At 37.4% G+C, this 57,671-nt stretch carries 52 protein-coding genes (2 of these 52 cut by a window edge); 15 read left to right on the forward strand and 37 right to left on the reverse strand.

What is annotated here, in order from left to right; genetic code table 11:
* A protein-coding gene (locus I6F40_RS01200) for a LamG-like jellyroll fold domain-containing protein (RefSeq protein WP_197192381.1) crosses the window boundary here: on the forward strand, positions 1-1,595 show its 3' portion. 760 nt of this gene lie to the left of the window's left edge; the window shows 1,595 of its 2,355 coding nt (coding positions 761-2,355); its start codon lies beyond the left edge, outside the window; it ends in the stop codon at positions 1,593-1,595.
* 43 nt (positions 1,596-1,638) lie between these two features.
* On the opposite strand, the gene I6F40_RS01205 is transcribed toward I6F40_RS01200, so the two are convergent.
* The 18 genes from I6F40_RS01205 to galU form a co-directional block, all read right to left on the reverse strand.
* On the reverse strand, positions 1,639-2,361 hold the full coding sequence (locus tag I6F40_RS01205; RefSeq protein WP_197192382.1) for a VpsP family polysaccharide biosynthesis protein: 723 nt from the start codon (positions 2,359-2,361) through the stop codon (positions 1,639-1,641).
* Complete coding sequence (locus I6F40_RS01210; RefSeq protein ID WP_197192383.1) at positions 2,351-3,082, reverse strand: tyrosine-protein phosphatase; 732 nt, start codon at positions 3,080-3,082, stop codon at positions 2,351-2,353. The genes I6F40_RS01205 and I6F40_RS01210 overlap by 11 nt, the downstream gene beginning before the upstream one ends.
* Positions 3,083-3,095: 13 nt before the next feature.
* A complete protein-coding gene (locus I6F40_RS01215) occupies positions 3,096-5,303 on the reverse strand; it encodes a GumC family protein (RefSeq protein WP_197192384.1) in 2,208 nt (735 codons plus the stop codon).
* A gap of 22 nt (positions 5,304-5,325) precedes the next feature.
* The gene (locus I6F40_RS01220; protein ID WP_197192385.1) at positions 5,326-5,844 is read right to left on the reverse strand and encodes a polysaccharide biosynthesis/export family protein; all 519 of its coding nucleotides are present in this window, start codon (positions 5,842-5,844) and stop codon (positions 5,326-5,328) included.
* The gene (locus tag I6F40_RS01225) at positions 5,844-7,058 is read right to left on the reverse strand and encodes an outer membrane beta-barrel protein (protein ID WP_197192386.1); all 1,215 of its coding nucleotides are present in this window, start codon (positions 7,056-7,058) and stop codon (positions 5,844-5,846) included. Before I6F40_RS01225 ends, I6F40_RS01220 begins: the two co-directional genes overlap by 1 nt.
* On the reverse strand, positions 7,042-8,445 hold the full coding sequence (locus I6F40_RS01230; RefSeq protein WP_197192387.1) for an undecaprenyl-phosphate glucose phosphotransferase: 1,404 nt from the start codon (positions 8,443-8,445) through the stop codon (positions 7,042-7,044). The genes I6F40_RS01225 and I6F40_RS01230 overlap by 17 nt, the downstream gene beginning before the upstream one ends.
* A gap of 239 nt (positions 8,446-8,684) precedes the next feature.
* A complete protein-coding gene (locus I6F40_RS01235) occupies positions 8,685-9,068 on the reverse strand; it encodes a 3-phosphoshikimate 1-carboxyvinyltransferase (RefSeq protein WP_197192388.1) in 384 nt (127 codons plus the stop codon).
* 109 nt (positions 9,069-9,177) lie between these two features.
* Entirely contained in the window at positions 9,178-9,708 is a 531-nt protein-coding gene (locus tag I6F40_RS01240; RefSeq protein ID WP_197192389.1) for a serine O-acetyltransferase, read from the reverse strand.
* A gap of 42 nt (positions 9,709-9,750) precedes the next feature.
* Positions 9,751-10,464: a WecB/TagA/CpsF family glycosyltransferase gene (locus I6F40_RS01245; protein ID WP_197192390.1), complete on the reverse strand. Its 714-nt coding sequence runs from the start codon at positions 10,462-10,464 to the stop codon at positions 9,751-9,753.
* A 21-nt stretch (positions 10,465-10,485) separates the two neighbouring features.
* Entirely contained in the window at positions 10,486-11,568 is a 1,083-nt protein-coding gene (locus I6F40_RS01250) for a glycosyltransferase (RefSeq protein WP_197192391.1), read from the reverse strand.
* Complete coding sequence (locus I6F40_RS01255; RefSeq protein WP_197192392.1) at positions 11,537-12,979, reverse strand: oligosaccharide flippase family protein; 1,443 nt, start codon at positions 12,977-12,979, stop codon at positions 11,537-11,539. Before I6F40_RS01255 ends, I6F40_RS01250 begins: the two co-directional genes overlap by 32 nt.
* A gap of 87 nt (positions 12,980-13,066) precedes the next feature.
* Positions 13,067-13,999: a glycosyltransferase family 2 protein gene (locus I6F40_RS01260; RefSeq protein ID WP_197192393.1), complete on the reverse strand. Its 933-nt coding sequence runs from the start codon at positions 13,997-13,999 to the stop codon at positions 13,067-13,069.
* Positions 13,989-15,203 (reverse strand): O-antigen ligase family protein, encoded by a 1,215-nt coding sequence (locus tag I6F40_RS01265; protein WP_231609277.1) that lies wholly within the window; start codon positions 15,201-15,203, stop codon positions 13,989-13,991. Before I6F40_RS01265 ends, I6F40_RS01260 begins: the two co-directional genes overlap by 11 nt.
* A 41-nt stretch (positions 15,204-15,244) precedes the next feature.
* Complete coding sequence (locus I6F40_RS01270) at positions 15,245-16,339, reverse strand: glycosyltransferase (protein ID WP_197192395.1); 1,095 nt, start codon at positions 16,337-16,339, stop codon at positions 15,245-15,247.
* Positions 16,340-16,349: 10 nt separating this feature from the next.
* Positions 16,350-17,438: a glycosyltransferase gene (locus tag I6F40_RS01275; RefSeq protein WP_197192396.1), complete on the reverse strand. Its 1,089-nt coding sequence runs from the start codon at positions 17,436-17,438 to the stop codon at positions 16,350-16,352.
* 79 nt (positions 17,439-17,517) lie between these two features.
* Entirely contained in the window at positions 17,518-18,519 is a 1,002-nt protein-coding gene (locus I6F40_RS01280) for an NAD-dependent epimerase (RefSeq protein WP_197192397.1), read from the reverse strand.
* Positions 18,520-18,522: 3 nt separating this feature from the next.
* Complete coding sequence (locus I6F40_RS01285; RefSeq protein WP_197192398.1) at positions 18,523-19,878, reverse strand: UDP-glucose dehydrogenase family protein; 1,356 nt, start codon at positions 19,876-19,878, stop codon at positions 18,523-18,525.
* A 28-nt stretch (positions 19,879-19,906) separates the two neighbouring features.
* The gene (galU, locus tag I6F40_RS01290) at positions 19,907-20,797 is read right to left on the reverse strand and encodes a UTP--glucose-1-phosphate uridylyltransferase GalU (RefSeq protein ID WP_197192399.1); all 891 of its coding nucleotides are present in this window, start codon (positions 20,795-20,797) and stop codon (positions 19,907-19,909) included.
* 349 nt (positions 20,798-21,146) lie between these two features.
* Between galU and I6F40_RS01295 the strand changes: the two genes are divergently transcribed.
* The 5 genes from I6F40_RS01295 to I6F40_RS01315 all read left to right on the forward strand — a co-directional run bounded on the left by I6F40_RS01295 (position 21,147) and on the right by I6F40_RS01315 (position 27,277).
* Entirely contained in the window at positions 21,147-21,815 is a 669-nt protein-coding gene (locus tag I6F40_RS01295) for a transglutaminase-like cysteine peptidase (protein WP_197192400.1), read from the forward strand.
* 13 nt (positions 21,816-21,828) lie between these two features.
* Positions 21,829-23,832, forward strand: a complete 2,004-nt coding sequence (locus tag I6F40_RS01300; protein ID WP_197192401.1) for a bifunctional diguanylate cyclase/phosphodiesterase — start codon at positions 21,829-21,831, stop codon at positions 23,830-23,832.
* A gap of 23 nt (positions 23,833-23,855) precedes the next feature.
* Positions 23,856-24,398, forward strand: coding sequence for a hypothetical protein (locus I6F40_RS01305; protein ID WP_197192402.1), 543 nt, complete (start codon positions 23,856-23,858; stop codon positions 24,396-24,398).
* Between the two features lie 106 nt (positions 24,399-24,504).
* Positions 24,505-25,812, forward strand: coding sequence for an O-antigen ligase family protein (locus I6F40_RS01310; protein ID WP_197192403.1), 1,308 nt, complete (start codon positions 24,505-24,507; stop codon positions 25,810-25,812).
* A 409-nt stretch (positions 25,813-26,221) separates the two neighbouring features.
* A complete protein-coding gene (locus tag I6F40_RS01315; RefSeq protein ID WP_197192404.1) occupies positions 26,222-27,277 on the forward strand; it encodes an acyltransferase family protein in 1,056 nt (351 codons plus the stop codon).
* 158 nt (positions 27,278-27,435) lie between these two features.
* Here the strand turns inward: I6F40_RS01315 and I6F40_RS01320 are convergent, their stop codons facing one another.
* The 14 genes from I6F40_RS01320 to yceD all read right to left on the reverse strand — a co-directional run bounded on the left by I6F40_RS01320 (position 27,436) and on the right by yceD (position 39,372).
* The gene (locus I6F40_RS01320; RefSeq protein WP_197192405.1) at positions 27,436-29,295 is read right to left on the reverse strand and encodes an alkaline phosphatase D family protein; all 1,860 of its coding nucleotides are present in this window, start codon (positions 29,293-29,295) and stop codon (positions 27,436-27,438) included.
* Between the two features lie 4 nt (positions 29,296-29,299).
* Entirely contained in the window at positions 29,300-30,079 is a 780-nt protein-coding gene (locus tag I6F40_RS01325; protein WP_010554178.1) for a TatD family hydrolase, read from the reverse strand.
* A gap of 115 nt (positions 30,080-30,194) precedes the next feature.
* A complete protein-coding gene (locus I6F40_RS01330; RefSeq protein ID WP_002962367.1) occupies positions 30,195-30,521 on the reverse strand; it encodes a PilZ domain-containing protein in 327 nt (108 codons plus the stop codon).
* An 11-nt stretch (positions 30,522-30,532) separates the two neighbouring features.
* Entirely contained in the window at positions 30,533-31,447 is a 915-nt protein-coding gene (locus I6F40_RS01335) for a DNA polymerase III subunit (protein WP_024590369.1), read from the reverse strand.
* Position 31,448: 1 nt separating this feature from the next.
* Entirely contained in the window at positions 31,449-32,075 is a 627-nt protein-coding gene (gene tmk / locus I6F40_RS01340) for a dTMP kinase (RefSeq protein ID WP_007585737.1), read from the reverse strand.
* Positions 32,076-32,080: 5 nt separating this feature from the next.
* Complete coding sequence (gene mltG / locus I6F40_RS01345) at positions 32,081-33,067, reverse strand: endolytic transglycosylase MltG (RefSeq protein WP_197192406.1); 987 nt, start codon at positions 33,065-33,067, stop codon at positions 32,081-32,083.
* A complete protein-coding gene (pabC, locus tag I6F40_RS01350; RefSeq protein WP_197192407.1) occupies positions 33,061-33,876 on the reverse strand; it encodes an aminodeoxychorismate lyase in 816 nt (271 codons plus the stop codon). The genes mltG and pabC overlap by 7 nt, the downstream gene beginning before the upstream one ends.
* 59 nt (positions 33,877-33,935) lie before the next feature.
* Complete coding sequence (gene fabF / locus I6F40_RS01355) at positions 33,936-35,174, reverse strand: beta-ketoacyl-ACP synthase II (protein WP_165727327.1); 1,239 nt, start codon at positions 35,172-35,174, stop codon at positions 33,936-33,938.
* A gap of 216 nt (positions 35,175-35,390) precedes the next feature.
* Positions 35,391-35,627 (reverse strand): acyl carrier protein, encoded by a 237-nt coding sequence (acpP, locus tag I6F40_RS01360; RefSeq protein ID WP_002962377.1) that lies wholly within the window; start codon positions 35,625-35,627, stop codon positions 35,391-35,393.
* Positions 35,628-35,877: 250 nt separating this feature from the next.
* Positions 35,878-36,624 (reverse strand): 3-oxoacyl-ACP reductase FabG, encoded by a 747-nt coding sequence (gene fabG, locus I6F40_RS01365; protein WP_007585730.1) that lies wholly within the window; start codon positions 36,622-36,624, stop codon positions 35,878-35,880.
* An 11-nt stretch (positions 36,625-36,635) separates the two neighbouring features.
* A complete protein-coding gene (gene fabD / locus I6F40_RS01370; protein ID WP_007585729.1) occupies positions 36,636-37,562 on the reverse strand; it encodes an ACP S-malonyltransferase in 927 nt (308 codons plus the stop codon).
* Positions 37,563-37,614: 52 nt separating this feature from the next.
* Entirely contained in the window at positions 37,615-38,655 is a 1,041-nt protein-coding gene (plsX, locus tag I6F40_RS01375) for a phosphate acyltransferase PlsX (RefSeq protein WP_076923839.1), read from the reverse strand.
* Between the two features lie 12 nt (positions 38,656-38,667).
* Positions 38,668-38,838, reverse strand: a complete 171-nt coding sequence (rpmF, locus tag I6F40_RS01380; protein ID WP_002962381.1) for a 50S ribosomal protein L32 — start codon at positions 38,836-38,838, stop codon at positions 38,668-38,670.
* Positions 38,839-38,847: 9 nt separating this feature from the next.
* Complete coding sequence (gene yceD / locus I6F40_RS01385) at positions 38,848-39,372, reverse strand: 23S rRNA accumulation protein YceD (RefSeq protein WP_007585727.1); 525 nt, start codon at positions 39,370-39,372, stop codon at positions 38,848-38,850.
* Between the two features lie 131 nt (positions 39,373-39,503).
* Between yceD and I6F40_RS01390 the strand changes: the two genes are divergently transcribed.
* Positions 39,504-40,100: a Maf family protein gene (locus I6F40_RS01390; protein ID WP_166376173.1), complete on the forward strand. Its 597-nt coding sequence runs from the start codon at positions 39,504-39,506 to the stop codon at positions 40,098-40,100.
* Position 40,101: 1 nt separating this feature from the next.
* Here I6F40_RS01390 and I6F40_RS01395 read toward each other — a convergent pair whose 3' ends face one another.
* Both I6F40_RS01395 and rluC read right to left on the reverse strand, forming a co-directional pair.
* Positions 40,102-40,764 (reverse strand): HAD-IA family hydrolase, encoded by a 663-nt coding sequence (locus I6F40_RS01395; protein WP_197192408.1) that lies wholly within the window; start codon positions 40,762-40,764, stop codon positions 40,102-40,104.
* A complete protein-coding gene (rluC, locus tag I6F40_RS01400; protein ID WP_010554171.1) occupies positions 40,761-41,720 on the reverse strand; it encodes a 23S rRNA pseudouridine(955/2504/2580) synthase RluC in 960 nt (319 codons plus the stop codon). Before rluC ends, I6F40_RS01395 begins: the two co-directional genes overlap by 4 nt.
* Positions 41,721-42,491: 771 nt before the next feature.
* On the opposite strand from rluC, the gene rne reads away from it, so the two are divergent.
* On the forward strand, positions 42,492-45,596 hold the full coding sequence (gene rne / locus I6F40_RS01405; RefSeq protein ID WP_166376172.1) for a ribonuclease E: 3,105 nt from the start codon (positions 42,492-42,494) through the stop codon (positions 45,594-45,596).
* Positions 45,597-45,930: 334 nt separating this feature from the next.
* Here rne and yejK read toward each other — a convergent pair whose 3' ends face one another.
* Positions 45,931-46,947, reverse strand: a complete 1,017-nt coding sequence (gene yejK / locus I6F40_RS01410) for a nucleoid-associated protein YejK (RefSeq protein WP_166376171.1) — start codon at positions 46,945-46,947, stop codon at positions 45,931-45,933.
* A 62-nt stretch (positions 46,948-47,009) separates the two neighbouring features.
* On the opposite strand from yejK, the gene I6F40_RS01415 reads away from it, so the two are divergent.
* The 7 genes from I6F40_RS01415 (at position 47,010) to I6F40_RS01445 (ending at position 53,611) form a co-directional block, all read left to right on the forward strand.
* Positions 47,010-47,222 (forward strand): DUF1414 domain-containing protein, encoded by a 213-nt coding sequence (locus I6F40_RS01415; RefSeq protein ID WP_007375276.1) that lies wholly within the window; start codon positions 47,010-47,012, stop codon positions 47,220-47,222.
* Positions 47,223-47,227: 5 nt separating this feature from the next.
* Positions 47,228-48,724, forward strand: a complete 1,497-nt coding sequence (locus I6F40_RS01420; protein ID WP_166376170.1) for a DUF3413 domain-containing protein — start codon at positions 47,228-47,230, stop codon at positions 48,722-48,724.
* Between the two features lie 91 nt (positions 48,725-48,815).
* On the forward strand, positions 48,816-49,295 hold the full coding sequence (locus I6F40_RS01425) for a DUF4124 domain-containing protein (RefSeq protein WP_166376169.1): 480 nt from the start codon (positions 48,816-48,818) through the stop codon (positions 49,293-49,295).
* Positions 49,296-49,398: 103 nt separating this feature from the next.
* On the forward strand, positions 49,399-51,117 hold the full coding sequence (gene aceK / locus I6F40_RS01430; protein WP_166376168.1) for a bifunctional isocitrate dehydrogenase kinase/phosphatase: 1,719 nt from the start codon (positions 49,399-49,401) through the stop codon (positions 51,115-51,117).
* A 16-nt stretch (positions 51,118-51,133) separates the two neighbouring features.
* Positions 51,134-52,072, forward strand: coding sequence for a LysR family transcriptional regulator (locus tag I6F40_RS01435; RefSeq protein WP_197192409.1), 939 nt, complete (start codon positions 51,134-51,136; stop codon positions 52,070-52,072).
* A 177-nt stretch (positions 52,073-52,249) separates the two neighbouring features.
* On the forward strand, positions 52,250-52,693 hold the full coding sequence (locus I6F40_RS01440; protein WP_024604016.1) for a ferritin-like domain-containing protein: 444 nt from the start codon (positions 52,250-52,252) through the stop codon (positions 52,691-52,693).
* Between the two features lie 567 nt (positions 52,694-53,260).
* Positions 53,261-53,611: an ExbD/TolR family protein gene (locus tag I6F40_RS01445; protein ID WP_197192410.1), complete on the forward strand. Its 351-nt coding sequence runs from the start codon at positions 53,261-53,263 to the stop codon at positions 53,609-53,611.
* Between the two features lie 74 nt (positions 53,612-53,685).
* On the opposite strand, the gene I6F40_RS01450 is transcribed toward I6F40_RS01445, so the two are convergent.
* A complete protein-coding gene (locus tag I6F40_RS01450; RefSeq protein WP_197192411.1) occupies positions 53,686-56,721 on the reverse strand; it encodes a TonB-dependent receptor plug domain-containing protein in 3,036 nt (1,011 codons plus the stop codon).
* 9 nt (positions 56,722-56,730) lie between these two features.
* On the reverse strand, positions 56,731-57,671 hold the 3' portion of the coding sequence (locus tag I6F40_RS01455) for a FecR family protein (protein ID WP_166376166.1). Its footprint extends 139 nt past the window's final position; 941 of the gene's 1,080 nt are visible here — the last part of the coding sequence; its start codon lies off the right edge, out of view — the gene reads right to left on this strand; the stop codon is at positions 56,731-56,733.

The following is a 57,671-nucleotide window of genomic DNA, read 5'->3' on the forward strand; positions in this document are numbered from 1 at the left end:
ACCATTATTCTGGCAATAACTATAACTCAGCCATAGCGAATAGATACAATAATGGATACTTCCATTCCAATATAATAATTCAGGATAATAATATATTTAACCCAAACTACACTGCTAATAGTTGGATAGAAAACCCAAAGACAGGAATGATAGACGATGATAGTCATCACCCTGAAGGTCCTCAAGGTATAACTATCTCTAACACTAATGGTAGTAATGTTATTAGGCGAAATAATATCTATTCTACAAATGGCAATTACTTTAATGATGGCATGGGCTCAGAAGGCGATAACTTTAGGCCTTATGGTTTCCCAGGTCCTGATTCTGATGTTTACGAGAACTCAATATCCCAATCTAGAGATGATGCATTTGAGATTGAAGGTGGTAATGCAAACGTTAGGGTATGGAGTAATTTTACTGATAAAAACTATGTAAGCTATGGGCTATCACCAATATACATTGGTCCTTTATACCTATTTAAAAATGTAGCATATCGTCATAATTACAGCCCTAACCATTCAAATATGGTAGGTACAACCTTTAAACTACAAACTAGACCAGAGACTGCAGGCAATATATTCATTTACCACAACACACAATACACAAATCAAAATGAGCTATTTGGTGCTAATTATGGTCTGAGTGGTAGTGGTGCTGAAATGCTAAATGTTGTAGCAATTAATAATGCTATATTTGTGTCTCACGAGGCTATAAACGGGATTAACGACTCAGATAAATTCGTAAACAATATGTATAGTGATGGAACAATATCTGACGAAAGCTTAATTGAAAGTAACTTCCAAAGTAGCCAGCTTGAAATTGATGAATATGAAGATATCCAAGTTAGCGCCTCTTCAAATACGCTCTCTCTCATTAAACACTTTAAACCAAAATTGAACTCTGCATTAGTAGACAAAGCTATACACATTCCGAATATTAATGATAATTACGCCGGTAATGCACCTGAGTTAGGGGCTAACGAAAGCGACGCATTATCATCGGTTTATGAACATTTAATAACTTTGATAAGCTTTGACAATAACACTGAAAATACCTCTTTAGAGAGTTTACCTACAAGCTATCAAGGTGAAGAGATTTATTTTAGTCCGAGCATTAATGATTCAACATATTTAGAATTCTCAGAAGAAGATGTTCTTACAGCTGAAATGAAACAAACAGATTCATCTGATGAGTTTACAATTTCAGGCTGGTTCAAGACTGACACGGATTATAATGATAAAGGTATGCTCACAGGTATTACTGGAAAAAACAGTTATATTTACTTAGATATATTAGCTGATGGAAAACTTAAATTAGGTACTAGACCTACTGGTAGTTTTTACCAACACTTTACTACATCGAAATCCTACAACGATGGCGATTGGCATCACTTTACAGTTGTAAGGGGAAATGGGCAACTAGCTATTTGGGTAGATGAAAATATTGACAAAGTTGTATCTGATCGCAGAGAAGGTAACTTTTCATTCGACTTATTTGAGATGAAAAGTTTAGACTTATCCGCAGAGGAAATCAGGGTATACACTAAAGACATTGGAACGGAGTGCATTAAAGAACTCGGTAGAGAAACAATTTAAATATTCATTCACACTAAATATATACCGAAGAAACACTGTAATTTTAAAGTAAATTACAGTGTTTTCTAAACTTATATGTACGCGTAAATTCTTTATATTCACTATTAAGGCGTAATGTTAGGCAAAGTATTGGTAAAGCATCTATCTCATCGGCTAATTCTATAAGCTCATGAAATTGGTAAGTAAAATTTTTGTATAAGAAAGCAATTTCATCCACATATAATTTTTTAAATTTAGGGGTTAAAGTTTGCCAATTTATTAAAATTATCTTTAAGCTTTCTAGCCTAACCCTGTAATTGAAGGGAGCCAGTGAATATGCTTCATTAATATAATCATAAACCTTATTTGAAGCTCCTTCTTTCATACTAGTTACTGAAGCTAATAGAATCCAAGTGTCTGCCCAGGAATTCCTGTAGCTTAATGACTGCGTCAATAACTGCGAAGCCGTATCTAAATATAAAGATTTATTTTTAAGATTAACACGATCTTTTAAGTACAATAATTCTACATAAGCAGCAAAATGTAGATAATGCGGATGAGTAGACTCTATGCTGACAGCTTTCTGACTTGCATCAATAGCTCTATGAATACTAGCTTTGTCATCACCTATTTCATTTGAAGAGTTTTGCAAATCTTGTACGGTGTTATATGCATTAAAATACCACGTATTCGCTCGCATTATTTTCACGCTACAGTAGGACACATAGAGGGTGATAATAAACAAAGTAAATATTTGAACGTGTTTTATTATATCTTTACTTTTCATTGAATAAAGACTTTGTCAAAGATTCAGGGTTTTTGCGGAAAATTTCATTAGCTTTAGAGCTGCCAATTAGCTCTGATACTATTTCCCTTGCTTTACTTAAAATAGGAGGCCTACGTTTAACTGAGTGTGCATCAGTGGCAATATATTTAACTATATTTGATTCAAGCATATTAAAGCTAATTTTTTTGGCAGCTTCACCCCACGCTCCTTCTATACTAGATGCCGTTAATTGAAATTCACAACCAAGTTGGTTCAAGCGTTGAATATAAAATGGGTTAGATTGAATATCTCTATTTCGCTCAGGGTGAGGAATAACAACTTTAATATTTTTATTAGCTAACCACGTAATAAGTTTATCAAAACCTTGAGGAACATTGGAGTGAGGTAATTCTAATAACATATAATTGAAATTATCAACTTTCCCAATAAAAGGTAATTTATTAGATAAAACTAAGCCCATTAGCTCCACATCCAGTCTGATTTCAGCTGCAACTGCTAGGTTAATAAAAATTCCATTATCTTCTGCTGCCGATTTTAAAGCCGTAATATCGTTGTTTATGCCAGTAATAGTATTATTGAATCTTCCAAGATGAATATGAGGCGTAGCAACCATATGAGTAATGCCATCGTTTTGCGCAATTTCTAATAGCGCTAAAGATTCAGCTAAATCTTTAGCGCCATCATCAATTCCAGGCAAAATATGAGAGTGGATATCAAACATATATAAATATTACTTAAGGGTCAGTTTGCTCAGGTTTTTGCGAATAGTCATAGTAATCGTAATAACCATGGCTATGGTCCTCTTTACTTTTACTCATATCAACTTTATTTAGTACTATCCCTGCAACGTGTGCTTTAGCTTCAAATAAGCGCTCTATCCCCGCTTTTATTAGCTTTATACGTGTAACATCAGACTTAACAACATAAATTACAGAGCCTGCAACTTGTGCAACAACAAGAGCGTCACTAACTGCTTGAGTTGGAGGAGTATCAATAATTATATGGTCATACTTAGTTTTAAGTACTTCAAGAACATCATTAAAACGACTACTTGATAAGAGCTCTAAAGGGTTGCCTGGGATTTGCCCGCTAGGCATTACAGATACTCCAGACATTTCATCAACATGAACACATTCACTATATTGCTCAGTACCTATAATTAGATTACTAAGACCAGGATGAAAAACAGGTATCTCAAATCGTTTAGCAATACTAGGTTTACGTAAATCTGCGTCTATTAATAAAACTTTACCCATTTGAGCTAGCGAGATCGCTAAATTAGCCGATGTTGTCGTTTTACCCTCCCCCGGAGAGCTTGATGTTACGGCAATAACTTTGTTATCACGCTCTAATTGCGTTAATAACAAACTCGTGCGCAATGTACGCACCGACTCGGCAAAACGTCTAAAATGGTCGTCAAGATACGCATGTATAGGGAAAACACTGTTCTTGGGCATTGGAACATGCGGCAATAAGCCAAGCATTCTTTGTGCTAACTTACTTTCAGTATCGTTTTTGCTCTTTATCGTGTCATTAAGGGCATCGAAAACAAGGCTCACTACAACCGCAAAAATAAAACTAACGACAAAGGCAAGTAAAACAATTAATTTTTTATTGGGCTTAGCAGGCTCATTTGGTGCAAAAGCACGATCAGTAAAACGTGCAGCGGCAGAACTAAAATCGCTAGTTACTGCAGTTTCTTTAGAACGAGATAAAAAAGTGTTAAATATGTTTCGGTTAGTCTCTACTTCACGTTTGAGTTGGCTATAGTGCGTCTCTTTACGAGTAATATCCTGATACTCAGCACGTATGTTGGCTAAATCACCTTCTAGTGCCTTTACAGTACGCGTGATACGGTTAAGCTCCTTCTCAATACCAGTAATAAGCCCTTTAATTTGTTTATTAAGGTTACTTTTAACTGTTGCCAATTCCGCTTTAGCTGAGATAATTTTAGGATGCTTAGGGCCATAAACCTCACTGAGTTCACTTAATTTACGCTCCACTAAAATGACTTCACGCTTTACATCTTGGATAACTTTATGCGATGTAATTTCAGGCATACTACCTAGCAAGTCTAAATTATTATTTCCATACTCACTGATGACACGGTTAATGCTTTCAAGGTTGTTTCTCTCATTTCTAGCTACAATTAATTGCTGAGAAATTTGTTCAAGCTCTTGAGTTGCTAAGCCAGCTATACCTTCAATATCAACTAGTTTTTGTTGTTCTCTATAAGACTGTAAACGAAATTCAGAATCATCTAACTGAATTCTTAGTTGAGACAACCTAGTATTTAACCAAGTAGAAGCTTGCTCAGTAATACCCATTTTAGCGCGCATTTGACTTTCAATGAAAACTTCACCAACAGTGTTTGCAACAAGAGCTGCTAAATGAGGGTCACTAGACTCAAAGCTAACCCTTACAAGCTGAGTATTTTTTATCGGCGCAATTGAAAGGCGTGATTTAAACATAGCCAGATACCCAAGCATTTTTCGTTCAGCTTGGCGCTCAGGAGAAATTATTTTAGGCTCTTTTTTATTCAAAAAAGGAAATTGCTTCTTTATAACTTTTTTTAACTCACTAACAGCAGAAGGCTTAGTAATAAAATCTTTATGTTCCTTAAGATTAAGTTTAGTTATTACTTCGCGGGCTATACTGTCAGACTTCATCACCTCAAATTGAGTCTGATAATACTCTTTCTTATTAGAATCTAAGCCATATATTTCTTGGAAACTTACTGCTTTGGCCTGTTCAGCTTCAATTAATAGTGTTGCGGTTGCAACGTACTTAGGTATTAAGGTTAGGGCAACCATGATAGTCAATAAAGTAACTACTATTGAAAAGCTTAAAATTCTCCATTTAGCGCGTTTGACCACATTAAGGTAAGCACCTAAATCAATAATGTCATCGTTATTTTTTATACTTTCATTCATTTGATTCATTTATTACTGCCTTGTAAACTGCTTAGAACAAGCGTTGTTCAATTTTTATGGTATCGCCCGCCGCAATTTGGCTATTCAAACTACCTTTTTGTTGCTCTTGTTTGGTTTGCTCCTTAAAAATAAAGATTTTTTCTATAGAAGCGCGCTCAGTTAAACCGCCAGCCAAAGCAATGGCCTGATTTACAGTCATCGCCGGTTGATAAGCATAAGCTCCTGGATCTTTAACCTCACCATGAATATAAAAAGGCCTATACTCTATAACCTGTACATAAACATTGGGGTTTACTAAGTAGGCAGGTTTTAGGCCGTTCGTTATTACTTGCTCAACTTGCGAAGTGTTAAGTCCTGAAAGTTTTACTTTCCCTAAAAAAGGATAATTCACTTCACCGCTATTTCCTAGAAAAGCGGTAACTTCTAAGTCAGGTTGACCAAATACTTTTATTTCAACTTTATCACCTGCACCTAAAGTATAGTTTTGGGATGCCTGAGCAAAAGCGGCACTACTAATAACTAGCAGCGCTAAACTAAAAATAAACTTCATTAATTAGCCTTTAAAGCAAATGTAAAATTAATACCGATAACTACGCGATCAAACTCAATGGCGTCTTGCGTAGAGTTTTTATCAATAAAATCTGCATATGTCGATACCATACCAAAGTTACTAGCGACATAATTTAAACCTAAGCGTAGACTTTTTGTTTTATCTTTACGGCCAATATCACCTGTATACTGTTCATCTGTATAACTTGTACTCACCAAGGAACTTAGATAATCGCTCCAACTATGGGTCCACTTAATACCATAAACAGTTTCCTTGATATAATCACCTTGTACTAATGGATCTTTGGCTGCACGGCTTGTCATAAACGCCAACGTAGAGTAGCTAAGAGGTTGCCAATTAGCCGTTGCTTGCCAACTTAAGCCACTAAAACTCTCACGCTCTGGGGCCGAGAAATCCTTGTTTTGATAACCTACTTTAAATGACCCAGAAGTTAACGCTGTTGCTTCCCACTCCATTCCGGCAAGCACTTTCAAATCATCACTATCTCGAGATATGCCACTACTTGCTAAAACATCATAGCGGTAGTTTTCCTGTTTTATTTCTAAAAAAGTTCGTGTAGCAGCTTGAGTATTATAATAGCCAGTAATTCCAAATAGCGATTTATCGTAATTCCTATACTGCGATACCTCTGTAAAATTTTGGTATTTCTTGTTGAAAAAACCAGCACGCACCGCTACTTGAGCTTTCGAGCTTAGAGCACCATACTCATACTCAGCCAATATATTTTGTTCTTGGTACTTCACAAGCTCATTTACAGCATCACCTAAACCTTCGGTTAAACCCGTACCGCGTGGTTCATAAAGCCAATCTGCATCACCTGAAATATCTAAACGATGCTGGCTAGTGAACTCTTTGTGAACTCCAGCCCCGACATTTACTTCTGTAAAATTATCAACTGAATCTTTGTTATGTAATGAGGTACTGGTACCAAGGTTTAGACTGTAACTATCTGGACCATCATCAATCACAGCTTTAACTTTTGGTGCGACTGTCCAAATTAATCGAGACTCTTCATCATCTGGGGTATTAAAGAAGTTATTGTTACTGCTTATACCAGTTTGAAGAATCGGAGTAATTTCAGCGCCATCTTTTGTCATAACACTGCCAGGTTTAAGCTGTGCATATACAGGAGATACAGTTAACACGCTTATGCAAACGATAGCTTTCGTTAATTTTTTAGTAGGCATTATCATTCTTAAATCCCTTAAAAATTGTCATAAAAATAATTTTAACATCTAACCACAACGACCAGTGCTTAATATAATGCAAGTCAAATTCAACACGTTTTTCCATTTTATTTAGAGTATCGGTTTCACCTCGCCAACCGTTTATCTGTGCCCAACCCGTAATGCCAGGTTTAGTCTTGTGTCTAAACATATAGAAATCAACTTTTTTTCGATATTCTTCATTGTGGGCAACAGCATGAGGGCGCGGGCCAACTATTGACATATCACCTTTAAGTACGTTTATAAATTGTGGCAACTCATCAAGGCTTGTTCGTCGCAGGAAACTGCCTAAAGGTGTAATACGTTTATCATTTTTAGTAGCTTGAGTGACTACATCACTATTTTCAGTGACGCTCATAGATCTAAACTTCCATACTTTGATTCGCCTGCCATCTAAACCATATCTGTCCTGTTTAAATATAACTGGACCACTGGAGGTAAATTTAACAGCAAACGATATAGCAATTAATATAGGCGATATTAATAATAAAATTATTGATGCAACTACTATATCTTCAGTACGTTTTATAAATTCACGAGCACCTATGAATGGTGACTCAAATACACTTAATGTATCTACATCACCTACATGTTCAATCCGTGCATGTATAAGGTTAGAAAGTAAAAAGTCAGGGATAATATGTACGTCTACCGTTGTATCACCAAGTTGAGACAAGATTTGAGCTATACGTTTGTCGGCTTTTAAAGGGAGTGCGATATATAAGACACTTATCTCTCCGATTCTAGCTGCGTTAACAGCATCTTGAATTTTGCCAGCTAGTGCATACTTTGTTGAGTTTTCAAATAAGCGTTCAGGCTTACGGTCATCAAAAAAACCTAAAAACTTAAAACCTAGCTCATCATTTTTAGCAATCTCATCATATAGATATACAGCAGATTCATTGGCCCCAATAATTGCTACATTACGCAAGTTCATACCTAATTTACGACGATTGCGTTTATAAGTATGCACAACTAATCGCCATGAATATAGAAAAGTTACGCTTAGTAGAAACCATAACCCAAGGCCGACTCGCGAGAAATCATCTGTAAACTTGAATGCAAACGAAACAAAAAATAAAAAAGTAAAAGCTACAGTCAAAGAACCCCAAGAACACAACACCATAGTTCTAAACTTGCCCGCACGCCAAGAGCGATAAGTAGAGAACAGTTCAGCGCTATACATATAGCTCAGTGCAACACTTAAATTTGCTACCATGTAAAATGGTGTGAGCTCAAAGCCATAAAATAAAGCAGAACACTGAAATGATAAAAACAAAGCAAAAATATCGAATAAACGGTAGAAATTTGCATCAGACGAACCAGAAGGTTTAAACGTCCTTGAAGATGTCATACTATAGATCCTTATAGATATCTTAAATAGTTATTCTAGCACTATATTACTATAAATAAACAATAACGCAAAGCTACTAAATATTCAATGCAAATTGGTATAAAAACAAATTAAAAATTTGAACTAAATTGGCTGCAAGGCTGCTCGGCACTAAATGGAATATACATATAAACATAACCAACACGAATTAACTAAAAGCACACAAATAACGGGTATTTATGCAGGCATAAAGCTATTATTTAACTGAACAGTTCCTTAAAGTAACCCCAAAACCCGAAAGAAAAACCTTGGAATAAGTCTATACCTAATAAAGACTTAACTAGGTATAAAAATAATAGAAGAACAAACAAGCAAATGCTTACTAAAATTGATTGCGCAATTCGAGAAGCTTTTATCTCACTTGCGCTTAGTTGGCGCCTATTCCTTCCTGCTAAAATAACAAAATAATATCTGTACCTAAAAAACTTAATAACTCCCCTAGAGTCAATTAGATGACTTCCCCACTGCCTAGCGCCTATTGCTGTTTTTAAATGCACAAGCTGCTCTTCTGTAAAACTTTTCTGGACATTTTCAGGTATACGCTTTAATAAATTTTTTATCGCAGGGTCATTTTTAATATTCATGTAAAAGTTCTATAGCTCCTAGCAAAATTAATCTAACAGTAAAAAGCATTAAGCTATCTGATAGACTAGAGTTAAAACGTCAAAAACAATATTCACCCAGTACGAAGAGTTATCGGATCAATTTATTATTGGAAATAACTTTCGCCGGCACTCCGGCGATAACACAATCGCCTTCAAAGCTTTTGTTTACTACCGAGTTGGCTCCTATAGCAACATTATCTCCAAGGGTAATTCCACCATACAATTTTGCCCCCGGCCCTATATAGCAATTATCCCCAATAACAGGTACTGCATTAGAGTTTTGTGCAGAAGCGCCAATATTCACACAAACATGTATTCTACAATTTTCACCAATTCTTGCATCACCATTTATAACTATAGTACCAATATGTGCAATTGAAAGGCCTGCACCGCAAGTATTTATAGGAATAGTGAACCCTAATAAACGACCAATTTTTTTATGCTTATAAGCATACCAGTGTTTAAATATAGAATTACGATTAGCGTAATACTCGTGTTTACGTAAAATCCGTTGGAATTTCCAGATATCATTAAACAGGTAGCTTTTTAATCCACTTACCTTCAAAGACTCTTTGTCTTTTTTCAAAAAATATAAATAATCAGATTTACTTTTAATCATTGTAGGCCATAAAGTTAGATGAGTAGTTAACAGAGATAGTCATTATTTATCATTTTTTTGTTTAGCTTTGAACTTTAAAAAATCCGTAAATATATAAAACAATGCTATTGGGTATTCAAAAAAATATCTTTTAAAAAGCTTTGGCTCGTCATAAATCCTATAAACCCAACGCATATTATATTTATCTGCCCAAAGAGGGTAATAATCAACGCCAGTAATAATTTGGTGTAAAAAGCCGCCACATGTATAACCTGCGCCCTTCCACCCTGCTACTTTTAGCGCATTTAAAAAACGCTCTTGGTGCACTGCCCCCATACCTACAACAACTACCGACGGGTTTAGCTTTTTAATTCCTTCAATTATTTCTTGTCTATGTTCATCACTTTTAAAATATCCTGAACTGTAACCAACTATATTTAATAAAGGGTATTGTTTTTTTAAAGCTTCTACAGACAGAGGGATTTGCTCTTCTTTAGCACCAATTACGTATACGGATTTATTGTGTTGAGAGCAATTTTCAAATACCACGGGGGCAAGTGATGTGGCATCAAAGCTTACGCGTTTAATGCCTTTCATGCCACAAAGACCTAAAACCTTTACCATCAACTGACCATCTATATATATATCGTCTAATTGAGCGTATAAGTCTCGATTTTTCCTTCCAATATAGTAAGAATAAGGGTTTAAAAAGCTAACATTTCCTGTCTTACTTTCTCTGTATTCAGCCCTAACTTTATCGACCAATATGTCAAACATGCTTATATTTCCTTTAAATAATTACTCAGAGAGTAATTGTCTCCATTGCTTTTCGACTTTTTCGTTATCAGTCTCATTGGCCATTTCTAAGCAGTTATTAGAAAAAACATTAAAAGTAGCCTGATCAATAGTTAAAGCTTTAATTTTATTTACACAATCATCAACATCATTGTTATTAATTAAAAAGCCATTCTCGCCTTGCTCTATAAGCCAAGTTGCTGCTTCAAAGTTGTTAAATACAACAAGCGGTAATCCTTGGCTTCTGGCCTCTATTAATGTTTGACCAAAACCTTCGTAATGTGAGGTCATTAAAAAAGTACTGTAGCCACTTAAAGTTTCAGCAACATTATTTGTTGGGCCTAAGTAATTAATATTATCAATATCCGCTATTTTTCTTTTTAAACTTGATACTTCCTCATCAGCACCTGAGCCATAGATATCGAGCGTATAATCGCTGTCAATCTTTTTCATGACCTCTATCATTTTATCAAAGTTTTTCTGGTGCTCATGTATCCTCGCTATAGTAACTAATTTTTTACTATAAATAGCGACACTTCCCTTGCTCTCTAGTTTGCAGCCTCTTGGAATGACTTGAATTTTTTCTTTGTTAAAATTGTAGTTATTTTCTAATTTGTCTCGATCAAATGAAGTGTAAACACAAAATTTATGAATATTCTTACCGTTTAGCTTGAATGCTAACTTTGCAAGCCTACCTGAAAAAAGACTATCCAATCTATTAGATTGCACCACTATTAAGCTTTTTTCAGATAAAACAAATCTAAAAAGAAAGAGTAAATATATGGGATGGTAGATAAATACAAAATCAGAATCTTTGCTTCTATGTCCTATTAATTTAAAAGAAAATAACAAACCCTTTATTGCTTCTCGTAATTGACCATTTGCAAAGCTAGGCAACTTTATTTTTTTATAAATTACGTCAGTCTTTTCATCAAAATGCTCTTTTTTATCGTTAGCTATATCATTATAGTACTCAATAAAAGTATTATTTAGAGAAATAGAGACAGATTGTAGAGAACGCATTAACGTTTCTATACCACCAATACCTGTTGATTTATTTGGGTGATACGATATTATTTTTTTCATTTTTAAACCTTGAATGATAAAGCTTCTTTACATTATCTTTTTCAACTAAACATAACATCGCAATATAAGCTATCGCGCCGACAAACAAGCATAAGATTAATCTCGTTTTTTCATCTTCAACAAGAGTAGAAATCGATGTGAAATATACAATTAGAGACATTATTGCGCTCATAGTAAATGCAGGAGTAAAATCTTTTAAAAACTGTTTAAATGGGTATTTAATAACCTTATTTACGGCAAGCGAATTCCATAGAAAGCTTAAAAATGTATATGTACCTATAGCAAAAACGCCTGCTGCTGCACCAATATCGCCACCAAGTATGATTATTATGAGTAGACTAATAATTGAGGACACCAACTCCTTTTTTGTAATTATATTAGGAACTTTAAATATTAAAAACAATGAACCATGAAATAAATAAAAAGTTCTGAATACTGCAATCAAAGCAAGCGACTGAAGGTAAACCACGCTATCAGCCCATTTTTCACTAAACACTGTATTTATAAGTAACGGAGCAATAGCCGCCAGTCCGAAAAACAATGGAAAAACCATAAATGAAGCAAGCCTATTTGAGTTAGAAAACTTTTTTTCTAATAAGTTTTTATCATTTTGAATTTTAGATAGACTGGGTAAAGCATAGGTATTAATCCCATGAAAAACAGCGTCTCTTGGTAAGGATACTATTCTATTAGAAAAATTGAATAATCCCACAGATGCAGTTCCAGCCACAGAGCCTAAAACTAGAGGTAATCCATTATTAATTAAGCTGTTACTGAAGGCCGATATGGATAAATACCGCCCCATTTTTAGGGTATTAAACAGTAGCTCTTTATGAAAAGTAAATTTGATAATATCTCTCATAAAATAAGCCATTACTAATAAGCTAATTAATTCCTGTAGTACATACTGCATCACTATTGCGTATGCACCATATCCTTCAACAGCAAGGGTTACACCAACAACAAACCCAATACATTTCGCAAGTAAAGCGCGAAGTGCGATACTCTTAAAGTTATGCTCTCTTCTGAGCTTAGCTAAAAATGGCCTACCCGCTAAAATATAAACGACAGTACTTACTGAAAGGCCCAGCATCAATAAATCATTGGCATTATCAAGGAATAGTAACCCCCCCGCCATCGTAAGAGTAACAAGTAAAAGCGACAAACAAACGGAAAACCATAGCACTGTAGAGTACTCGTCTTGCTCCACTGTTTCTTTACTCACTAAAGGTGACTCGATCATTCCAGAGAAAAGCCCTGCTAATAGTCCAGGAATAGCAACGTAGATAACCCCTTTACCTAATTCAGATGGCTCAAGGTAAAGAGCGAAAAGAAAAAAAGAGATTATCGAAAGTAAAACTAGAAATACTTTATCAAAAAAGATCCACAAAACAGAACTCAAAAAGTTCATAACGCCCCTACAATAGACTTATTAATTATCGAATATAACCTTCATTTTAAAAATATTTCACTATAATAAAGGCAGTTACGAGTTGAATTATACTTTTAATAATGATTTAACTAGTGAGATTAAAGCTTTTAATGAGGCATACCCTCTATTGTAATAAACAGCTGTCAAAGACACACTGAGCATATCTCGATAACACAAAACGACCCACTTGTAGCTCTTATTTGTATAAAATGCAGTTAAAAATTCATAGATATTCGAAAGTGAAAAACTAACTTTTTCTTGTTCAGTTAAAGTATCTGAATTAAGGTTGATAAATTTAGTTATGAATTCTTTTTTATATACATAGTACTTTTCTGGGTTACTTGTTATATTACCTTCGGTGCCAAAATGCCTAGTAACGAGATATTTCTGTACCGTAAACACGTCATATTTTTTTGCAATTTGTGACCATAACAAACGGTCTTCAGCATAATGCAGTGATTCATCGAACCCACCAAACTCATTAAGTATTTCTAAAGGAATCATTACACTTGCAGTACCTTTAATAACATTTGCATATAAAAAATCTTTGAAATGCTTTCCAGCTAATAACGGAGTATCACGCTTTATTTTTTTATCTTCACAGCTATCAATGGTAAATGTTTCAACCAACCCAACATCATGCGATTTACTCTTCTCTACATATGTTGCTAACTGCTCTTCTAATTTATTTTCATTCCATTCATCGTCAGCATCCAGAAAACACACTAGTTTTTCTGATGATAAAGATATGCCCTTATTTCTGGCCGCTGATGGGCCAGCGTTTTTTTGAGAAACTAGATGTATGTTTAAACAAGAAGAAGAAATATATACATTTACTGTTTTTACAGACTCATCTATTGAACCATCATCTACAATAATAACTTTTGTCGGTTTTACAGTCTGCTTCTCAAGCGATGACAAGGCTCTTTGTATTGTATTATTCGAATTATACATAGGTATAACTACCGCAACAGTTAATTTATTTTCGTTATTTTTCATTATTTTTAGAACCCAATGATAAAAACATTGCAATTAATAGTATTAAAAAGTCAATTGCGTAATAGTTAGGTACAACGTGCCCAATAGTATTTGCTACTAACACCATAATAATTATTGCAAGACAAACAGATGATTCCTTAGCCGTTGTTTCACTAGGAATACGGATGAGTGTTTTTAATGCTGTAAATACAATCAGCGAATTAATCAAAATCAGGAAAACGATTCCACCGTCAAGCTTTGTTTCTATATAACCGTTGTGAGCATTACCGATAAACCCCCATCGCTCAATGAAATCTTGTGCATTAACACTATTCCAAAATGCGCCAAAACCATGTCCTAGAATAGGTTTATCATCTAAATGAGGCTGTAGTAATTCCCATATTATTTTTCTATCGGTCAAATCCGAATTCCTACCGAGCAAGTGAAAAGCAAATTCTTTTGCAAGGTATATGATCAAACCTATAAATAGAAATATTCCTAATGAGATAAGAACTTGGCCCAGAAAATATTTACTATTTTTGTTATAAGGGTAGTAATTAAAATACAAAACAGTACTGATACCTATAACAGCCAATGCCAACCCTGACGCTGATTGCGATAGACATAGTGCTATAAATATCGGAATCATTAAGAATGTTGATTTTTTATCTTTTTTCAAAAAATAGGGAAATAGAATAGCAAGCCCTATAGCGTAGGCTCTTGCACCTGCGTTTTTATCTGCTAATATCCCTAAAAATGCCCCCCCCCTGATTCCACCTTCAATAAATACATGAGATGGAATAACAATACCAAGTAGAAGACCGGCAAGAGCACAATAAGCAATTACACAACCAATAAAATAAAGTAAATCCACTGGTTTATAAAATGTTGTTAAATGTAAGGCAAATAAAAATAGCGCTAATACAGCTATACTTCTTTTCAATGTAAAATTTGGTTCAACAGACCAAGATACGGATATGAAGCAAAAGAGTGGTATTAACCACATTAGATAATTTTTTTTCCAAAAAGATTTTCTAAAAATTATTTTTTTATATATTAAGCAAAAGCCCGTTAGTAAAATAATAATAGAACCGGAGAACTTGTTAACAGGGCTACCATCTGTTGCGGCAGTTAAAAGGTCTCGCCCTCCAGAAAATAGCAAACCATAAGTAAAAGATATTACTTTAAAGTAGTATAACGTCCCTATCACTAGTAATAAGCTCATTATAGAGCCAAACTTTACAGTATAGTTTGAGCTGTTCACAATCACTCCATAGCTTTTAGGTAGGATTTAGCTGAATTGCTCACTGTGTATTTTTCAGCAAGATTTAGCTGCTTTTCTATGTCGTAATTATTATCTACTAAGGTGCTATGAATAGCCTCAGCTAATTTTTCCGGTGACTTCACAGGCACAAGCGAACCAACGACGCCGTCCTCTAATACTTCATCAGGCCCACACGGGCACCTAGTAGACACAACTTTACACTGAGCTCCCATTGCCTCAACTAAAGCATTAGGGCTCCCCTCGAACAGAGATGATAGAACAAATACATCTGCTGCATGTATCTCGTCTAGTGGCGCCTCTGTGTACCCAAATAAACTTACACTTTGTGTTAAACCAAGTTCATCTACTTGTTTTTGAAGCGCTGTTCTAAGCTCTCCTTCTCCGTAAATAATCAAACGAACGTCCATGCTTTGTTTAACAATAGCGACAGCATTAATTAAGTCGTCAAAACCTTTTTGCGCAGCTAAACGGCCTAAACCTACAATAATGGGCGTAGTCTTATCTGTTAGCCATGGGTGTGTAGGTTTTGAAAACTCTTTTGTTCTAAAGTCATCATCTAATGTAGGGTTTGGAAGGTTAATAACACTAGCTCTATTTACAACAGTTGTTTTAATTAAATCTTGAGCAACCCCATCTGATACTGCAAATACAGGGTTAGGTATAAAACGATAAAAAAATGGCGCCAAAAAATATGCTACTTTAACTAAGAAATCATTATTTACTAACTTATCTTTAGAAAAAGCATTCCTCTCACTTACATACAGAGACTTTAATCTACCTATTGATAAACATGCTAATATCGCAATAACATTAACATGAGTAAGTGCGGAAAGAATTTTGTCAGGCTTGTTATCTAATAAATATTGCCTAAGCTTAGGGATTGCCGTAACGGTTCTATGTGCTTTTAACTCATGTAAAATTACACGCTCGCTAACGTTCTTAATATTAATACCACCCTCGGTTAATAATACTATAGATACGTTTTGACCAAGATTAGCTAAGCCATTAGCTAATCTAACCATCATCTTTTCGGCCCCACCACCATTTAAGTTATGCACTACGACAGTAATTTTCACAGATATCTACCTATTTATTTAAAAGCGCCAAGTAAGCCTTAGCTGAGCATTCAAATGTGTACTTTGAAATCTCGCCCCCAGTTAAATTAGCTGGAGAAACTAATTTATTATTAATACTTTTTGCAAAATGTTTTAAATCTCCAATTGGTATTAAATCTCCATAGTTGCCGTTTTGTAATATTTCTCTGGGCCCAGTAGGACAGTCAAATGCAACTATCCCTTTCTTCAGTGCTAAAGCTTCAATTAATACTGTTGGTAAGCCCTCATGCCTAGAGCTTAAAAGGTAAAGTTCACTGTTTTTTATAATGTAGTATGGGTTTGATGAGTAACCATTAAAAAAAACTTTATCGTTTAAATCCAGGTCTTCTCTTAAAGCTTCTAATTGCTTTAAATCTTCCCCTTCACCAACAATTATTAAATCTGGTAAGTTTTCATTTTCGTCTAATGCAAGGCGATATATTTTTAATAAGAGATCAAAACCCTTTTGCTCGCATAAACGCCCCACGGCACATAAGTATGGCCTTGGGTGTGAAAATTGCTCTGTGTTTTTAGAGGCAAGGTTGTATAAGTTTTCACTAACAACTGGATTTGGGCAAAAGCTAACTTTGTCTTTAATTTTAGGGATTTGTTTTTTAATATATTTAGAAAGGTCGTCTGAAATAGCAACTATGTTGCCTCGTCCTTTGGCATATAATTTATAGAGGTTAGTAATTTGAGAAACACTTAAGTCCTGATCACTTACATCAAATGCGCAATGCCTAGTATAAACCGGAGTATACCCCCTACGAAATATCCTTGTAGCATAGTTAAGTAAATTGGCTTGTTCTTTTGCTGAAATAACAAGTTCGTATTTACCTTTTTTAATAAAATCACCAAGTTTAAACGTATATTTAGCAATACCAGAAACGCCTCCTGAATCACCAAAATATGTATCAAAGTTACAGAAAAGCTCTTCCTCTATATCACCAGCATCCATGATGAATATGCCGACTTTATGGCCTTGTCTGGCAAACTCATTTGCAAGATTTAACGTTACTTTCTCTACCCCACCGCTACGTAAAAAATCTTTTAATACAAATAAAACGTTTTGCTTTTCCATAACTTAGTACTACTCTTCCGTTTACAACTCAATATCAATTAAAGTAACAGGCGACTTTAACTATCTTTTATTTATAATACTAAATTTTATTGTAAGACCTATACCAATCTACAAATTTTCCCATGCCAAATTCAATGTTAGTATTTGGCTTAAAACCTATCTCAGCATTTAAACTATTAATATCAGCATAAGTAGCCGGAACATCACCCGCTTGCATTGGCATATAATTTTTTTCTGCAACTTTATCAGCTGCTTTTTCGATAGATTCTATAAAAGTCATTAATGCTATTGGTTCATTATTGCCAATATTGAATACACGGTATGGTGCTTTGCTTGACTCTGGCGAGGTATTGCTATTGTTAGGATCTCTTTTTGGAACTACGTCTTGAATGCGAATAATCCCCTCTACAATGTCATCTATGTAGGTAAAGTCGCGTTTCATTTTTCCGTTATTAAATACTTTAATTTCACGATTATTTAATATTGCATCAGTAAATAGATAAGGGGCCATATCTGGGCGCCCCCACGGACCATACACTGTAAAAAAGCGTAAACCGGTTGTTGGTAGATCATATAGGTGGCTATAGCTATGCGCCATAAGCTCATTTGATTTTTTAGTTGCTGCATATAGCGATACTGGGTGATCTACTGCGTCATCTGTTGAAAATGGCATTTTTTCGTTCATACCATAAACAGAGCTTGATGATGCATATACTAAATGCTGTACTTTATTGTGGCGACACCCTTCTAAAATAGTAGCAGTGCCCACTAAATTAGAGTCAATGTAAGCCATTGGATTTTCGATTGAGTAACGTACACCAGCTTGTGCAGCTAGGTGTATAACACGGTCAAATTTTTCATCTTCAAATAGATTTGCTATACCGTCTCTGTCTGCTAAATCCATTTTTACAAAACGAAATTGCGTAAAGTGTTTAATACGCTCAAGTCTTGCATGTTTTAACGCCGGATCGTAATAATCATTTAGGTTATCTAGTCCTACTACTTCATGGCCATCGTTACACAAGCGTTCAGCCACAAAGTTACCGATAAACCCTGCGGCACCAGTTACGAGGTATTTCATTATTTATTCTCCTGAAATAGATAAACCGCGACCAATACTATAGTATTTAATTGCTTTTTTATCCATACGCTCAGGATCGAATAAGTTACGACCATCAAATATTACCGATTCTTTTAATTGTGATGTAATTAAATCAAAATCAGGGGCTCTAAAATTTTGCCACTCGGTACAAATTACTAAGGCATCGGCATTATTTAAGGCAGACTCTTTAGTACCCATTAAGCTTAAATCTGAACGCGTACCGTAAATGCGTTGAGTTTCTTCCATTGCCTCAGGGTCGAAGGCTTGTACATTAGCACCCGCAGCCCAAAGCTGCTCCATCAATACTCGGCTAGGAGCTTCGCGCATGTCGTCGGTGTTTGGTTTAAAGCTTAGCCCCCATACTGCGAAGGTTTTACCTTTTATTGCAGCTGGATTATTAGCTAAATCAAAATGTTTACTTATATATTCAAACATTTTATTTTTTTGTGCGTAATTGACTGCTTCAACTGCTTTTAATATTTGTGACTCATAACCTATACCATCTGCAGTTCGCACTAATGCTTGCACGTCCTTGGGGAAACACGATCCACCGTAACCACAACCTGGGTAAATAAACTGAAAACCAATACGTGAGTCAGATCCAATACCTTGACGTACGTTTTCTATGTCAGCCCCTACTCGCTCTGCTATGTTAGCCATTTCGTTCATAAAGCTTATTTTAGTTGCTAACATACAATTGGCAGCATATTTAGTTAGCTCGGCACTTTTTATATCCATAACAATTATTTTTTCGTGGTTACGATTAAAAGGTGCGTATAACTCACGCATTTGTTCTTCTGCTGTTTTTGAGTCGGTACCAATTATAATGCGATCTGGGCGTTTACAGTCGTTTACTGCTGCGCCTTCTTTTAAAAACTCTGGGTTTGATACAACAGCAAATTCTAAATCACTTTTACGCTCGTTAAGCACACTTTGTATTTTTGCTTTTACTTTATCTGCAGTGCCTACGGGTACTGTTGATTTATCAATGATAACTTTAGGGGTTGTCATATGCGTAGCGACTGTTTCGGCTACTTTAAGAACGTATTTTAAATCGGCTGAACCGTCTTCGTCTGGTGGTGTGCCCACTGCTATAAATTGCAAATCACCGAATTCGACACCAAACTTGGCATCGGTAGTAAATATTAAACGACCGTCAGCAAAGTTTTTTTCAACTAAAGGTGTTAAACCTGGCTCGTAAATAGGAATAATGCCTTTTTTTAGGTTATTTATACGCGTTTCGTCAATATCTACACAACATACATCGTGTCCTGCATCTGCAAGCACAGTAGCTTGCACTAAGCCTACATAGCCTATGCCGTAAAAGGTAACTTTCATTTTAAATCCTTGAGGTATGTTTGGTGTTTTACAGAATTAATTTTTTAACTTGTTTAGTAAACTCTTCGCCCATCTCACTTGATTGCATTGCGTACTCTACATTTGCAAGCATGTATCCTAATTTTGAACCACAATCGTGCGACTGGCCTTTTAGGTGGTACGCTTCAAGTGTTTCTAGATGGCGTAATTGCAGTAATGCATCGGTAAGTTGTATTTCGCCACCGGCACCAGGAGGTGTGTACTCTAGTAAATCCCAAATAGCTGTAGATACAACATAACGGCCTGTAATAGCTAAGTTGCTTGGTGCTTCATCGGTATTTGGTTTTTCTACCATGTTTTTAATTATTGCGTTTTCGCCCGCGCTAATTTTTATACCGGCTAGATCAACCACGCCATATTGGTGTACTTGCTCTTTTGGTACTGGCTCTACCATTACTTGGTTGTGACCTGTTTTGTCGTAACGGTCGATCATTTGGCTTAAATTATCTGTTTTTGGATTTGATTTGTATTTATCAATAATTACGTCAGGCAACATTACTGCAAATGGGTTGTTGCCCACTATAGGGCGCGCTGCTAAAACAGCATGGCCTAGGCCAAGTGGAGCAGATTGACGAACTGAAATTACGGTTACGTCTTTTGGTACTATTGAGCGCACTTCTTCTAGCAGGCTACGCTTTACACGTGCTTCTAGTGTGGCTTCTAGCTCAAAGCTAGTATCAAAATGGTTTTCGATTGAATTTTTTGAGGCGTGGGTAACCAGTATTATTTCTTTTATGCCTGCAGCTACAGCTTCATTAACTACATACTGAATCAATGGTTTATCAACCAATGGTAACATTTCTTTTGGAATGGCCTTTGTAGCCGGTAGCATACGAGTGCCAAGGCCTGCAACAGGTAGTACTGCTTTTAAAACTCTCACATTAATTCCTTTTTAATTCTATTTTTGCAAAACACGTAATAGGACTAGCAAAAAGCATAAATCCTTCTAACGTACTTCACATACCGTGTGAAGGCATTATTATACACACCATAGTAATGTACTCAATAGATAAAGCCTCCTTTAATACTATTTTTTTGTTAAGTTTATGTTGCACTAAATTAGCCTTCAGCGCACTATTTTAGTGCTTCTCATGCTTTTTTGTTATCTACCTTTTTATAGATAACAATACTATACTGATGGCTCGTTAGCTTTTGGGTTTAAACTCATATAACTATAAGAGAACAAGCTCCCGGCTTACTCTTTATTGATAACTTATTAAGGAATGAGTGTGCGTTTAGGGCTTTGCATAATATTAGTAATTTCATTCTACGTATGTGCGCAAGATATGCTTATGTATTTACGTAACAGTGATATAATTGCACGCGCACAAAAACAATATGGTAACGATGGGTACACACGCATAAAAAGCTGGCTAAACTTTATAGATGAGTCTGCAGACAAAAGTGAATGGCAAAAAATTCATTTAGTTAACGATTTTTTTAATAGAAATATCAAATACAAAACCGATGAAGACCTATGGGGCCAAAAAGATTATTGGGCTACCCCGCTCGAAAGTTTAGGTATTGGCATGGGCGATTGCGAAGATTACGTAATTGCAAAATACTTCACACTGATGGCACTAGGTATAAATGAGAATAAAATTCGATTAATGTACGTGCGACAAAAAACGGTTAACCAGCCACATATGGTACTCATATACATTGAAAACCCAAATCAAATTCCTTATGTTTTAGGTAACTTCAATACCAAATTATTACCCGCAAATAAACGAAACGATTTAACCCCTATTTATAGTTTTAATGGTCAAGGTTTATGGTTAGCGAAATCTAAAGGGCTTGGTAATAAAGTTAAAAATAGCCGTGGTGTTTCTGCTTGGAATACTATGTTAGAGCGAATTGAACAAGGTGAGCTCGCGCCCGCCAATAGTAATAAATAAGGAACGACGAGTTATGTCTCGAATATTTAAAAATGGACTCAGTTTAAAAACCCAAGTTTACGGCCTAATTATTTTAATTTCGGTTATATCTTTTTGTGTTCGTATCATTACTGATGTAGATACCACACGTGAATATTTGCAAACACAGATGGCAAGTCACGCGCAAGACACTGCTACAAGCCTTGGCCTTTCGATGTCACCATACCTTGAAGAAGATAGCATAATGATAGCCCAAACAATGGCTACTGCCATTTTTGACTCTGGTTATTACAAACAAATAAAATTCACTAATGCCGATAACAAAGTGACTTTTGATCTCACAAACCCGAAACGTGTTGAAACTGTACCCAATTGGTTTATAGCTGCTGTAAAACTTAAAGCCCCGACGATGCAATCTGAATTAAATAATGGCTGGATTATGGCAGGTATACTTGAAGTTACAAGTCATGTAGGACAATCGTATTTAACTCTATGGGAGCACACTAAACGTAGCTTTTATGGTTCTTTTTTACTACTAATTGCATCTCTTGGTGTTGCATTTTTAATACTGCGCGCTGTATTTAGGCCTTTGAAAGCGGTAGAAAACCAAGCTCATCTAGTTACGCGCAAACGTTTTACCTTAAACGAAGAGATACCTGTTGCGCGCGAGTTACGCACAGTCACTAAAGCAATCAACAATATGGTGATGAACTTACAATGTACGTTCGACTCACTCACGAAGCAAACGCAAGCACTCACAGAAGAAGTCTATATTGATTCATTAACAGGCTTAGGTAACCGCCGTTCGTTTGAGAATCACTTTAATTCTTTAGTTGACACTATAACTGCTGACACTCCAATTGCAGCAATGATGATTACACTTCCCTCACTTGCCAACATTAATCAAACTTTAAGTTACCAAGATGGTGACGAGTACGTCCATGATGTAAGCGTTACTTTGCAGTCTGTGATTGGTACTTTAACTAATACTAAAATTTTTAGACTTAACGGTAGTACTTTTATTGCATTAGCTCAATTCGATATACAGTTTTTAAATAGAACACGTCTTGATATTAACGATGCATTTAGCAAAAAGAAAAATAGCTTACATGTAAACGGTTTTGCTAATTTAGCATTAATGAATGTTGATAACGGATCGTCTATAGGGAGTGTACTCTCAGCACTTGATACTGGCTGTATTATTGGTGACACTACTGCAACTAAGGTAGATAAAGATACTTTATTTAGTGTTAAACAATGGCGAACTCTCATACAGTCTATTATTGATTCTGGTGAAGTTAGTTTTTCTATACAACCAGTCAAACGAGCTAACTCAGAAAATAAACAGTGCTATTTTGAGGTGTTTGCTCATTTTACGCATGAGGGCGAGAAGGTAAATAATGGCCATTTATTCGCAATGGCTGAAAAGTTGAATTTGACTGAAGAACTTGATAAAAAAATTATCCGTAATTTTGTAAATGTTAAAGAGCAATACCCAGAAGATATATTCGCGCTTAATTTGAGTAAAGCATCTTTATATTCAACCGACTTTATTGAATGGTTAACGCTTTACTCTCATACAAAACCCGTCATTAAAACAAACCTACTTTTCGAGCTACATGAAATTAGCTTATTATATAACGTCCACATCGCGTCGCAGCATATCGATATAATAAAAGATATAGGTATTAATGTGTGTATTGAGCACTTTGGTACTAGCCTTACATCGTTTAGGTACTTGCAAGGGCTCGATATCGAGTACGTAAAAATAGATGGAAGTTATATACAAGATTTATTAGATAACAATCAGAGTCAATTTTTTATCCAAACGGTAAATAATATTTGCCACGGTTTTGGTATTAAAGTATTAGCCTGCTTAATAGAAAAACCTGAAACATTACACATACTTGAAAACTTAGGGTGTGATGGCGTTCAAGGTAATTTAATTATGGCACCCTCTAAAATCATTAAAACTGGTAGTACTGATGCAAATAAAGAGTTTACTTTCTGCACCGATGCGCTAAAATTTTGTAATTAGAAAATCTCTTAAAGGGACACAAGATGAAATCATTTATACTTGCTAGCTTATTCGTTGGCGCCTCCAGCTTTGTTACATTTCCTGTTTATGCTCAAGCAGACACGGATGTAATTGTTCAAACTGACAATATAAACGCTTTAATTAATATTTTAGCCAATGCAACTGCTGACACCCCGTCAGATGAACTTCAACAAAAGCTTGTTGTTGCAATTGAACAGCTTTGTAAAAATAACGCCCCTATTGACTTAGATGATGCAATAGCTAACGGAACATGTTCTGCTGAGCAGTTAGATATTATTATGAATAGTATCATTGCAGCTATCGGCGCAGACAGCCCGTTTGTATCTGACTTTTTAGCAGCACTAGTAGCAGCTGGTGTTAACACCGATGCTGTTACACTCGCTGCGATCACAGCGGGTGTTGATGCAACGGTTGCTTCAGAAGCTACTGCAGCAGGTCCTGCAGCATCAACTGGCCCTGTAACTGTAATCTTGCCTACTCCAACGGTTCCTCAAGGAGCAGGTGGTACTGGTGGTGATGCTGGTATTTCTGAAGTTGGCAACTAATTACTAATTAATTTTATAATATAAACGCAGCCCAATGGCTGCGTTTTTTCTTTATACACCACGCTTAAATAAACAATTAACTTTTAGGCTCGTTTTTGAGAACGCTGTGAATCGTTTTATATTTTTTTTGTTATGCGCAATTATTTTTTTTCTGCCACTTCCATTAGGCAGTTACCGCCCTTGGGCTATTATGGCTATGGGTTCTTTAATTTGTCTTACCTTTATATTGCATTTGGTCAACAGCGCTGTAAACGACAAAGCGCTTTACCCTGCACGTTACTCCCTTCCCCTGTTTTCAGTATTACTATTAGTATGTATAGTCTGTGTTATACAGCTTTATACAGTCAGCTTAGACTCTTATCAAACAAAGCAAATGTTACTAAAAACGTGCTTTATATTTTTATTCTGCTGGCTAACTTTTATTTATTGTGACAACAGTGAGCGGATTAAAAAGCTTATTTATATCGTTATTGCTGCCGCGGTTTTTCAAGCTTTATATGCTACATATTTAAATCTATCACCTGAGATTCTTAGTCCTATTTTTGGATATAAGCACACCCAACGTGCTATAGGTACTTTTACATACTCTAACTTTTTAGCTAACTATTTAGCACTATCCTTATGTTTAGGCATAGGTGTATTAGTTGGCGAGTTAAAACGCGGCATTAATATCCCTAATCAAACACTAAAGCAAACCTTGCGGGCTTGGACCGAAATACTTTTAAGCTCTAAAATAATATTACGTATTTCATTAATTATTATAATTATTGCTTTAATATTAACACGGAGCCGTATGGGTAATTCTGCATTTTTTATCGCATTAATGGTGGTAAGCCTGTTGGCTTTATTTGTTTATAATAAAAAACCCAAAGCATTTAAATTACTTATTGTTAGCTTTTTTATTATAGATTTGATCGTAATTGGTGCAATATTCGATGTAGAAAAAGTAAAACAACGTATTACCGAAACCAGTATCAAATCAGAAACTCGTGACGAGGTCGTTCGTGATTCAATACCGCTAATTTTGGATAGGCCACTACTGGGATCAGGTGGGGGAACATTTTACACTGCCTTTCCTGCATATCAAACCCAGCCATATTCAGGTTATTACGACAATGCACATAATGACTATGTACAATTTGCTGTAGAGCTTGGCATACCAGTAACCACCGCTTTAGGTGCTCTGGTTTTGTATTGTTTATGGTTGTGCGTAAAAACTATGCGTAAACGCAAAACCGCTCTGTACCAAGGAGTTGCTTTTGGCTGTGCCGTAGCTATTACAGATATGCTTTTACATTCATCGGTAGATTATTCTTTACAGGCTGGCGCTAACTCTATGCTATTTATGCTTATCTTATGCTTGGCAATACTAAGTAGTGAATTACCTGCTGCAAGGAAAATAAAGTCTAAATAAACTCAATTCGTAGCCCAAGATATAATCAAACTATATTCCATTGTTGCTAATGCATTTCTTATCCTCATACAAGTGCTGCATTAGCAAAGTTTTAGGGGTCTCTAAATCTCGAATATAATTTCATATCCGAATTATGTTCAGCCTACATTTATTTTTATATATATAAAATTGCAAATTATTTGAGGCTATGACCCAAAATTAACTAATTTAAGAATAAAGCCTTTAAAAATTTAATTACTACACGATAATTTGGAAAAACTTTGTAACTCTAGTAAAAATATCAGCTGGTTCCATAATTAGTTTAGTCCGGCTAATATACAAAACTAAATATCAAAGCAGATAAAAAACTTTAAAGAAACTTAAAGACAAGGATAATAAATTGGTAAGGTTAAAAGGAAGTACAGAAAAAATGACGCGAAATATAAACTATGACTTAATACGGTTACTTGGGTTATTAATTATAATGGTCGCGCACTCATCTCCACCAGGTTGGATTTTTCAGTTAAGAAACTTTGGGACACCATTACTTGTAATTGGTTCTGGTTTAACTTATTCATTAATATTTGCATCTAGAAAATTAGAAATCAAAGCATTCTATAAAAAAAGGCTTCCCAAATTAATCTTTCCTGCATGGCTATTTTTAACTTTTTTCTTCTTGGCCTTATACGCAACATCTGTTGTTTCAGATTTTGAATTCCCTTTTTCTAATGAAAAAGTAATTGAATCATTCTTGTTTATGGGTGGTATTGGTTTTGTATGGGTCTTCAAAATATATATTATATTATCTTTGATTACACCACTTGCGGTATATTTGGATGATAAGGTCAATAATAACCTAAAATACTTATCCAGCTTATTGTTGTTGTACATAGGTTATGAAATTGCAGTTTACCTTATTACTCCATTATTAACTGGGGTTTATAGTACCGTATTCAATTCAATAATCTTTATTGCAATACCTTACACAATACTATTTCTATATGCCTTTAATCTTCCTTCCTTAAAAAAGATAAGTATATATTTTATTTCAATATCATCTTTGTTTATTTTTATCGTTCTAGCATATCTAAAATATACTGAAGCAGGTTATTTTGTTCATACACAATTATATAAATACCCACCTACACTATATTATCTTTCTTACGCATTCTTTGCGGTCAATGTAATATATTTAATTCTTAGAAACATCAAGATCAGCAATGATTTGACTAACTCTATTGTAATATGGCTTTCGTCGAACTCATTATGGATATATCTCTGGCATATTTTTGCATTTTATATCTGGAAATTTGCTTCAATAGGTGAAATAGACTCGATTGTGCCAGTTTTTGTTGGAAAAATATTTTTTATGATTACATTTGGTATTGTATTTACTCACCTTCAAAATACTTTACTTAATAGATTGCCTATTGAAAATACAACCTGGAAAAATAAGCTACTACCTTTATTGACTAATAAAAAATAACTTCTACTTATTGAAGGTGAGAGACACTCTCACCTTCAATACACGTAATTATATAGAAGCTCATATTTTCAAAATAAGTTTTCAATTTAAGTAATTAAATTAGAGAGTTGTGATGTAAAAGTTAATTAGTTTTAAAATGAAAGATTTAAGCTTCAAGATTACTGTTCTTCTAAATCAAACTCCGTTGTATGGCCATCACCATGTATAAGTTGGTAGCGGGCTAAATTCCCCTGCTCTAGTGTTATTAAACTAATAGCTGAGTCGCTTACTAAGTATTTTTGCCCTTCACCTTTAGTTTGGTGTTTATCTACTTCCATATGCCAGCGTTTAGTAAAAAAGTTTAAAGGACTTTTTGGGCCGTATAGGATTGAATCTAGTTTATCGAGTATGTTTATTAATTTACGCGGGAACTCGTTTTTAATACCGCTGGCGGTAAGTTGCCAAATTCGGTTGTGGTGATCGCCAAAACGCTTTTGCACCGAAAAGCAAAATGAGTAATGCACGTCTCCCGATAAAATAAGGGTTTCGTTTGGGGTATCGGTTCGTCTAAATGTATCGAGTAGCTTTTTGGCTGAGCCTTCGTGCGCCATCCAGTTTTCTACGTCAACCATGAGCGGTTGGCCACATATGTTAAACATGGCTTGAATGGCTTCTATTGATTTAACACCAAACACGGGAGCTGGCGATACAATAATAACTTGGTCGTGGCTTAATAGGCTTTCCTCAAGCTCTGTGAGACGTTCCCAATCAAGTAGACCTGACGGCTCATTAAAGTTTTGCTCATTTCGCCAGCGGTGCGTGCGCGTATCTAGCACCACTACTTTGGGTATTGTAGTAAGTTCGTAATGCCAAAAACTAAAATCGTTTAGTGGTTTATCAAATGCTTTAAACTGCCATAAATTATTAGCAGTACGGCTTTGCTTAAAAGGTGTTAGTAGCTCGCCTGTTTTATTTAGTGCATCGTTCCCCATTCCTTGGAAAAGCCAATAACTAATTAAACCGTTATTAATGATTCGTTTACTACTTGGATTTTCATTTATAGCTTGCTCCCACCCAGCGGTGAGGTTCCAATCATCGGTTACATCATGATCGTCAAACATCATTAATGTAGATACATTGGCAAACAACAGCTCTACTTCACTTAAGCCTTTTGCATAATCAATCAGTGCTGCTTTTTCAGCGTTAAAAATAGTTTTGTTTTGCTCGCTTTGACCTAAATACGTTGTGTTTTGTATATCAACGCATTGCCAAGCAGCAGCACTAAAATTTAATAAATAAAGTGCTATATATTCTTCAAAATGGATAAGGTGATTGTAGGCTTTTACACTTGAAAAGTGAGGTTCGTCTTTTTTTAGCCAGTAACCAACACCTAACTTTGAGCGTTTTTGCCAAGGCGTTTTTGGTAAGAACAAATGGCGATTATAAAGTTGCTCATTTATGTCGGCGGGTAGTTCAATGGCAAGTGGTTGCTCTTTATAAATACCTAAGGCTTTAATTAACTGATGAACAGCTAATAACATGGGCCCTGCTACGTCATCGGCATAAACCTGATCACCACTTAGTAATAATAACTGTGCGCCTTGATTATTATTAGCGCGCTGAGTATTTTGCCAGTGACTTGCAGACACTAAGCTGTCTTTTGCTGGATGATGTGCATTACGGCACGAGCCATGCAAAATATCACTCAGTTTATTAGGAATTACAAATGCAGGCGTTGTTTGATTGCTATAGCACCAAGGCGATAAATCGATTGCTGTATCGTCAATTACAAGTTCATAGCTTAATAAGCTATCTACAGGGAGTTTGTTGTCTATTGGCTTTATAATAACGAAATGCAGGTATAAATGCTCCCCTAAAGAAACAGTGTGTTGATCGCTATAACACTCAACATTTAATAAGTTTATTTGGCAGTTTGCAGGCCTGGAGGTAGCAAACTGAATGCAGACTCCAGTTTTCTCTGCACGGCGCACCATTGGCCCCATTAGTAAAATAGGAAGGTTTGCCGTGTGAGTAATCATGTATTTAGCCTTTAGCTGCTAATTTAAATAAAGAATAAAAGTTCTCGGTAGTCGCTTTAGCCAGTTCATTAAAGCTAATGCCTTTAAGTTCGCTAATGTAATAAGCAACATCTTCTACGTACGCTGGCTGGTTTGTTTGCCCACGATACGGTACTGGTGCTAAATAAGGCGAGTCGGTTTCTATTAGTAATCTATCTAGCGGTATTTGTTTTACTACTTCTTTTAGCTCTAATGCATTTTTAAAGGTAACAATGCCCGAAATAGAAATATAAAAGCCCATGTCTATGGCTTTTTTTGCCATATCCCAGTCTTCAGTAAAGCAGTGCAGTACGCCACCGCAGTTTTCGGCTTTGTGCTCACGCATCAAGTTAATGGTATCGGCGCGGGCATCACGAGTGTGAATAATTAACGGCTTTTGTAATTCGTTAGCTACTTCAATATGCCCAACAAAGCTTGCTTGCTGCACTGCATGAGTATCTTTTGAATAGTAGTAATCAAGACCCGTTTCGCCAATAGCGACGACTTTTTCGTGTGAAGCTAAGTCGATTAGTTGCTGTTTATTAAGGGCGTCTTTTTGATCAAGTGGATGTACACCGCATGAGGCTGAAACATCGTCGTAATGCTTAATTTTATCAAGCATGCTTGGAAACTGATCAAGCGTTACGCTTACACATAAAAAGTGCTCTATTTGCTTTGCACGCGCTTTATCAAGAACTTGGTCAAGGTTTAAGTCTAATTTATCAAAATCAAGACGATCTAAATGGCAATGAGAATCTACAATCACTATAAGGCCTGTATTATGTTCAGGGTTTAAATTTGTTCGTTTAATTTATTATGTTAGCAATTAAAAGAACCCAATATAGGGCGGCGTTAATCTCAATGAAAAACCGACCCTATAACTACATGGTATATGTTTGATCACCTGAGTTTAACATAGTCCCAAGTAGCTTTTCGATTTTAGCGTTTAGGTTTGTTTTATCGTCTAAAAAGCTAATACCAATACCTGGAGGGTTAGAGCTTTGTGCCCCTTGTGGCGTGATCCACGATACTTTACCGGTTACTACGTCATCTTCTAAGGCATCGGGCAAGGTAACTCTAAGCGCTAATGAATGCCCTGCTTCGTAACGCATATTAGTGCGTACAAATAAGCCACCTTTTTTTAAGTAAGGCATATAACAACGGTATAACTCGTCTAAATCGTCTATGTCTACTAGTAGTTCTTGCATGATTAATCCTTTTAAGAATTTCGCAATGTGTATGCTAATCGTGATACAGCAAGCGGTAAATTAAGGCCAAGTACTTGTGTGTTATTTTGTAAAAACTCGCCTAATGCATTTTGCGCACTTTGATAAGCGTCAAAACTCATACCTTGCAGTAATTGCTGCTTTAGTTGCACGCTTAAAAATAAAGTAAATATACGAACAAGCTCAGGCTGTTTATTTATTATATCGACTAACGCTTTGAAATTATGGCTTTGTTTAAACTCAGTTGCAAACTTATAAAGTGTATCAATATTTTTTAGCTGGTCTTGCTGTTGCCAATGCTTTACTTGCAGCGGTTGGTTATAAAAAAGTGCTAGCCAACTATAGTTAGGAATATCTAATGTTTCTAGCCATTGCTGAGCAAGTGCTGTATTTGTTATTTTTACGTCACTTTTAGCACATCGACTTAAAATAGTTGCAGGGAGCTGTGCTGGTTGGCTTGTAGTTAATATTAAAAAACGGCTATTAGTTGGCTCTTCAAGTGTTTTTAAAAGTGCATTTGCTGCTGCTGTAGTCATTTTTTCGCAATTTTCGATTATCGCTACTTTATTACCATTTTGCGCTGCTGAGTGGTTCATAAAGTCACTAATGCCGCGTATATCATCTACGCCTATGCTTTGCCCATCAACTTGCGTTAAGCGCTTGTCGGGATGAGTACCCGCAAGAGTAAGTAAACAGCTTTTACAATGCCCGCAAGGTTTTAGCATACTGTTTTGCGCAGCTACCTGCTTAGCTATATTTTGGCATAACAAAGCATTACCAAGCTCATCACTTAACTCAAATTTACCTACGCCAACAGGCCCACAAAATAATTGCGCATGATGAAAACGCTCTGCACGATAACTTTGCGCTAAACGTGCTTGAGTATCATGTAGCCACGGCAATGGCATATTATTTTAGGCCTTCAAAAAATGAATGCAGTACATTGGTTATATCGCGATGTACTTTATCAATACTTTGGTTTGCATCAACCGTTTTAATTGTGTTGTCGTCATTAGCAAGTTCAACATAACGCATACGTGTACGCTGAAAAAACTCAATGGCTTCTTGTTCAATACGGTCAAGCTCACCACGTCCTTTTGCACGTTCAAGGCCTATCACTGGATCAATATCAAGGTAAATAGTTAAATCAGGCTTTAAGCCCTTTAATACCATTGACGAAAGTGAAGCTAATGTATTTGAGCTAATACCACGCCCACCACCTTGATACGCCTGAGACGATAAGTCATGACGATCGGCAAGTACCCATTGGCCTTTATCAAGCGCTGGGGTAATAACATTGTGCATTAATTGCGAACGTGCTGCGTACATAATAAGCAACTCGGTTTCAAAGGCAATTTCTTCTTCGTGCTCTGCTTTTACAAGCGTACGAAGCGATTCAGCCAGTGGCGTGCCGCCAGGTTCGCGGACGTTAATGAAGTCTATTTTTTGTTTGTTTAAAAAGTCTTGGCATAACGAAATAGCGGTTGATTTACCTGCGCCTTCTAGCCCTTCTATTACTATAAATTTTGATTTCATAAAACTTAATTCTTTTTATTTAATATATACGTTTTAACTGCTGCGTTATGCTGCTTTAACGTGGTTGAAAATTGGTGGCTACCATCGCCTTTTGATACAAAGTAAACGTATTCACTTTGTGGCGGATTAACTGCAGCTAAAATAGCGGCTTTTGATGGCATTGCAATCGGTGTTGGCGGTAAACCATTAATACGATACGTATTGTAAGGCGTATAATCGCGTAAATCTTTGCGTTTAATATCGCCATCAAAATCAGCGCCTAATCCGTATATTACGGTTGGATCGGTCTGTAGGCGCATATTAGTGTTTAATCGATTAACAAACGCTGATGCAATTAACGGACGCTCGCTGGCAAGGCCTGTCTCTTTTTCAATAATTGAAGCCATTATTAGTGCTTCGTATGCTGTTTTATAGGGTAGATTAGCGGCGCGCTGCTGCCAAGCACCGTCTAACGTTTGCTGCATTTTTTGCGCTGCTCGTTTTAATACACTGCTTGCAGTATCGTTATTATGATAATGGTAAGTGTCGGGAAATAACCAGCCTTCTAAGTGCGTATTATTGCCCAGTATTTGTGTACTTAGCTCATCACTTTTTAAATCGTTTTGTAAATTATCGGCTTTTTTAATAGCACTTAGTACTTCACGTAAGTTTTGCCCTTCAATTATGGTAAAACTAAAACTAATTTGCTGACCTTGATTGATTTTTTTTACGTTGTTGATAACGCTATCGGCTGTTAGCTCGTAGAGGCCCGCTTTTAAGTCGGTTAGTGTGGGATCTAATTTGGCAATTACTTGATAACGCCAGCAGCCCTCCACCCAGTTATTAGTTTGCCACTGCTGACATAACTTATTAAAGCCAGTGCCATGCTTAACTTCAAACTGTGTGTTTTGCGCTACTTTTAGCGGGCTATTTATTGTGGCTTGTAATTGCTGGTAACCAATAGTAGTGGTTATAACAGCTAAAAAAAGTACCGATAAAATAACTTTTAACACTCAGCCTCCTTGGCTAATAATCTAGTTAGTAATGCGTGGCTGTCGTCTGTATTAAATACCTGTTGCTCAATACGTTTAACAGGTACTGCTCCCATTAAGCTATTACACACAAATACGGCGTCTGCTTGGGTTAAATCTTCTACTTTCACGCGTTTAAATTCAACAGGCAATTTATCACATAACGATTGTAGATAAACGCCCTTTATTCCGCACTCATCAAGCAATGGCGTAAACACACACTTATTTTTAATCGCAAAAATATTAGCAGCTGAAGCTTCAATTACATTGTTATTGTAATCAAGCACTAACACATCATCGCAGTTTTGCGTTTGCATCGCTTTTTTAACTAGCACTTGTTCAAGCCGGTTTAATGTTTTAAGGCCCGCTAAATATGGCTGTGCCGCTAATTTAATCGGGCTTATTTCGAGATTCACACCCTTTTTAGTAAGCGCTTCGTAATTACTAGGGTAATCTAATACACTCAATAAAATAGTGACATTACACTCACTTGGCAGCCCATAACCACGTCCGCCTTCGCCTCGCGTTACAAGTATTTTAAGCACGTTTAGTGGTGCAGCGTTTATATGCAAAGCAATTTGATTTTCAAGGCTATTAAAGTCTAACTCAGGAAAACCCAAACGCTGTGCGCATTCAATCAAACGCGCTTTATGATGAGCCCAATACTGTACTTGCCCATCAACAACCTTAGCGGTTGTAAAAAAGCCATCACCGTAATTTAAGCCCCTGTCACGCGTGCTTAAAGTGCTGTTTTGATCTACTGCTATTATTGTTTGCATTTTGTTTGGCATATAAAAAAAGCCCAGTTAAACAACTGAGCTCTTATAATTTGATTCGTTGTTAAAAAAGATTATACCTTTTTAAATAGCAACGAGCCATTAGTACCACCAAAACCGAACGAGTTACACAGTGCAAAGTCTAACTTTGCATCACGTGCAGTGTGCGCAATATAATCTAAGTCACACCCTTCGTCTGGGTTATCAAGGTTGATAGTTGGCGACACTTTTTGATCTGTCAGTGATAAAATCGAAATAATCGATTCAACCGAACCTGCAGCACCTAACAAGTGACCCATCATCGATTTAGACGAGCCTACCATTACATCTTTAGCTGCATTACCAAAAATTGACTTAACAGCGGCAGTTTCTGCTTTATCGCCTGCATTTGTAGATGTGCCATGTGCGTTAATGTAACCAATTTGCTCAGCGTTTACTTGCGCATCATTTAGTGCGTTTTGCATTGCAAGGGCAGCACCCGCACCATCTTCTGGTGGTGATGTCATGTGATACGCATCGCCACTCATACCAAAGCCTACTAGCTCAGCATAAATTTTAGCACCACGTGCTTTAGCATGTTCGTACTCTTCAACTACAACAACACCCGCACCGTCAGAAAGCACAAAGCCATCGCGGTCTTTATCCCAAGGGCGAGAAGCCGCTTGTGGATCGTCATTGCGGGTTGAAAGTGCACGCGCAGCATTAAAGCCACCCATACCAATTGGGGTACACGCTTTTTCTGCACCGCCAGCAACCATTGCATCTGCATCACCGTAGGCAATCATGCGCGCTGCATGGCCAATATTATGCAAACCAGTAGTACAGGCAGTTACAATTGAAATATTTGGACCACGAAGTCCATGCATTATTGATAAATGACCTGAAATCATATTAATAATGGTAGACGGCACATAAAATGGCGATAACTTGCGCGGACCACTGTTTAACAGCTTAATGTGGTTTTCTTCAATTAACGTAAGCCCACCAATACCTGAACCTACAGCTACACCAATGCGTGCTGCGTTTTGCTCAGTGATTTCAAGGCCTGAATCTTTAAAGGCTTGAACACCCGCTGCAATGCCGTACTGAATAAACAAGTCCATTTTTTTAGTATCTTTCGCTGACATGTATGCAGTTGCATCAAAATCATTTATTAATCCAGCGAATTTAGTACCAAATTTTGATGTATCAAAGTGCGTTATTGTTTGAATGCCACTTTTACCATCTAATAAGCCTTGCCAGGTTGATTGAACATCATTACCTAGCGGCGTCAACATTCCTAAGCCAGTTACGACGACTCGACGTTTAGCCACGGTTTGCCTCCAATAAGGGATATTTTACAAGGGGATGATCATACCCAAGCTACCTCAAAGTGCTAGTCCCAAAATAGATTAAAAACGCATAACACTATCAAAATTAATTTTTAGCTAAAATTGAGCATAGAGATTTAAGTTTTGAATCACGAACTTTGAGGTGGTTTGGATATAAAAAATTAAAGGCAGCGGATGCTGCCTTTAACGTGCGATTAATTACTCAGCGTGTGCTGTAACGTAATCGATAGCAGTTTGTACTGTAGTGATCTTCTCAGCTTCTTCATCTGGGATCTCAGTATCAAACTCTTCTTCAAGAGCCATTACTAGTTCAACAGTATCAAGAGAATCTGCACCTAGGTCATCTACGAAAGAAGATTCATTTTTAACTTCTTCTTCTTTAACACCTAGTTGTTCAATGATAATTTTCTTTACGCGTTCTTGGATATCGCTCATTCTTCTTTCCTTTATTAAAAACGCCAATGCGTTATTTTCAGATTGCGGCGTAGTTTACGCCGCATAATTCTCTGATTCAATGATTTGACCATAAATAATTGTCTGGTCAAACCTCTGAGTGTGTGTTTTGTCTTTTATCGCTTATTTTCGCAGCGATTTCAAGTATGTTTAAAGCAAGTTCACAAATAATTCAATGTTTTTGAGGTAACTTACTTAACTTTATCGAGTAGCAATCTAGGTACAATAGCGATTAAACCATGTACATCGCGCCATTTACATGCAAAGTTTCGCCTGATACATACGCAGCCGCGTCAGATGCTAAATAACATACTGCAGCAGCAATTTCGTCTGGTTGGCCTAAACGCCCTGCTGGAACATTTGCAAGTGTTGCTGCTTTTTGCTCATCAGTTAAATTATCAGTCATGTCTGTTTGAATAAAACCAGGTGCGATTACGTTAACTGTAATACCACGTGATGCAACTTCGCGCGCAAGTGACTTAGAAAAACCAATTACACCCGCTTTAGCCGCTGCATAATTAGCTTGACCTGCATTACCCATAGTACCCACTACTGAGCCAATGTTAATAATACGGCCTTTCTTTTTCTTCATCATTGGACGAAGTACCGCTTTAGATAAACGGAATACTGAGCTTAAATTAGTGTCAATAATATCGTCCCACTCAGTTTCTTTCATACGCATTAATAAGTTATCGCGTGTAATACCTGCGTTATTTACAAGTACGTCAATATCGCCTAAATCAGCTTTTATTGCAGCAAGTGTTGCTTCAATAGATGCAGGATCGGTTACGTTTAATGCATAACCTTTACCATTGTCACCTAAGTATTCACTGATTTTAGCAGCGCCTGACTCACTTGTCGCAGTACCTGCAACTTTTGCACCTTGTGCAACTAATGTTGTTGCAATTGCTTTACCAATACCACGGCTGGCGCCAGTAATTAGGACAATTTTGCCCTCTAATGAAAATAAATTAGACATTTTATATACTCTTATTTAGCTGCATCAATTGAAGCGGCGTCGTTTACTGAGCCACAGATCATTGCTTTATCAATTCGTTTAGCAAGTCCTGTTAATACTTTACCAGGACCAAATTCGTAGCTTTGTGTTACATCTTGCGCAACCAAGGCTTGTACTGTTTCTGTCCAGCGAACTGGGCTATAAAGCTGACGTACTAGTGCGTCTTTAATTGCATCAGCTGACGTTTCAGCTTTTACATCAACATTATTAATTACATCACACTTAGGTGTATTAAATGTTAAAGCGGCTAAGTCTGCTGCTAGCTTGTCAGCTGCTGGCTTCATTAACTCACAATGTGAAGGTACGCTAACAGAAAGTGGTAATGCACGTTTAGCACCGGCATCTTTACATGCTTGCGATGCTCTATCTACTGCCGCTTTATGGCCTGCGATAACAACTTGACCAGGAGAGTTGTAGTTAACTGGAGATACAACCTCACCTTGCGCTGAGGCAGCACAAGCCGCTTTAATTTCTTCATCGCCTAAGCCAATAATAGCAGCCATTGAACCTACGCCTGCTGGCACGGCTTCTTGCATGTATAAACCACGGTTTTCAACAAGCTTTACGGCTTCGCTCAAGCTTAATACGTCGCTACATACTAACGCTGAGTATTCGCCTAAGCTGTGACCCGCCATAACAACGTCTGCATCAGGGTTAGCTGCTAACCAATCACGGTAAATAGCAACACTTGCAGTTAGTAATGCAGGTTGTGTGCGGTGGGTTTGATTTAATTTTTCTTCTGGACCATTAAGAACTAGCTCTGCTAAGTCGTAACCCAGTGCATTTGATGCTTCTGCAAATGTTGCTTTAACAATATCAGAACTCTCTAGTAGTTCTTGTAACATACCAACGCTTTGCGAGCCTTGACCTGGGAATAGAAGTGCAATTTTTTGTGCCATACTTTGCTCTTTTTAATTAAACAAATAAATAATGAAATACACGGCACATCAATTATTGATTAACCGCCGTGTCTTTAGAATGTGTGTTTTCGAAAATAGCGGCTATTTTATCAGGAAGTTGACGTTCAACCTCTTTTACCGCTTCATCAATTGCTGCTTGAAATGCTTTAGCTGACGCATTTCCATGACTTTTAACGACAATACCGCGCAATCCTACCAGAGAAGCACCGTTATACTGGTCGGGGTTCACCCTTTTATAGAGTTTTTTTATTATTGGGCGCAATATAAACGCCATACATTTATATAAAAGGTGCTTTTCGAGTGCGGTTGTAAACTTATTCATAATAAGCTTGGCAATGCCTTCACATGTTTTAAGTGCTACGTTACCAACAAACCCTTCGCAAACAATTACATCAGCCTTACCCGAAAAAATATCACTTCCTTCGCTGTAACCAATATAATTTATGTGTGGGCTTTGCTGCATTAATTGTGCAGCTTGTTTAATGTCGTCGTGGCCTTTAATGTCCTCAGCGCCAATATTTAATAAACTAACGCGAGGATTATCCAAACCAAGTGCTTGTCCAGCAACAATAGAGCCCATAATGCCAAACTGATAGAGCATTTGCGCATCACAATGCACATTAGCACCTAAGTCGAGTAAATATACTGGGTTTTTAAGCTCTGTAGGAACAGATGAAATGAGTGCGGCACGTTTAACACCTGGCAGCATTTTTAATACATAGTGAGCCATAAAAAATAGAGCGCCGGTATTACCTGAGCTAACACATGCTTGAGCCTCGCCCGATTTAACTAAATCTAGGGCAACACGCATAGATGAATCTTTTTTTGAACGCACAGCAATTGCAGGTTCACAGGCATTAGTGACTATTTCACTACAGTGACGAATTATGAGTCTAGGATGAGGTAGAGAATCGAGGGATTCGAGTTCTTTAGATATAACGTGTTCATTGCCACATAAAATGAGAGTTAAATTGGCATGAGCATTTACTGCACAAACGGCAGCAGGAATAGATGAACGGGGGCCGTAATCGCCCCCCATCATATCTAACGCTATGGTTAGATCTTTCAGCATATAAGTAATCTCTTATTTAGAAATTACTTGAACGCCTTTGTAGTAACCATCTGCAGTCACATGGTGACGACGATGAGTCTCACCAGATGTTTGATCTACAGTTAAAGTTGGACCACTGATCGCATCGTGTGAACGGCGCATGCCGCGTCTTGCACGAGACTTTTTGCTTTTTTGTACAGCCATAGTCTTCTCCTAAGAATCTTTCTTAAGTTGTTTCAAAATATCAAATGGATTAGGTTTATCATCTTCCGCCTTTAATACACCAAAGCTGGCAGGCTTTGCTGAATAACTGCATGAAGCTTCGTTGTGGGTAGCCACTAATGGAATTGCTAAAATTAGTTCGTCTTCAATTAAATTAAAAACGTTAACTTCACCATTTTCATCAAGCGCTACTTCATCGTAGTCTTCTGGAAAAATATCTAACTCTGTATCTTCACCTACTGGTGAATATGCAAAGTCTTGAACCAAATCCAACCCTAAATCACCATTACAACGTTGACAAATGACAGTAACGTGTGTGGACAAATTGCCTCTAATCACAGCGAAACCTTGATCATCGTTTTTGCAATGTATTTTTACCGCTATTTCACCTACTTCTTCCTGCACAACTTTCTCTAAACGAGTAAGTTTTTCAAGCGGTACAATTCCGTCATACTTTAAACGGTGCTGCGCTGCTTTGCCTGGATGAAGAGTGATGGGAATTTTCACCTTTTGCATAGGGGCTGCATCATATAGATAGTTAGTTTGTTAGTCAAAGTAAAAAACCATTTTTACTTGGTTTTTAACGTGTTTTACTCTCGGATCTGATTTATCCTAACTCAATCTGAATTATCGTAGGAAAACAGTCCGTGAAGCATCCACTCATTTTAGCGTCAAGCTCGCCTTTTAGGCAGTCTTTATTACAAAAATTTAATTTACCATTTGATACGTTTTCACCAGACGTTGACGAATCAGCACTTGAATGCGAAACACCTACCGAACTGGTTAAGCGTTTAAGTGAATTAAAAGCCTCAGCGGCTAATAAACACTTTAACAAAGGGTTAGCTATTGGATCAGACCAAGTCGCTGTGTTTAATAATCAAATTTTAGGTAAACCACATAATAAACAAAATGCCGTAAAACAACTAAATTTATTTAGCGGTAATACTGTAACATTTTTAACTGGGCTTTGTGTTTACGATATTGTAACTGGCACTAAAAAAACCTGCGTAGAACCTTTTAACGTGTCGTTTAAAACACTCAGTAATGCACAAATTAGCGCTTATTGCGATGCTGAGCAGCCTTATAACTGTGCTGGCAGCTTTAAAAGTGAAGGGTTGGGTATCTGTTTATTTGAAAAGTTAAGCGGAGACGATCCTAATAGCTTAATTGGATTACCATTAATTAAACTCAGCCAGTTACTGGCTGAGTTTGGTATTGATGTACTTACTGCTCAGGGTAAATAAATTAGCCAAGCAAAACCTGTTGCAGCTGCAGATAGTTATCTACTGTTGCAACAGGACTAAGCTTATTTAGCTGCTGTGCGTTGTGTACACCCATTGTTACGCCAATTCTATCCATGCCAGCAGCTTTTGCCATAGTCATGTCTATTTGAGTGTCGCCAATCATTACAGCGTCTTGAGCACTTATGCCAAGTTCTTCAAGTAATTGATACAACATATCTGGAGAGGGCTTTGATTGCGCTTCGTCGCTTGTACGTGTCGCACTAAAAAAATGCCTCAATTGACTTTGTTCAAGCAAACGCTCTAACCCACCCCTACCTTTACCTGTTGCAACCGCTAAAACAATGCCCTGCTCTTTTAAGGCATTTAAAACGCTGACGACATTAGCAAATACAGGCGTGGGAGTAGTATCTACACTGTATTGATATTTATAACCTGAAATTAACGCTTGGTGCTGCGCTACATTATCAGGAAATAAAACGTCAATTGCTTTTTCAAGCGACATACCAATAATATTTTTAATGGTTTCGTCACTAGGTGGCACTAAATTAAGTGACTCAGCGCTACTACGAATACAGTTAACTATTTTAGTGACTGAATCCATAACAGTGCCATCCCAATCAAAAATGACGAGCTTATATTTTTTAATTGGCGTCACTGCAATCACAGTTTTGCATCTCGTAATTTTAGTAATGTATTTTTAAGCGTTTTATCTAGCGGTGCTTCAATACGCATAGTGGTTTCGTTTTTAGGGTGATAAAAACTTAAATCATGTGCGTGTAAAAACAATCGGTTTAACCCAACTTTACGCATAGAATCGTCGAAACCCTGATCGCCATATTTGTCGTCGCACGCTATTGGGTGACCTTTACATTGCGTATGCACACGAATTTGGTGCGTACGCCCTGTAACAGGCGATGCTTGTACCAATGAGCAATCGTTAAAACGTTCAAGTACTTTAAAACGAGTATGTGAAGGTTTTCCCTCAGTGTTATCTACGCGTACTACGCGCTCGCCCGATTTAAGTGTATTTTTACGCAGCCCTTCGGTTACGTTTTTAGTTTTAGAATCCCACTGCCCTTCTACAAGTGCCCAGTAATTTTTTTCCATTGTTTTTTCGCGAAGTTGTTCATGCAATGCTGTTAACACCGAACGACGCTTCGCTATAAGTAAACAACCCGATGTATCACGGTCAAGCCTATGAACTAGCTCAAGGCTACGTTCCTCTGGGCGAAGTGCTCGCAGCGCTTCAATTAAACCATAACTTAAACCACTGCCGCCATGAACAGCCATACCTGAAGGTTTATTTATGACGATAAGGTATTTATCTTCAAATAAAATATCGTTTTCTAGGCGAGTTACTTTGTCTAATTTTGATGGAACAAATTCTTCACGCTCAGCAACTCTGATAGGTGCAATACGAAGTACATCTTCAAGCTGTAGTTTATATACAGGCTTAATACGCTTTTTATTAACGCGTACCTCACCTTTGCGCAAAAGTTTATAAATAGCGCTTTTAGGCACCCCTTTTAAATGGGTAATAAGAAAGTTATCAATACGCTGACCTAAATGGTCTTCGTTGATCGTGACATAAGTTACTTGTAAGTCGTTTTTTTCTGACATTGCCTAATCACTAATTTAAGTAAAATAATTTAGTTGCTAACACTGTAATAATAGTGGGATAATCAGCAGCGCAAATATTTAGTATTTGCAAATAACAACGGTGCTTTTTAACACATTAAAACATTCGTGATGCACATTCTGGGTAGCCGATCATACAGATCCGAGTTAAGTTTTCCAAAGCTTTTATGCCTCCTCAGTTAACACGTGCGATCAATTAACGGCAATGCGCGTAATATATTGCCGGTTAAGTTTGAACATGAAGCGATTTTTAACGTGCTAGAGAAAGCAATGAACAGATAATTTGTCTGATAGTGACGACGTAAAAAATGTCGTTCAGCACTAGCTCAATTATTGTAGTACTGTATAGCAGCTTATTTAGAACTAAAAAAATCTAATAAATAAGCGTTCATTAACATCGGCAGCGATTTTTGCTCTTAAAACGGATATTAGCGATACATCAGTATGTATTGCTCACCAACTTAATGAGCCCTACGCGCCTAATATGAATGATATTTAGCAAGATTAATATGACAGGTCGACTTCTGGGTAAAACTTGTAAACGTAGCTGAAAAGCCGACAGTTTTAGCACCATTAAGAATTTAATAGCGATAATAATTGCTATTGTTTGCCAGCATTTAAAATACTGCATACGAGAAACAGAGCCGTTCCGTTAAAGACCCAGTCGTGAGGCTGCACATTCTAAAAATAGGGACAACTGAACAGGCGAGTAAACATCGTCATGTCAGAGACATAAATAAGTAGAGTAACAATATGAAACGTATGCTAATCAATGCAACGCAGCAAGAAGAAATGCGCGTAGCACTGGTTGATGGCCAACGCCTTTATGATTTAGATATCGAAAGCCCAGGTCACGAACAGAAAAAAGCCAATATTTATAAAGGCAAAATCACTCGCATTGAACCATCTCTTGAAGCAGCATTTGTTGATTACGGTGCTGACCGTCATGGTTTCCTTCCTTTAAAAGAAATTGCACGTACTTACTTCCCTGCAGGTTACACTTTTCATGGTCGCCCTAACATCCGCGACGTAATAAAAGAAGGTCAGGAAGTAATAGTACAAGTTGATAAAGAAGAACGCGGCCAAAAAGGCGCAGCGTTAACTACTTTTATCAGTGTTGCAGGTAGCTATTTAGTTCTTATGCCTAACAACCCACGTGCTGGCGGTATTTCTCGTCGTATCGAAGGTGATGAGCGTACTGAACTTAAAGAAGCATTAGGTCGTTTAGAACTTCCTAAAGGTATGGGCTTAATTGTTCGTACAGCGGGTGTTGGTAAATCGTTTGAAGAATTAAACTACGATTTAAAAGCATTATTAGTACATTGGGAAGCAATTAGACAAGCAGCCGATAGTGCTAAAGCGCCATTTTTAATACACCAAGAAAGTAATGTAATATTCCGTGCGATACGCGATTATTTACGTCGTGATATTGGCGAAATTTTAATTGATAAACCACGTGTTTTTGAAGAAGCTAAAGCGCACATTGAGCGTTTTCGTCCTGACTTTATGAGCCGTGTTAAGCTTTATCAAGGTGACACTCCTTTATTTACGCATTACCAAATTGAAAGCCAAATTGAGTCTGCGTTCCAGCGTGAAGTACGCTTGCCTTCTGGTGGTTCAATTGTAATTGACCCAACTGAAGCACTAACATCTATCGATATCAACTCGTCTAAAGCAACGAAAGGCGGCGATATTGAAGAAACAGCACTTAATACTAACTTAGAAGCCGCTGATGAGATTGCACGTCAATTACGTCTTCGTGACTTAGGTGGTTTAATTGTTATCGACTTTATCGATATGACGCCTCCACGTCATCAACGTGAAGTAGAAAATCGTTTAAAAGATGCTGCTCGTCCAGATCGTGCGCGTGTTCAAATTGGTAAAATTTCACGCTTTGGTTTACTTGAAATGTCGCGTCAGCGTTTGCGTCCTTCATTAGGTGAAGCAAGCCAAGGCCCATGTCCACGTTGTAGTGGACAAGGTACTATTCGTTCAAACGAATCTATCGCACTTTCTATTCTTCGTTTAATTGAAGAAGAAGCAATTAAAGACAACACAGCACAAGTAAATGCACAAGTGCCTGTTGCCGTTGCTGCTTATTTACTAAATGAGCAACGTCGTAGTGTTCATCGCATTGAAAAACATCATAAATGTGACGTAGTGATTATTCCTAATCAACATATGGAAACACCACATTACGAAGTTATGCGTTTACGTAAAGACGAAACACTTGAAACGGTAAGTTACGGACAAGTTGTTGCGCCAGAACCTGAAGCATTTGAGATGTCAAAATCACCAAGTGCACCAGTACGTGAAGAGCCAATGTTAAAAGGTGTTGTAATGCCTTCTACACCGGCTCCACAAGCAGCGCCTGCACCAGTAGCTCAGCCTGTAGCAACAGAGAGTAAAACTGAAGGTGGCTTGTTTGAAGCAATCACTAAATGGTTTAAATCGTTATTTGCAAGCGAAACAGTAGAAGAGAAAAAAGAAGCTGTAGAAAAAGAGCAGCAAGAAGCGCGTAATAACGCTCGCCGTGGTAACGATAATCGTCGTCGTAATAACAACCAACGTCGTCGTAATAATAACCCGCGCACTAATAAACCACGCAATGAGCGCCCTGCAGCTGAAGAGGAAGTTAAAACAGACTCACCAGCAGCAACTAGTACTGAGACTCAAGAGAGAAGCGAGAACCGCAATAAGCGTCGTCGTAACCCTAACTCTCGTAAGCGCCCAGAGCATAAAAGCGAAGACAAAGATCAAGTTAAAGCTGAAGCTCCTGTAAAAGCAGAAGTAGAAGTAGAAACTGATTCTAAGCCAGCTCAAGCTGTAGAGCCTAAAGAGCAAAAGCCTAAAGTTCGCCGTCAACGTCGTAACATACGTAAAAAAGTACGTCTGCAAGATGAAAACGCTGAGCAAGCTAACTCAACAGAGCAAACACCTGAGCAAGCGGTAGTTACTGATACTCCACAAGTTCAAGAGCAAGCTCCTGTTGTAGAAAAGCAAACACAAGCTCCGGCAGAAAAAACAGCGCATATTAAAGAAGAAAAAGTTGACGTTGAAACTGTTGATTCTAACGATGAAACAGCAACTACAGAAGACGAGCAAGAGCAAACACGTACACGCTCACGCCGTTCTCCTCGTCATCTTCGTGCATCTGGTCAACGTCGTCGTCGTCCTGAAGGTGAAGCAGAAGTTAAATCTGATGAAGCCCCTGCATTTGTTCCAGTTGCTGATCAAGCAGCTGCAGAATATGAAGCAGAACTTAAAGCTAAATCTGAAGAAACACCTGTGGATGCAGCGCAGCAAATTGAACAAGCCGTTGCCGTTGAAGACTTAGCAAAAGTTGAAGCTGTAGAAGAGCCTGCTAAAGTTGAAACTCCAGTAGCAACTGAAGAGCCAACTAAAGTTGAAACTCCAGTAGTAACTGAAGAACCTGCTGAAGCCGAAGCTCCAGTAGTAACTGAAGAGCCAACTGAAGTTGAAACGCCAGTAGTAACTGAAGAACCTGCTGAAGTCGAAGCTCCAGTAGTAACTGAAGAGCCAACTGAAGTTGAAACTCCAGTAGTAACTGAAGAGCCTGCTAAAGTTGAAACTCCTGTAGTAACTGAAGAGCCTGCTAAAGTTGAAACTCCTGTTGTGACTAAAGCACCGCATGTGAAAACAGCGGTAACTCAAGGGTCTGCAAGTGCGCCAATGGCACAGCCTACTCCTGTAGCTGATAGCGAAGTAAAACATACATCTGTAGCAATGGCTCACGATAAGCGTGAACTAGTGCCAGACAGTGGTTTACGTGCGGGTTCTATCAAACCTGCTGGTCGTGCAAGTTCTGCAATGACTAAAACATTGAGTGTTGATTAATAACTAACACTTATTAAAAAGCCCTGCTATTTAATAAATAGCGGGGCTTTTTTGTTTACATGCTTTGAATAATTATTAAAGTTTCTTCACGCCCATAATAAGCAATTTATTCACAAAGAGGTTAAGAGACGCTGCGCTTTTAGAGGTAGTAATAAGGCTAAGTCTTGCTAATAAAGCATGGCTTGTGTTTACTCATTTACTCCTCTTTCACTTCTCTTTGTACAATAGATATTTTAGTGGCCTTGTTCCGATTCAATGAATTTTGATACCGATACAAAAAAGCGCGATATAAATATCGCACTCTTAAATCAACTTTCAACTAGCTCAAATGAGTTTACTCTTTTTCATTTTCCATAAAACGTTGTAGCTGATCTTTCAAGTTTGGCGGAATACCTTTAATCACTAGTGTATCGGTTGCTTCGTTGTACGTTACGCGCTCACCTAAGTGTTTACGTTCAAAACTTACACTTACACCCCCACCAAGGCCTGAGAACTTAACCATACTGGTAACTGTTTTTTTATCAACGGGAAAAGTTTCTTCCAAGTCATAGCTTTGCTCTTTGCAAAAACTATCAAACGGGCTGTCATCGCCTTTTGTAAGCGTTGTAGATAGATCGCTCACACTTGCATCTTCGCCTGTGGTTACGCAATCATTGCAGTAATCAAATACTTGTTTACGTAAATCGTCTTTTTCTGATTTATCAAACTGTTGCTCTGATAAATAATCCTCTACTGCGCTAAGCATTACTTGGCTTTGCTGTTTTGAATCAATACCCTCTTCACAGCCTAAAAAGTCTAAGAAAAAGTCAGCAACTTTACGACCCGCACGTCCTTTGATAAACGAAATATAACGATTATCTTCTGCTTGCGTATCCCATGCTGTTAAATCGATACGAGCAGCGAGTTGCATGCGAGAGATGTCTAAATGGCGAGAAGCCGCTAAATCAAGCTCAGAGGTCATAGAATAATGCTCTTTAATGTTAATCATCGCAATTAACATGTAATCGGTAGCAACATACTGATAATGACAAAATACTAAATAACCTGTTTCGCTAAATGCATACTTATCAAACTCTTCTTTTAAAACCGTTGAGGCTTGCTCGGTCATATGCCAAAAGCCTAACTCATTATTACGGTAGCTTTGCATTGCAGAGGCTACAACGCTGTTTTTATCACCACTGAAAGCACAGTAACCTTTACCTGGCTTGCCATTATATGCATGATGTAATTGTTCGATAAAAACGGCTACTTTATCGTTAATTACCATCTCATCATTTCGAAGGTGAATTTGCGTATCGTCGTCTTTTTTGTCTACATAGTGAACGACTAATTTTTTAACGTCTGTTGTCATCTTTGTTTTTCACGCCTCTAGTGTTAAAATACGAGAATATAACTATTTTATTGAACCAACTGATGCCAATCTTATCAAAATACTCTAATGAAGAAGTAGAACAAATCGTCGATCAGCTTATTGATGTGCTAACTAAACACAATGCGCCGGTAGATTTAAGCCTTATGTGTTTAGGAAATTCTATCACGCATATCTTAAAAGAGCATGTACCAACAGGGAAAAGACAAGCCGTAACTGAGAACTTTGCAAAAGCTCTATCACAGTCGGTTAAATAAACTCTATGAATTTATCGCAGCACAATCAATTTTCATCAAAAGCGAGTCAGCTATTAAGCTGGGGCCATTGGTTTACTTTTGCCAATATTGGCTTGGCGCTATTTATTAGCTTAAGCTACTTATTTGCCGACTCGCCACCAACAAGCTTTATGGGCATTACCTACATGCTAGTTACGTGGCTGAGCCATACTAGTTTTATAGCCTTCTTAGCATTTGTGCTGACGGTGTTTCCGCTTAGTTTAATTTTCCCCTACCCACGGCATATACGTGGCATGGCCGCTGTTATAGCCACACTGGGCGCATCACTGCTTACTCTTGATGCTTATGTGTATGTTAATTTGGGTTATCACCTAAGTATATCTGCCTCAGCTGAGATTATTTCTCTACTATGGCATCGCTTAACCAGTTCACCTGCTTTAACAACGATTTTAGCCAGTGGGATTGTATTAATTATTTTAGGTTTTCAGCTATTTGTAAGTAATTACACATGGCACCATCTTGAGCGCTTAAAACAATATAAATTTGCACGTTACGCAATTTCATTTTTAATCGTGTGCTTTTCACTTAGCCACAGTATTCATATTTGGGCTGACGCCAATCTAAACTTTGATGTAACAAAGCAAGATAATGTACTACCACTGTCATACCCTACTACCGCTAAAAGTTTATTAGCTAAAAATGACCTGCTTGATATAGAAAGCTATAAGCAAGCACATAACGTAAAAATTAATAACCAAAACATTAGTTATCAAATGCCAAGCCCGCTTGATAAGTGTGAAGACTACACACAAGCCAATGTAGATATTTTTGTATTTGAAACCGAGCAACAACTCGCTAAATTTGTTGCCGATAATAAAAACTTACACAAAACAGAGCAGTTTTTACAGCCAACTAATCACGACGATATGCTATTTAGCTTAGTGTATGGTTTGCCAGCTTTTTATAAAGCAGCAATTTTAAGAGATCAAACTCTTCCCGCATGGCAAAGTCAGCGCCGCAGCATTGAAGTAACCGGCGTGGAAGAACTTAGTTTTATAAATGATCAAGCACATAGTTCTAGCGCAATTAGAGTTATTAAAAGTAGCGATAACGCCGTTGTACGAGATGATAAAACACAGGTTTTTGCTTTTAGTCTTGCCAATAACAAGCAAGAAGTAGTAACAACATCAACTTTATATAGCTCCGACAAACGTATTTCTAAAGTAGATGGACTTATTCAACCTAGCGATTTAATTGCAACAAGTGTTGGCCAATATTTAAATTGTAAAGCCATTGCTAAGCAAACAATGCTGGGCGTTAATTTATACAAGAAAAAAGATGATATGGGCGTTAACTACTCTCAGGGTGTTGTTATAGCCTATAAAAAAGATAGGATTACCTTAATAGATTCAGATGGTAACTTTAAAAACATCTCTGCCGCTGAAGGTTTTTCTATTGAACAAGGTTTAGATATACCATTTTTAGTACAGAGTATTAAAAAGCTTAAAACCTTCACCCAATAGCCGTTATCCTAACCTAGCTTGATATACCACCAAGCTAGGTTATAGTTTTATATTGTTTTACTAAAAAATATAAAAATCAAGGACGGCATACATGTTTAAAACTTCTCGTTATATTCTCTATTCTAGCTTTTTACTTATCAGTTTTTTTAGCTTTAGCGATACCACTTACTACAAATGTGTAACAGAAAAAGGCACTGTCTTTTCTCAATTCCCCTGTGACGACGAAGCAACAACTTATAAAGTTAACACAACGGGTAGTCAGTATTCAGGCCCTCAAATTGATTACACTAAACAACTAAATGAGCTTGAACGTGAAAGACTCCTGTCAGGTTTACAGGCAGAGCTTCGCAGTAATAACCACAAACTAACAATACTTGATCGTAACAAGCAGCGTGCTGAATATAAACAACAAGAACGGTTAAATCATATTCTAGCCGTTGAAGATAAAAAGCGTATTACCAAAGACATTACTAAAACACTAAAAACAATTAATAAAGAGTACAAAAAAAACGTATTGGTTATTACTAAACAAATTAAAATACTCGAAAAAAAGATAGCTCAATACCAATAAATCACTCCAAAATAGTGAGTAATATTTATCTTGGTTTTAAACTTAAAATAACATACCCTTAACATAATAGAGTATAAGCTCTAAGGACTATTAAGGAGTGTAAATGCAGCCTCGCCATATTGCTGAATTAATTTTAACGGGTTTTAAAAGGCACTATCAGCTATTTCAAAAAACAACGGCCAAAGCCCCTCTCGCCTTTGCAAAAAAAGATTGGCAAGCAATTAATGATATCAGCCGTTTGCGTATCAGCTATTATGATGATCGTGTTAACGAAACCACACAAGCGCTAAAAAAAGAAACCCCAACAGAGCAATTAGATGAAAGCCTATGGCTCGAAGTTAAAAAGATATATCAGCACTTTTTATGTTTCCACCCTCAAGCAGAACTCGCCGAAACCTTTTATAATTCTGTATTTTGCAGGCTGTACCATAGGCGCTATTTTCATAATGACTTTATATTTGTAGAAGCAACTTTGAAAGATGCTCCTTCAGTGCCTGTTGAGGCCGAATATAGGACATACTTTCCAGTAGTTGATGGCCTAAAGCCAACAATAAAACGCATTATTAATCATTTTGATTTTAAAGCCCCATTTGTAAATTTAGAGCGTGATATTCGCCTTCTTGTTAAAGCTTTTTATAAACAAGCACCCGATACACATCACCAACCTTGGCAAATGCGCTTTGATATTTTGCACACACCTTTTTATCGTAATAAAGCAGCTTATATTGTTGGTCGTGTTGTTTCAAAAAGTGGGGTTCAGCCTTTTATAATCGCCGTATTGCACGATGAAGATGACGGATTATATTTAGATGCACTTTTAACTAAATCATCTCAAATGCGTGTCATTTTTGGCTTTGCCCGCGCCTACTTTATGGTAGAGACTCATGCACCTTCAGCACTTGTCCGGTTTTTGAATCAGCTTATGCCAAACAAAACACTTGCTGAGCTCTATAACGCAGTGGGTTTTCATAAGCAGGGTAAAACTGAGTTTTATCGAGAGTTTTTAAATCACTTATCTCACTCTAATGATGAGTTTACAATTGCACCGGGTACTCCCGGTATGGTGATGATGGTATTTACCCTTCCCTCATTTGGTTATGTTTTTAAAGTAATAAAAGACAAATTTGGTGAAAGTAAGCCCTTCGGCCGTGATACCGTATTAAAGCGTTATCAACTAGTAAAAAACCATGATCGCGTTGGCAGAATGGCCGATACCATAGAGTATTCTAACGTCGTATTTCCTTTGGCGCGTTTTGATAGTAATTTACTTGCGCAATTACATAAAACAATTGGCTCATCAATGGTAATTGAAGGCGAATGGTTGATCATCAAGCATTTATATATTGAACGGCGCATGACACCACTCAATTTATTTTTAGAGAATGCAGATGAAGAAAGTGCCGCAGACGCGATTGAAGAATATGGGCAAGCTCTAAAAGAAATGATTGCCGTTAATATATTTCCTGGCGATATGCTCTTAAAAAACTTTGGTGTAAGTAAGCACAAACGTATTATTTTTTACGATTACGATGAAGTTCAGTACCTAACAGATATGAACTTTAGAGCATTACCGAAAGCAAAGAGCTATGACGACTATTTAATGGATGAACAAAGTTACTCTGTTGCACCACAAGACGTATTCCCAGAGCAGTTATGTACATTTGTAATGCCTAATCCTATGTATAAAAAGTTTTTCCTCAGCACTCATCCAGAGCTTATAGATGTTAGCTTTTGGAAGCAGGCGCAACAAAATATAAAAAATGGGCAGGTAAGTCATATTTACCCATACCCGACAGCACAGCGATTTATCCATCACTGGTAGACGCAAAGGACACACAATGAATATAAGTAAAATAGATTTAAATTTACTCGTTTATCTCGATACATTGCTTCGAGAATGCAACGTAACACGCGCTGCTAATCAATTGAGTATTACGCAGCCAGCAATGAGTAATGGCCTTAAACGTCTTCGTAACTTATTTAACGACCCTATTTTAGTTCGTACCAGCGATGGTATGGTCCCGACAGAGCGCGCTTTAGAGTTACAACCCGTTATTCGCGGCATATTAATGACGCTTGAAGAAACCCTAGCACCTAATCGAGAATTTGAGGCAAGCCAGAGTAAACGTGTATTTAGAATAATGGCCAGTGATTACGCTGCAAGTACGTTAGCGCCAAAGCTCTTAAGTAAACTACACGAAGAAGCCCCCGATACTACTTTAGATATACTCACACCAAGTGATGTAACCTTTCATGACGTAGAAAACGGTAAAGTAGATATGGCAATCAACCGCTTTGAAAACTTACCTCAGTCTTTTCATCATAAACGTATTTGGAAAGACAGTTTTTGCTGCTTAGTTAAGGCCGACAACCCTATTATTGAAAACTTTAGCATCGACAGCTACTTAAAAGCGCGCCATATATGGGTGAGTAAAACAGGTTTTGGTGTAGGCGTGGGCATGGACCCTAAAGATGTGCAAAAACTTGGTTGGGTTGACGAAGCACTTGCCCACTTTGGTAAACATCGTAACATTGCCACTTTTACGCGTAACTACCATGTAGCGATTCATTTAGCTAAAGAGAAAAATTTGATTGCGACCCTTCCTTCAAAAGCCGCAAATATATACTTAGATGATCCGGGGCTTAAAATTTTAGAACCACCGTTTCCAATTCCTCCTTTTGAGCTTGATATGATTTGGAGCCCACTGTTACATCGCGATGCGAGCCATATCTGGTTACGCCAAAAAGTAGCTGAAGTAGCTGAAGAGCTAAAATAACTTTATTACACAATATAATGTAAAAATTGCTAGGTTAATACTTTCCTCATTAACTTAGCCCCTTTCTTAAATAAAATTAAACTAATAAAATCAAACAACTACATAAAAATAAAAACGTGGAACATACATTGCTTTTATTAAATTGAACTATACATTCATTTAATAAAAGAGGTCATTATGAACACCCATCAAGGATCAGAAGTAAATCATATTACTGACATCATTCAAGTTATGAACAGCGGCATCGACTTTTATCAAAAAGCACAGGAAAAAGTTGAAGACCCTGCTATCGGCGCACTTTTTCAGCGTATGATAGATGCCCGAAAAGTGAGTGTTGAGCGCTTGCAGCCATATGCAATTAATGAAAAAGGCGAACGCGAAGATGGTTCATCTTTCGCAGTTGAAGCACGACGTGCATACACAGCCTTACTTACTACATTCACCTCACATAACGACAGCACGTATGTTAAAGAGCTTGAAGAAGTAGAAGATAAAACCCTTGAAGAAATTAAAGCCGCTATGGATAAACCACAACCAGCTGATTGCGAAGCTGCACTGGCTAAAACATTATTAACTATGCAAAGCTGCCATGCAGAAATGAGTCGTATGCAAAAGCAGTAAGCTTACATAACGCATAAATACAACCCAGCCTAGCGCTGGGTTTTTTATTGCCTCTAATACCAATCTGCATAAATCTTTAAGCAATTTAACGAATTAAATCACACTATAACGATGCCATATAGACCCCATATATAAGCAAATTGGTATAAACACCACCTTATTTCGCCACGCTTTATTTTTGCTGTGCTAATTTTGTTAATAGGTACCTAAAACCTTGCTGTGGCGCCGCAGCATTTAATTAAAAATAAGGTCCAATATGAAAAGTAAGCTAGGGCGTGTTGATCTCTGGTGGTTGAATTTGAAGCAGTATGTTTGGTTTTTATGCAAGACAGAGCCTATGTAGTGTGGTTATTCCCCATAAATAGGCGATAACGCAGCATAAAGGCCAAACATGCGCTGCCCTTTGGGCTCTTTCTAGGGACGATTAACTCTTTGTTGCTCGGTTTTTACTTAGCCCACTAGGTTACAAACCTCGCGCCGCGATTTAATCGCCCCTAGATTGAACAAATTTCAATCCACAAAGATTCACACGCCCTAACTAAACTGCAAAATAATGCTGATGTAGATATGACCTCGATGTTAGACATAGTGTTCATATTACTAATTTTCTTTATTGTAACTACATCTTTTGTAAAACCTGTGGCTATTGAATTAAACCGACCACTCGACAGCCCTCAAATAGATAAGCCTGTTAAAAATGCTTTATTTATAATTGATGAAAGTAACGGAGTATATTTTTCAGGGAGGTTAATTGATTTAGAGCAAGTTGCGACTAATTTAGCGATGTTCGCGGCTAAATATGAAATAAGTTCGGTACTTATAACCGCAGACGAAAACAGTACACATAATACTTTAATGAGTGTAATGAATAATATTAAGCAATACGATGATTATTCAATAAGTTTGATTTCTAAATAAAATCAGCCCAGGCTAAAACCAAAAAAAGGGCCTTACGGCCCTTTGAGTTAAATAACGAAAGGGAGTGTTATTAATTAAAAACGGTATTCTGCGCCTACGTAGTAGTAAGCACCGTTAAATCCAAATGGTGCCGAACGACGTGAGTAGTCAAACACACCTGAGCTACTTATTACTGTGTTGCCACTAGCATCCACAATAGTACCTGAGCGAGAGTTACCTATTTCGTTTTTATCTGGGTAAACGTCAAACAAGTTGTTTGCACCAATGTTTACCGACAAATCTTCAGTAACGAAGTAGTTAACTTTAACGTCAGTTAAAATCTCTGCACCATACGTTTGACGACCACCATCTTCTACTGTGTACTCACCAAAGCGATTAAGTGACAGGTTAACTGTCCAATCATCACGTTGATACAGTGCACTTAAGTTAATACGATCCTCTGGTTGCCACTCTTCAATAATAGAGATGTCTTCCGCTGAAAATATATCGTCTACATTTACTGTCTCAAGGCTTGAGCCAGCAGGCGAAAATAACGATACAACATCTGTTTTAGTAAAGTTAGCTGCAAGTGTAAAATCAAGCGTGCCGCCTAAACCTTCAGTGTTCCACGTTGCTACAAAATCAACACCACGAGTTTCTGTATCTGCACCATTTAAGAAGAACTGACCTACGCCAGCACCCGCACTATTTAGTGCAGCATCAAGGCTTGTAGATAAACCTTTACCTAAGCGGTCACTAATTACAATACGGTCGTCAATATCAATTGAGTAGTAATCAACGGTTACGTTAATATTATCTGTAACGTTATACACAATACCTAAACTACGGTTTTGTGATTTTTCTTCTTTAAGCTTTGGAATACCTAAGCTTTGCGCAAGTGTTGAATCGTTTCTAAATGTCCCTACTTCTTCTGCCACTAAGTTACCATTAGTACCAACAACAAATTGCGTACTTACATTGTTGAAGTAAAGCTGTTGCATTGAAGGCGCTCTAAAACCTGAGCTTAATGCACCACGTAGTGAAATATCGTCGGTTACAGACCAGTTACCAGCAAGTTTAAAGTTTACAGTGTCGCCAAAGCCTTTGTAGTTATCGTAGCGAAGTGCACCCGATAAAATTACATCTTCAATTACATAAGCTTCTGCATCTATGTAAAATGAAATTACATCACGCGATTCATCAACTGATGATGCAGGAGACGAGCCACCAAAACCTTGCGAACCACCTGATGCGTCTTCAGAGCCAACACCGCCACTTAAACCGTTGTAAATACTTACACCGTTAGTTGTATCGTAATCGCGGTATGCGTACTCATTGCCTTCTAAAATGCGGTATTCGTCAGTGCGGATTTCAGCACCCATTGCTAAAGAATAATCATCAAAGTTTTGCGTAAAATCGATATTAATTGTTTGCAGTGATAATTCCATGCCGTAAGCGTATGCTTCACGTGGGATAGTTGTACGAATATCAGCAGCACTTAAACCTTGGTCATAACGTAAAAAGTTAGCGTATGAGGCATTGATAGTGTCACTTGTCGTGTAATCAATGCTGTTCTCACCATAGGTGTAAGATAAATCAAGGCTTGCATCGTTATCAAACTCAGTTTTATAACCAAAGTTGTACGAGATATCGTCGATAGTTGTATTAATTTTTGGTAAGAAGCCTAGCGGAATAGTCGCATCGTTATCTTGCAGTACAGGGTTACCACCAGCATTTGCGTTATGACGGAAAAATGCAGCCGACTCGTTTTCGCGTGTTGAGTAAGTAATAAAGCCGTAAAGCTCGCCATCACCTAACTCGTAACCGGTATTAATTGTTAAACCAAACTGCTGAGAATCAGCATCACCAATTCTGAATGTATCACGATCAGCTGTTAATTCACGCGGATCGCCAGCAAGTAAAGTACCGTCACTTAGTTCTGTACAACCATAAAACTGACAAGAGCCATGTAAACCTGCACGGTTAGTCGGTGCACGGTCACGGTAATTGATAGTTGTATTTAAATAACCGTCATCACCTAGCGCAAAGCCTTTATTAAAATCAAGGTTAATGGTTTCGCCATCGCCTTCAGAATATTGACCGTAGTTAATAGCCGCTTTGCCACCTTCGCTACCATCTTTAAGCACAATATTAATAACACCTGCAATAGCATCAGAACCATACTGAGCAGCAGCGCCATCACGTAATACTTCAATGCGTTTAATTGCAGAGGCTGGTATTGCATTCATGTCAGTACCTGCGGTACCACGCCCAACAGAGCCATTAATATGAATAATACTTGCTTGGTGACGACGTTTGCCGTTAATTAACACCAATGTTTGATCGGGACCCAAACCGCGAAGTGTCGCAGGTCTTAAAGCATCAGTACCGTCACTAATTGCAGAGCTTGAAAAGTTAAATGAAGGGGCGATAGACTGTAGCATACGACCAACTTCTGTTTGGCCTGTATTTTCAAGCGCTTCTGCACTTAAGATATCTACTGGAACGGGTAAATCTTCAACTGAACGTCCTGCTACACGGCTACCGACAATAGCAATTTTTTCAATTTTTTCTTGAGCGACTTCTTCTGCTGCGTTTACACCTTGCGAATTTACTGCAAGTAAAGCTGGTAATACTGCTGCACTGACCGCTGAAAGCTTCATCATGTTGTTATCATTCCTGTTGATTTGTTTGAGTTTTATACTCAGTAAACCATTTTGATCAACAACCGCATCGAGCTCAGTCCCACCTAATAATGCCTCTAGGGCATCTAGCTGAGTGTAAAATCCATAAACTGAATTTGCGTCATACTGCTTTGCCAACTCATAAGAAAACACCACGGTTTGCTCTGTTTGTTTAGCATATTCAATTAAGGCTTTGTCTGCTCGCTGCGCTTTTATATCAAATTGCACCATTTGCCCAGTGGTTTGAGTTGCTGCTTGTACACTCAAGCTAAAAATAGCCGGTACAAGCACACTAAATCCACTTAATAAATGCGTTTGGTTACTGCGCAACTTATATAAACAGCTGACAAACAAAAATCCTCTATGGTTTCGTTTCTTCTTTTTAATGTTTTTTTTACGTTCAATCTTTATTGATGCAACTTTATCTAACATTAGTTTGATTTGCATAACGTCTACTTATGATTCTGTATGGTGTTTTAGCGTTACTACATGCTCACCTAAACGCTCATGATCAATCGAAAAATTAGTTTGTAAACTTTCTAGTAAACCTTCAACGTCACCCGCTTTGAATACCCCAGCTACTTTAATGCTGGCAAGCTCGGCTGATGAAAGCTCAAAACGTGTGGCGGTATAGCGACTTACTTCATGTAAAGCATCGCTTAGCTCTTCTCCATTAAAAATAAGCATGCCATTTTGCCATGCCAAATCGCGTTGTACGTCGTTCATTGAAAGCTGGGTAATTGGCTTTGTAACACTCTGCTCTATAATTACTTTTTCACCTGAGGTAACAATATTGGCATTAATTTGACGAATTTTTTGCGTGCTGTTATCTGCAAGCTGATAATCTTTAAAGTCATTTGCGTCAACCGCTACACTAGGGTCGGTGATCATCACTTTGCCTTCGGTAACAACAAGCTCTAAATCTGATGAGGTATTACGCTGTACATTAAACACGGTACCGAGTGCGGTAAAACTTTTGTCGCCGGCCATAACACTAAACGGACGCGTGGCATCTTTTGCTACATTAAAACGCCCTTCTCCTCGACTAAGTAACAACTGCCTGCGGCCTTTGCTATAAGCAACTTCTAGTAAGCTATTAGTATTTAGCTGCACTATAGTGCCGTCTGGCAATACATACGTTGCTTGCTCGCCTACTTTTGTTTTGTAAATTTTAGTGTAGTTAACTTTTGCAAGCTCTTGGTTATAGCCGTTTTCTAAATTAATTAGTAAGTAACTGCATACCATTAGTGCTGCAAATAAACTCGCTGCAATTGAGTAAGAAAACATCCACTTATTTTTTGATGCTTTAGTATTGTTACGCTGAGGAAATAAATGACTTAATTCATTTAATACCGAAAGCTCATCCCAAAGCTGAGCAAGCTCGTATATAGAGTCTT

Source organism: Pseudoalteromonas sp. SWXJ133 (assembly GCF_015864365.1).
GTDB classification, from domain to species: Bacteria; Pseudomonadota; Gammaproteobacteria; order Enterobacterales; family Alteromonadaceae; genus Pseudoalteromonas; species Pseudoalteromonas arctica.

Excerpts from the sequence above, each read along its gene's own strand:
- I6F40_RS01205 (WP_197192382.1), bottom strand. The coding sequence starts at position 2,361 with ATGAAAAGTAAAGATATAATAAAACACGTTCAAATATTTACTTTGTTT.
- I6F40_RS01210 (WP_197192383.1), bottom strand. The coding sequence starts at position 3,082 with ATGTTTGATATCCACTCTCATATTTTGCCTGGAATTGATGATGGCGCT.
- I6F40_RS01215 (WP_197192384.1), bottom strand. The coding sequence starts at position 5,303 with ATGAATCAAATGAATGAAAGTATAAAAAATAACGATGACATTATTGAT.
- I6F40_RS01220 (WP_197192385.1), bottom strand. The coding sequence starts at position 5,844 with ATGAAGTTTATTTTTAGTTTAGCGCTGCTAGTTATTAGTAGTGCCGCT.
- I6F40_RS01225 (WP_197192386.1), bottom strand. The coding sequence starts at position 7,058 with ATGATAATGCCTACTAAAAAATTAACGAAAGCTATCGTTTGCATAAGC.
- I6F40_RS01230 (WP_197192387.1), bottom strand. The coding sequence starts at position 8,445 with ATGACATCTTCAAGGACGTTTAAACCTTCTGGTTCGTCTGATGCAAAT.
- I6F40_RS01235 (WP_197192388.1), bottom strand. The coding sequence starts at position 9,068 with ATGAATATTAAAAATGACCCTGCGATAAAAAATTTATTAAAGCGTATA.
- I6F40_RS01240 (WP_197192389.1), bottom strand. The coding sequence starts at position 9,708 with ATGATTAAAAGTAAATCTGATTATTTATATTTTTTGAAAAAAGACAAA.
- I6F40_RS01245 (WP_197192390.1), bottom strand. The coding sequence starts at position 10,464 with ATGTTTGACATATTGGTCGATAAAGTTAGGGCTGAATACAGAGAAAGT.
- I6F40_RS01250 (WP_197192391.1), bottom strand. The coding sequence starts at position 11,568 with ATGAAAAAAATAATATCGTATCACCCAAATAAATCAACAGGTATTGGT.
- I6F40_RS01255 (WP_197192392.1), bottom strand. The coding sequence starts at position 12,979 with ATGAACTTTTTGAGTTCTGTTTTGTGGATCTTTTTTGATAAAGTATTT.
- I6F40_RS01260 (WP_197192393.1), bottom strand. The coding sequence starts at position 13,999 with ATGAAAAATAACGAAAATAAATTAACTGTTGCGGTAGTTATACCTATG.
- I6F40_RS01265 (WP_231609277.1), bottom strand. The coding sequence starts at position 15,203 with ATGAGCTTATTACTAGTGATAGGGACGTTATACTACTTTAAAGTAATA.
- I6F40_RS01275 (WP_197192396.1), bottom strand. The coding sequence starts at position 17,438 with ATGGAAAAGCAAAACGTTTTATTTGTATTAAAAGATTTTTTACGTAGC.
- I6F40_RS01280 (WP_197192397.1), bottom strand. The coding sequence starts at position 18,519 with ATGAAATACCTCGTAACTGGTGCCGCAGGGTTTATCGGTAACTTTGTG.
- I6F40_RS01285 (WP_197192398.1), bottom strand. The coding sequence starts at position 19,878 with ATGAAAGTTACCTTTTACGGCATAGGCTATGTAGGCTTAGTGCAAGCT.
- I6F40_RS01300 (WP_197192401.1), top strand. The coding sequence starts at position 21,829 with ATGTCTCGAATATTTAAAAATGGACTCAGTTTAAAAACCCAAGTTTAC.
- I6F40_RS01305 (WP_197192402.1), top strand. The coding sequence starts at position 23,856 with ATGAAATCATTTATACTTGCTAGCTTATTCGTTGGCGCCTCCAGCTTT.
- I6F40_RS01315 (WP_197192404.1), top strand. The coding sequence starts at position 26,222 with ATGACGCGAAATATAAACTATGACTTAATACGGTTACTTGGGTTATTA.
- I6F40_RS01320 (WP_197192405.1), bottom strand. The coding sequence starts at position 29,295 with ATGATTACTCACACGGCAAACCTTCCTATTTTACTAATGGGGCCAATG.
- I6F40_RS01330 (WP_002962367.1), bottom strand. The coding sequence starts at position 30,521 with ATGCAAGAACTACTAGTAGACATAGACGATTTAGACGAGTTATACCGT.
- I6F40_RS01335 (WP_024590369.1), bottom strand. The coding sequence starts at position 31,447 with ATGCCATTGCCGTGGCTACATGATACTCAAGCACGTTTAGCGCAAAGT.
- tmk (WP_007585737.1), bottom strand. The coding sequence starts at position 32,075 with ATGAAATCAAAATTTATAGTAATAGAAGGGCTAGAAGGCGCAGGTAAA.
- pabC (WP_197192407.1), bottom strand. The coding sequence starts at position 33,876 with ATGCCAAACAAAATGCAAACAATAATAGCAGTAGATCAAAACAGCACT.
- acpP (WP_002962377.1), bottom strand. The coding sequence starts at position 35,627 with ATGAGCGATATCCAAGAACGCGTAAAGAAAATTATCATTGAACAACTA.
- fabG (WP_007585730.1), bottom strand. The coding sequence starts at position 36,624 with ATGTCTAATTTATTTTCATTAGAGGGCAAAATTGTCCTAATTACTGGC.
- fabD (WP_007585729.1), bottom strand. The coding sequence starts at position 37,562 with ATGGCACAAAAAATTGCACTTCTATTCCCAGGTCAAGGCTCGCAAAGC.
- plsX (WP_076923839.1), bottom strand. The coding sequence starts at position 38,655 with ATGCTGAAAGATCTAACCATAGCGTTAGATATGATGGGGGGCGATTAC.
- rpmF (WP_002962381.1), bottom strand. The coding sequence starts at position 38,838 with ATGGCTGTACAAAAAAGCAAAAAGTCTCGTGCAAGACGCGGCATGCGC.
- yceD (WP_007585727.1), bottom strand. The coding sequence starts at position 39,372 with ATGCAAAAGGTGAAAATTCCCATCACTCTTCATCCAGGCAAAGCAGCG.
- rluC (WP_010554171.1), bottom strand. The coding sequence starts at position 41,720 with ATGTCAGAAAAAAACGACTTACAAGTAACTTATGTCACGATCAACGAA.
- rne (WP_166376172.1), top strand. The coding sequence starts at position 42,492 with ATGAAACGTATGCTAATCAATGCAACGCAGCAAGAAGAAATGCGCGTA.
- yejK (WP_166376171.1), bottom strand. The coding sequence starts at position 46,947 with ATGACAACAGACGTTAAAAAATTAGTCGTTCACTATGTAGACAAAAAA.
- I6F40_RS01415 (WP_007375276.1), top strand. The coding sequence starts at position 47,010 with ATGCCAATCTTATCAAAATACTCTAATGAAGAAGTAGAACAAATCGTC.
- I6F40_RS01420 (WP_166376170.1), top strand. The coding sequence starts at position 47,228 with ATGAATTTATCGCAGCACAATCAATTTTCATCAAAAGCGAGTCAGCTA.
- I6F40_RS01425 (WP_166376169.1), top strand. The coding sequence starts at position 48,816 with ATGTTTAAAACTTCTCGTTATATTCTCTATTCTAGCTTTTTACTTATC.
- aceK (WP_166376168.1), top strand. The coding sequence starts at position 49,399 with ATGCAGCCTCGCCATATTGCTGAATTAATTTTAACGGGTTTTAAAAGG.
- I6F40_RS01435 (WP_197192409.1), top strand. The coding sequence starts at position 51,134 with ATGAATATAAGTAAAATAGATTTAAATTTACTCGTTTATCTCGATACA.
- I6F40_RS01440 (WP_024604016.1), top strand. The coding sequence starts at position 52,250 with ATGAACACCCATCAAGGATCAGAAGTAAATCATATTACTGACATCATT.
- I6F40_RS01445 (WP_197192410.1), top strand. The coding sequence starts at position 53,261 with ATGACCTCGATGTTAGACATAGTGTTCATATTACTAATTTTCTTTATT.
- I6F40_RS01450 (WP_197192411.1), bottom strand. The coding sequence starts at position 56,721 with ATGCAAATCAAACTAATGTTAGATAAAGTTGCATCAATAAAGATTGAA.